Below are 42,148 nucleotides of genomic sequence, written 5' to 3'. Positions count from 1 at the left end.
GCACCTTCTAACCTAACTATGTGGTCTGGTTCTAAGTCGGTATCGGCTGAAGATGCGTCGGGTAACTACATCCACTACGGTGTACGTGAATTCGGTATGACGGCTATCATGAACGGTATTGCTCTGCACGGTGGTTTCGTACCATACGGCGCAACTTTCCTAATGTTCATGGAGTACGCGCGTAACGCAATGCGTATGGCGGCTCTGATGAAAGTGCAAAACATCCAAGTTTACACGCACGACTCTATCGGCCTTGGCGAAGACGGCCCAACTCACCAACCGGTTGAGCAAATGGCTTCTCTACGTCTAACGCCGAACATGAGCACATGGCGCCCATGTGACCAAGTTGAATCAGCAGTGGCTTGGAAACTGGCTATCGAACGTAAAGATGCACCGACTTCACTTATCTTCTCTCGTCAGAACCTTGCACAGCAAGAGCGTGACGCTGAGCAAGTCGCGAACATTGCTAAGGGTGGCTACATCCTGAAAGATTGCGCAGGCAAGCCAGAGCTTATCCTTATCGCAACAGGCTCTGAAGTTGAGCTAGCAGTAAACGCTGCGGCTGAACTGACTGCTGAAGGCAAGCAAGTACGTGTTGTTTCAATGCCATCAACGGATGCATTCGATAAGCAAGATGCAGCTTACCGTGAAGCGGTTCTGCCATCTGACGTGACGGCACGTATCGCGGTAGAAGCAGGTATTGCTGACTTCTGGTACAAGTACGTTGGTTTCGACGGTCGTATCATCGGTATGACCACCTTCGGTGAATCTGCACCAGCAGGTGAGCTATTCAAAATGTTTGGTTTCACAACTGAAAACGTTGTGAACACAGCGAAAGAGCTTTTAGCTTAATCACTGAACCTTGATATGAAAACGCCCCGCTACACTAGCGGGGCGTTTTTTATTGAATCTCTTCTACATTCACTTCAGTACTGAACTTTACTGTGCGAGTAGAAACCGAAGTCTGAAATTTACGAATGTTCTTATCTTGATGCAATACGCGTTCAATAAACTTTTCATACGCTTTGATATCTGGAACGCTTACCACCAGCATAAAATCGTAGCCTCCCGTGATCTGATAACATTGAGTGACTTCTGGGGCTTTTGTTATCGATTGGCGAAACACGCTGTATATATCAGGTCTATCTCGCTCCATTTCGACTGAAACAATCAAGTTCATCTTATTACCGGCCAGCTCGGGATTGATGATAGAGACATCACCCGTTATCACGTTGTCTTCCCGAAGCCGTTTTACCCTCTTCAAACAAGCTGGCGGCGACAACCCCACTTCTTCCGCCAACTCTACATTCGGAATACGATTATTCTTTTGCAGTATCGACAAAATCTTCCTGTCTAAACGGTCAATTTCCATAATTTCTCCAGAGAGCACTTTTAAGAAACTTTAACACAACATTAACTCAATAAAGAAATATAAGGCAAAGGAAGCATATAAATCACACATCCATATTTCCCATGCTTTTATTAATATTCTTGCTATCGAATCATTCAGTGTGGATTTCAACATGGAAAAGTTACAAAGTTTCTTTCATGACCTTTTTAAAGAAATAATCGATGTCACCTGGACTCTGTATAAAGTGATGATTCCTATCATCATCGTCATTAAAGTTGTTGAAGAGCTAGGAGGCGTTGCATTGCTTAGCGATTGGCTGAGTCCTTTGATGAATTTTGTCGGTTTACCCGATGAAATGGGCTTAGTTTGGGCGACAACTCTGCTTACTAATATGTACGCGGGTCTATTGATCTTTATGAGCACCAACAGCGAACTCACCGTTGCTCAGGTATCAATTTTGGGGTCATTAATGCTCATCGCACACTCTATCCCGATTGAAGCAGCTATTGCGAAGCGTGCCGGAGTGAGTATTGCCATGACAACGTTGGTCAGAGTTGGGGGTGGACTCTTGTTTGCGTGGGTTCTCCACCAGATTTATCAGTTCGGCGATTTGCTGAATACGCCTGCCCAGATCGTTTGGAATCCGGAAATACTTCCAGAGCAAACTTATCTTCAATGGGCATGGTCGCAAGTCGAAAACTTGATAGCGATACTTGTCATCATTGCAGTATTACTATTTACGTTAAAGATGCTAAAGCTGCTAGGTGTGGAGAAGTTAATGGCGATGGCACTCAAGCCTGTTCTTTCTGTGCTAGGTATCAGCAGAGAGGCGACTAACCTAACCATAGTCGGTATTACGTTAGGTATTTCTTTCGGTGGCGGCCTGCTGATCAACGAAGCCAAACGAGGCCACATACCAGCACGAGATGTGTTTACCGCCGTCATGCTGCTTAACTTAGCTCACAGCATGATTGAAGACACCATTCTCGTATTGTTGATTGGTGCCGACTTCGTGACGATATTTTGGGGAAGGCTGGTATTTGCTTTTGTCGTCATCGCTGTTATGTCACAGATCCTTAAACGCATAAGCGAGCCCACCTGTCAGAGATATTTGTATAAAAGCGTTCAGCAGCAATGATCAACTCAAAGCCCAAGTGATTGGGCTTTAATATCAGCTAATCACCGGAAGCGTCTTCCATGTTCTCTCATGTAGCATTTCACAGCCGTTTTCAGTAATAACGATGTTCTCTTCGTGCACCATCATTCTATTTTTGGCAAACGCCATACCCGGCTCTAGGGTCAAAATCATACCCGGTTTGAGTACAACATCCCCCTCGGGTACATTGGATGGCCATTCAGTAAGCTGCATCCCTAACCCATGCCCCATCCTTCCTACATCATTGCCAAGAGCACCATTGTTTTCTAACACGGACCACATAGCATGCCAAACTTCACCAGTTGTAATGCCCGGCCCTGCTTTCATCAGACCCGCTTCCGTAGACTGATAAACAGCCTCATAAGCCGCGACGGTATCAGGCTGAGCAAAACCAAAGGCATAGTTTCTGTCGAAGTCACTAAAATAGCCGTCGAAGTTGGCTCCAGTATCAATGATCAATACATCGCCTTGTTCCAAAACACGATCTGTAGGGCCCATAATGATGTTGTCATAACCACCCTTTCCTGACGCTGAAATCAAATACGGACAAGCATCTGCGCCGAGGCGTAACATCTCAAGGTGCATCGCCTTGCACGCTTCTCGTTCGGTCATTCCAATCGATAAGCGGCTGCGTAAAAAGTCAAACCCCTGCGCTGTCACCTGACAGGCGAAGCGAATCTTTTCAATCTCAGCTTTTGATTTGATGCTGCGAAGATCGCGAACGATCAAAGACACATCGACGAATTGGTACTGGCTTAGGGAATGTTGCAATAGTGCATAGTTATTTGCTGGCATACGTAGATGGGTTTCTGGGCCAATCATGCTGCCAATTTTGTGAATGCCTTTACTGACCTCCTTTAATGTCGAAGCCAACAGCGAAACACCATCATCTTCTGGCCTTGGCGACGGCCAACTGCGAACATCTTCAATCCAAGTACTCTCGAACCCAGCGACACCAATTTCGGGCACAACAGCAATCGGCTTACCAACGGCAGGTACTACCAAGAACCAAGGTCGAGTTGGGCTTTCCCAAAACTGCGATTTAAAACCGCTAAAATAACGGAATTCAGGTTCTGTGGTAAAAAATGCAGCTCCAATATTATGAGCTCGCATCCGTTTTTGTAATTCCACCGTACGGTGCTCAAATTCAACGGTCTCAAAACCTCGATTCGGGGCGACTAGTTGAGTCGTATTCATACGTTCTATCCTTAGTTTGTCTGTACCATGCAAATGGATTAGCTGAACAGTAAATCTCTCGGCAGCAATGCAATGCCGGGAAAAAAGATCAGCAGTGCAGACATAAAAATCAAAATAATGAAGAAAGGCAGAGTGCCGCGAATGACTTCCATATAAGGCCGCTCAAAGATAGCAATAGCAGTGAAGATATCGCAGCCAAAAGGTGGTGTTGCTGATCCAATTGCCATTTGCAACGTCACCATCACACCAACAAGAATCGGGTCAATTCCAGCGGCATCAACAATAGGCATAAAGATAGGCGTTAAAATCAGTAGAACGACTAACGAATCAACAAACATGCAGCCAATGAAAAACGTCAGCGCGATAACAAACAAAATGTATTCTGGAGAAGCACTTCCCAGATCAAGCGGAGCCAATAACTCTTGAGGGATTTGCTCAAACGAGATGTACCACGAAAATGCCTGCCCAACACCAACCAGTACAAAAACTACCGCAGTGATCAAACCGGTATTTAACGCAGCGTCACAAATGTCTTTGACGCCGAGCTTACGGTAAAAGACACATTCAACGATGATCGCATATAAAACAGCGAATGAAGCCGCTTCGGTCGGAGTAACAATACCAGAGTAAATACCACCGATGATTAAAGCTGGGAACCCCAAAGGCAGAATTGCCTTCTTAATCGCCTCAATACGTTCTGCGGCATTTGCTTTATCAACCAACGTTAGACTATCACTACGCTTCACACTGTAGGCATAGCTATACAGTGAGAACAAGCCTGCCAGCACAAGCCCCGGGCCGATACCCGCGATAAACAATTCTCCAACACTGGCATTCGCCAACGTACCGTAAAGAATCAAACCGATACTGGGTGGAATCAGAAAAGCAATGTCACTGGCGTTGATGATGAGCGCCATGACAAAGCTATCTTTGTACCCCGCTTGGAGTAACTTCGGTCGCATAATCTGCCCTACCGATACCACCGTTGCCTGAGTCGAACCTGAAACTGAACCAAATAAGGTACAACTGATGCATGTAGTAATGGGCAAGCCGCCACGTAAATGACCAACAAACGCCTGAATAAGGCCCAGTAAGTTATAAGCCGTGTGACCGCGTGTCATGATATCCGCAGCAAGTATGAACATTGGCACCGCAATTAGCGCGTTTGGTGATATTCCGGTCACCATTTGCTGTATGAGTACTCCAGGCTCGACTTGAGAAAAATGAATCAAGCCAATAAGAGCACCAACCGCCAAAGGCACTATCATCGGGAAGCTCAAAAACAGCAGCACCACCATAACGGTCACTAAAGTAAATGTGATCACGTATATATCGAGCTCACCGGCAATCACATCTGATAGAAACTGAGCAATCTCATTCATGACAACTCACCTACTTCATTGTTTTTGTTTTCAGTCACATCGAATGACACGTAAATCTCTTTGTGCAAAAGATTCATAACGAAACTCATACTGTATTGAAGCCCAGCGATGGAAAATCCAATCGGGATGATGGCGTAGACCCAATAAACGGGAAACTGTAGTGCCGGACTCAAGCGGTTAATAGATTTGAGCTCTTCAACATAGAGCAACGAATGGTAGGCAAGATAAAACATGAGTGCCGACGTAAGCAGCGCAATAATGGTCGTCAGGATTTTCTGCGAGCGGAAACTGAGTGAGTCGTAAACGGCCGTCATTCGTATGTTACGTCCCTGTCGAACCGCGTAAGCGAAGCCGACAAAAGTGACGATCACGATGAGGAATTGATTCAGTTCTTCAGAAAAGAATAAACTCTTGTTGAACGCATACCGCCCAATGGCGTTTGCCGTCGAATTCGCCATCATCACGAGGATGGCTGTCATAATTAAAAAGCGTTCCAGCTTTTCAGTCACCACACTTATCTTATGTAAAAGGTCTTTCATAACACGCTGAACTCCATACTTCAGTCAGCAACTTTCCACACAGACCTTGTCTGACTGGAAAGGCGCTATCCGTCACTCCTTGCAACGGATAGCTGGTTTCCATTCGAGATACCGCTTCTACTGCGATGACGCCACTTTGACTTCATCCAAAATGTTCTCAAGGATGACTTTGGCACTTGCACGCGCTTCACTTTGCTGGTCGGCTGGATAGGCATTAGCGACCACGTCAAAATAGGTGTCGTGTAATTGTTCACTGAGTATCTTGAAGCGTTCGCGTTCTTGGTCATTAAGCACAACCACTTGCATGTTTGGTCGCTCTTTAAGAATCTTTTCCATATTCTCTTTGTTGATTTTGATTTGGTAATCATAAGCTGCTTTATCCGCCGCTTTGATTGCCTTATTCACCATCGCTTGTTTCTCTTTAGAGAGCCCGTTGTACCACTTGCTGTTTGTTGAAACGGTACTGACGTAAGGTTGCTGACCCGGGAACATTAAGTAGTCCTGTACTTCATGCCATTTCGCGTTGTAGATGAAGTAGATAGGGTTCACCATGCTGTCGATTGTTTTCAGTTGCAGAGATCCATACACCTCTCCCCAAGACAGAGGTGTCGGTGTCGCACCAAACGCTTTGTAGGTTTCTACTGGGATTGTTGAGGTAAAGGTGCGGATTTTTTGATCAGCGAAATCTTCTGGTGTACGGATTGGCTTGTTACCTCCCCATACCATCTCGCCTTCAGACATCATGGAAAGTAGCTTAAGATTCACACTTTCGAATTTGGGCGCAAGCTCATTGTAAATAGTCGGGCTTTCAGTCAGCACTTTGTGCGTCACTTCCTCGTCGGTACCAAGCACGTAAGGTAAGCTTACCGCCTGAACTTCAGGTACATACGAACCTAGATGGCCTGCCCCCACGGATACAAACTGAATAGTGCCTTTTGCTGCCAGTTCAACAATGTCGTTTTCGGTACCCAGTTGGCCGTAATAATAGATTCGAACACGAATATCACCATCGGACTCTTTTTTGATCACTTCAGCAAATTTTTGTGCATAAATATCCTGAACGTCAGTCTTGTCTTCTTCTGAAGCAAACTTCCATGTTTCGGCATGAGCACTCAAAACCACCCCTAAACTCAGCAAGGCTACGCTTAATCGTTTCATCCTGTCTTTCCTTTTTCCGTTCTAATGTCACGCTAAACGCTTGGTGCCGTTTAACGATCGGCAATGATGACTTCGTTTACAGATACCGCATTGCAAAATCAGCCATACAGTTCCTGTTTATTGGCCAAGGCCTAATCTGTTGTTAACCAGTTGAATCCAATAGCTTGCGCCAAGCTTCAATATCCGGTCGTTAAAATCGTATTCCGGGTTATGTAAAGCGCATCCCCCGACGGAATCTACGCCGTTGCCTAGCAAGACATAACAACCCGGCTTAACGCGAAGCATGCTGGAAAAGTCCTCTGAGATAGTCAGTGGATCGCAAGCATCATTAACGTGTCCACCACCTAGCACTTGTTTTGCCGCTTCTACTGCATATTGAGTCTGCGCTTCGCTATTAATGGTTGGATAGAATGTGTTGATGAACTCGAACTGATAACTTGCTCCTGCTGATTGGCAAATACCGGCTACGATCCTTTTCATGCTTTGTTCAATACGTGTGAGCGTTTCTTCCGTAAAACAGCGGCAGTCCCCTTTGATAGTGACTTGGGTTGGGATTACATTGACGGTGCCGTCAGTAATAAATTCAGTCGCCGATACCACAGCTGTGTCATAGATGGCGCTGAGGTTTCGAGACACGATCGTCTGTAGCCCAAGAACAACCTGCGCACCTATCACAAGAGGATCGACACCCTGATGAGGCAACGCCGCGTGGCCACCGACCCCATTAATCGTGATTTCAAAACTGCTTTCACTGGCCATCAGCGAACCAGATTTAACCATGAGCTCACCTTCAGTGAGTCCTGGAAAGTTATGAATGCCATACACTTCATCTATATTGAATCGTTCAAAAAGACCATCATCGATCATGGCCTGAGCCCCGCATCCATGTTCTTCATCTGGTTGAAAAATAAAATAAACGGTTCCGTCAAATGTTCTGTTCTCTGCCAAATAGCACGCGGCGCCTAACAACATTGCAGAATGTCCATCATGGCCACACGCATGCATCTTTCCATCATGTTGCGAGCAGTGGTCAAAAGTGTTTTGTTCATGAATGTGCAACGCATCCATATCAGCACGCAGGCCGATGCTTTTGCCTTGTTTACCACTATGAAGAACCCCAACTAAGCCAGTTTTTCCGATGTGACGTACCACTTCGATACCAAATTCTTCCAATTTCTCAGCAATAAAGTTGGCGGTAAGATCAACATCAAAACCGCACTCTGGAAAGCGGTGTAGATGCTGGCGCCACTCCGTCATACTTTCTATGAGCGTGTTTGGCAGCTGTTCAGGATTAATCGAGAAAGTTGATGACATACTTTTTACTCCGTAAATCACATGAATTAGGGGTTACGTTAGGCTATATCCGGGTTGGAACTGCTAGTAAGGTGTTGTTTAAGCAGCACCCCATAACCATTAACAGGTCGGGAATAACGCATCAGCTTAAGCGAATGCCAAGCCAAAACCTGATTGCTGGTTAAGACGGGTTTGTTCAGGTCTTCTTCAATACACTCAATGACGCTGCCTGTTCTAAGAGCAGTACAGGAGATGAACAGTAAGTCAGCGTCAGGGTCACACACTTGACTTGCAGCACGGCGAATATCTTCAGGTGAAATAAAACTCATCGCGGTGTCGTCTTCAAAGCCGAATCCAGCGATGTTCATCACTTCAAGACCTTGAGATAAGAAAAAATCAGCCACTTCCTTGTTCACCGAATCGGTATAGGGAGTAAGAATGGAAATACGCTTAGCATTGAGACTCTTAAATGCTGCTAAAGCCGAAATCACAGGGTTAGTGACGGGTGTTCCGGGCCTTGTTTGATGAACTAACTCGGTAATGCGCTCCGATCCGATAGCGATAGTGCCCGATGTGCAAGCATAAATGATCACATCAAGGTCAGTCCCTGGAAGAATGGAATCGGCACATGCGCTAATTCCCGGCTCCATTTTACGCAAATTATCCATAGTTAAAGGGTTATAGTTTCTAACCCTCCCGGTAAACGACTCCACGTCCACCGGATAAAACTGTTTCAGATCCCGCTCAATATTGAAATCCGTTGCCAGAGTAATAACCCCAACACGCCCGGCTGACGCAAGCTGATCTAGTTCAAATTGGGGAGCGATGGTTTCAGATTTCATGACAATCCTTTCTCTCGGGAATCATTATCAAGCTCAATCATTGTTAAAAACTTGTATCTACATTACCTACAAGCCAATCAATAATGACTTTACATTCTGTTCACAAGATCAATAATGCCTCGAGCACTTTAATGAATTTCATCAAAAATCCATATCATTGTGCAGTTATTCCGCATTTTTATTGAGTTATATTAGTTTTTTGTTCTCCATTGGATATGGTTCAATTCGATAGAAAAATACCTTTACGTAGGTCACAGAACACAGAGTTATTTAACAATTCAATTACACATGACAATCAGGAAGATCTGAGATGCCACAACAAGCAGAACTTACAGTCGATAGCTTTGACCGAAAGATTTTAAATATCGTTCAGGAATCAAACCGAGTGACATCAGACAACATTGCAGAGCAAGTCGGCCTCTCCCCTGCAGCGGTTCAACGTAGGCTAAAAAAAATGCGTGAACAGGGTGTCATCCAAGCCGATGTTTCTATCATCAATCCCAAGGCGGTAGGACAAGCAATGACGTTTGTCGTGCAAGTTACTCTGGAGCGTGAGCGTGTCGACTTAATGCATAACTTCAAGAAAGAAATGACGGCAAATCGTTCTGTTCAGCAGTGTTACTACGTGACGGGCAGTTCCGATTTTATCTTGATCGTGACCGCGGCAGATATGGAAGGCTATGACAATTTCACTCGCGAAGCCTTTTTCGATAATGCCAATATCAAAAGCTTCCAGACCAATGTCGTGATGGACAACGTCAAGACTGGCATGACAATTCCCATCGAGATTTCTAACGAATAAAAAACGGCGTGTAACCTCACATTACACGCCGAACACTTCTCTTGAGCTTTTCTTTGTTGTTATTCGTTTATGATTTGGTAGTAAAGATCAGGATCCGTTGCTCCTTCTGTACCAATCACCAATACTCTGCTTTCACTATTTAGCCTAAGTGCTTGCGAAAAGTCCGCATCTTCAGAAGCGATAATGGCCGCAGCTAAACCCGGAACAGCAGACTCCCCAGCTTCAACCGCAGTATCGGATTGATATCCACCAGCAAGCAGTCTCATTGCTTGTGGAACAGCTTCTTCACTGAGCGTCATAAAATCATCAGCACCGTTCTTTAGTATTTCCCAAGCTAACGTAGAAACTTCCCCACACGCTAGTCCCGCCATGAGTGTATCAAGGTCACCTTCAACGACAACGGGCTCTCCCGCTTTCGCACTTTTCTGCAAGCAGTTGGCTTGTTCAGGCTCGACAATGACAAATCGTGGTCGCTTTTCTCCCCAAAGATCCCAGAAGTAACCACACACGGCTGAAGCCAGTCCACCTACTCCTCCTTGCACGAAAACGTGACTTGGAATTGTGCCATCGAGTTGTTCAACAATTTCAGCCAACATGGCGGTGTAACCAAGTGCTACATCTTTAGGAATATCCATATAGCCTTCATAAGAGGTATCAGACACAATCACACGATTGTGAGCTTTGGCTTCACTATCTGCAGTTCTTACCGACTCATCATAGTTACCCGAAATACGAATGACTTCGGCGCCAAAAGCTTCCATCGCAGTTTTGCGCCCTTCGGATACATCTCGGTGGATGTAGATGACGCAACCGCAGCCAAACATCTGTGCGCCCCAAGCTACTGAGCGCCCATGGTTTCCGTCTGTTGCACAGCTAACAACTATTTCGGCTACTTCTGATCTCCATTTTCCATCGAGCAGTTCGGTGATTGTTGGACTCTTGCCGAACCGATTGAAGATCTCTATTTGGAGCTGACGTGCCACGGCGTAAGCACCGCCCAAGGCTTTAAAACTCTTTAATCCAAAACGTTGAGATTCGTCCTTATACCAGAGCTGCGCGATTCCAACCTTCGCCGCTATGCTTGTAAACGCGTGAAGAGGCGTTTCTTTATATCCTGGCCACTGTGAAATATCCGCAATCGCTTGTTTTGAAGCTGCAACGCTCAAAATTTCTCGCTGAGCATTCGAATACTCCAACGTAGGGTCGGACTTCGGATTTGAAAAGTGAGTCAGTGTACCTGTCAATAACGGCATAGAGAGTATCCTTATCAATGCATTGGCTTATCACACATGTCGTTAATGAAACGTATGTGCAGAATGGGTATAGGTAAAGTCTATCGACATAACACGCAGACATTATGCTTTATGAATGACAATGGTGAGGAAATTAACGGCTAAGAGACGGAGATATGCGGGAATAACGCGTTAGTGCGAGTTGAAGAGGAAAACCGCTGTTTGAAGCTGAATTTATAACATCAGGGTGCAAAAGGAAAAGGCCCCGCGTTTGCAGGGCCTAGTGTTATTTTTCTTCAAATCGCTGAGCTAACTGATAAAACTCGTTGACCTGATTGCGTAACTCTTGCGAGTGCTGATTAACGGAATGGGTCGCCGCAAGGTTTTGCTCAGCGGCTGAGGCAATTGACTGAATGTGCAGGTTCACATCACCGGAAAGCTGGCGCTGTTTAGTCGCTGCATCTTCAACCGTAGTCATCAAATCGTTCATCGATTGCATCATGGTTTCGACTTCAGATAAACGTTTCGCGCTTTCTTCTGCCACTTCACCACATGCGTCTGTTTGTTCGCGGTTAGCAATGATGTCGCGTTGCCAGCCTTCAATCGTCTTTAACATGGTTTCAATACTGTCTTTAATTTGTACTGTTGCATTCGACGTTCTGCCCGACAGTGCACGAACCTCATCCGCAACAACAGCAAAACCACGGCCCTGTTCGCCAGCACGAGCAGCCTCAATCGCAGCGTTTAAAGCAAGCAAGTTGGTTTGTTCTGCGATCCCACCAATTTCTTCCATCATCTGACTGACGTTTTGCGCCTGCTCACTCAGTTGGTAAGTAGTGTTAGTCGCTTTCTCAGCCTGAACGCTGAGTTGCTCTAAATTCACATGAGTCTGATCGATGGTATCTTTCGCAAGCAGACAGGTTTTGAGCGTCACATCAATCAGCTCATGCGCTTCATGCGTACTGGTGGACACTTCGTTAGCGGAGGCTTCCACTTCTTCGGTAGCTTCACGAACTTGGCGAATATCCTTGGTTTGCTGCTCAAGTGCTTGAGTTACCTGCAAAGTCGTTGCGCTTAAACCATCAGACAGATCTTGCAGCGGCTTAGCTGAATCCGTCATACGGCCCAAGACTGTGCGAATACGCGCTGAAAGAAGCTTGATATGGAAATCAGCAACAGAAAATTTAGTATTGCCAGAATAGATTAGGCGACTGACACTGTCGTACTTAGATTGCAGCTTCTTAAGTTGCTTTGGTGTATCAATCAATTCTTGTCTGAACAGAAGAGCGACAACAGACAATGGTAACAAACTTGAGATCCAACTTGCCGTTCCTTCCAAATCCATCATGTTAGCCAGCACTGGCGCAGACAAGGAACCCAGTAAAATCGCATAACGAAGTGAATCACTGATCTGTAGTGACCATGTCCGGCCAGACTTTTCAGCTTTAAGCAGTGATTTGTAAGCAGCATCTGCAATGGTGACCCATTCACGCTTTGGTTTCACACGAACAGATTGATAGCCCGTCATTTCTCCTCGTTCGTAAATCGGTGTCACATACGCATCTACCCAATAATATCCGCCCGACTTCGTTCGGTTTTTCACAATCCCACGCCAAGCCTTACCTTGCTTCAGATTGGTCCACATATCTGCAAATGCCGCCTTTGGCATTCCGTTATGGCGAACAATATTGTGGTTCTGTCCCAGAAGTTCTTCCTGAGTGAATTCAGCAATACGGCAAAAGGCATCGTTACTGTAGGTAATGACACCTTTTAAATCTGTGGTTGATACTAACTGTTCGTTGGTATCAAGTAGGGTTTCACGTTCCGACGAAGTTTGGCTAGCAGTCATGTGGGTAAACTTTTGTAGTAATTATGTGGCACGGAAATATAAACAATAATTTAAATTATGACAAAATATTAAAGTGGTCACATGTAACACTTTTGGATTATTTGAGGAATTTTTTTGTTTTAAACACAAGATCTTCCTCCATATGGCAGCGATCTAGCACGTTAATTACTGGCTCAGGTCGAAAATGATCTCTACAATAGCGATGCAATTTTGCTCAGTTACTCATTGTTCAGGTAGTCCGTTATTAGTGTATAAGTTAAAACACTTCAGCCTCAAACAGCTCACCATTCTGGTTTCTATCTCTGTTGTCATCTTATTTCTAACGTTTTACTTTTCGTTTAAGGCACTATGGAGCCATGAACTTGCGGTAGAGGCGTCGAAGAAAAGACAACAGTTTGAAATCGAACGTGTGCAAACTGTCCTGAAAATGGAAGAGCTTGAACTGAGAGCATCTTTAGAAGATTACGCCGCTTGGACTACACTGGCGCAATTTGTTCAGCAGCCCACCGATGCTTTTATCAAAGACAGCATTGGCCCCCATGCGTTCGAGTCCAAGCTGGTTAACGGTATGATCATTTTCGATACGCAGCTAAACGTAAAGTGGAGCGCTTTGTATAAAGAAGGCCAAGTTCGTTCAACGCAGTTTATCGCTCTGAATGATCCAGAAGTCGTGAACAAACTTCTTGAGCAATCGATCAATGCCTCAACTACTAAAGTCTCTTCGCACATCAAATATGCGGTATATCGAAGCGAGCCCTACATGGTCGCATCTGCGCGAATTTGTCTCAGTGACGGCAAATCCTGTGAGTTTGGCTATATCGTGTTTATTCGTAAAATTCGCAATGACTTTATTGCAGAAATCGAAGCTGCAACGGGAGTGGATATTAACGTCCATCCATTAAGTGAACATGATTCAGTACATGGTGTTTTGCCAAACAATGTCTCGGTCATTTATCGCGATGATTTCCTTGATAACGATAACGTTGCGATTGAAATTACCCACAACGAGAAATTGCCTGCTTTCCTAACATTGTCAGAAGCGAGCGTATTGGCTTGTTTTGCACTGGTGATGTTTGTTCTTAACCTGACAGTGGTCTCGAAGTTAATCAAACCTCTGGAGCAGGCACAAAAAACGCTTCGTCAGTTTCAAAAATCCGGTGACATGCTGCCAAACGAGGCCACGTTCGTTTCTAAAGAAATGAAGAGCTTCGCTCGTGATATCAATAATTTAATTACTGAGCTTGACGAAAAGCGTGAAATCCTCAAAAAACAGTCCACTGTTGACCCTCTGACAGGTATCGCCAATCGTAGGCACCTTTACGAAACAGCCCGTCATTTCATTGAAGAACTGGGTTATAACCAGATAGGCGTCATTCTGATCGATGTCGATCACTTTAAACAGTACAACGACAACTATGGGCATGTGGCCGGTGATCGTACCTTACGACATGTCGCAGAGGCATTACGTGATGTCGAATCGCCGTATGAGCACTTAGTATGCCGTTATGGAGGCGAAGAGTTTTGCGTCATCCTAGCCAGCGACATAGAACTCGACCTAGATGTTTATCTGCAGAAACTGGTTGAGGCGATCAGTGAAATGGCACTTGAACACGCATACTCACCAACCCACCCATTCATCACGGTGAGTGCCGGAGCAACATCAAAACAAATTACATCCTATGAGCATCTGACAAGCTTGTTCCAGTTCGCAGATCAAGCTCTTTATATGGTCAAACAAGACGGCAGAAACGGCTATCGAGTGCTAACAGCGAGCTAACTACTTAGTCCGCCCCCATAACACACTAGGCGCATAACAAAACGCGAGTAAGGTTGTTATCCCCTCCAGATGGGCTATACAAGTGATATACCCCGCATGGAGCACTATCGATAATGCGCACCAGACTTTTCTCCTATTACTGGTTAGCCTTACTTATGTTCGCGATTCGGCCAACCCACTCAGAGCCGATGATTATTGCTATTGGTGAGATCTATCAAAGTCCAACTCTGAACGAAGTGGCAGGCTTCACGTTAATTGAAGATCTTAAGTACATCTACCAAAAGTCAGGCATCGACGTCGATTTTGTCTATTTGCCAAATGAAAGAGCCATTCGGGCAGTCAGCGAAGGACGCTACCAAGGTTTGGATTTGCGCATAGCCAAACTTGCTAATGACAAAAATATGGTAAAAGTGGATGTCCCGTTGTACTACATCAGCATATTCATTTACGGTTTTGAAGGCCAATTTTACACTGAGCTTGATGAAATAGCCGATAAGATCTTGGTTTCTCAACTTGGTATGAGGTTTGTCGAGAAAGTCGAGCACTACAAGCATCTTTATCTGGTGGAAAAATCTGAACAAGCCGCTCTGATGGTTAACAAAGGCCGTGCAGACTTATGGCTAGCACCCAAAGTCGTTTATGACATTTTCAAATCCAAATTTCCTGATATAAAGCCCGTCAGTAGAGCCATTCTCCATGAGCCTCTTTATCACTACATTCACGTTTCTAACAAACATTTGCTGCCCGAACTGGAACAAGCGGTAAGAGAATTAGTTAAAAGCCGGCCTCAGCAGCATGTTCCGTTAAGGTAACCGCTCATAATACCCAACCAGTTTCATCGGTTGCACATCTATAAAATCCTCTGCAACAACATAGGCTTAATGGTCTCATAATCGGTAATATATGGTCGCCCATAGCTACTAACACTTCTATAATTAACAAAAGCCCTAATCGTTGTATGGTTTGGGGAAACATGCAGTTAAGTAAGGAATGTAAGATCTGATGTCTGGTTACAAATACGGGTCGTGTTACTACGGAAAAATCGAAGATGTCGATTGGGAGCGATGGCAGAAGTTAGTTGATATGATTGCCTTGCTATTCGACGCCCCTGCTGCGTTCGTCACTCAAGCGACAACCAACGGGATTGAAGTTTTGGTGTCGTCCGAAACGGCTCCCTCTCACTACGATCCCGGAGTATATGCTGATAAGAACACAAATGTTTACTGCCATAGCGTCGTACAAAAAAACCAACCCATGTACGTGTCAGATGCCAACAAAGATGATCGATGGTTAGACAATCCTGAATTCACGGAAGACAATTTTTCAAGCTATTTGGGCTATCCGATTCAGTGGCCTGACGGAAACAGCTTCGGTACTCTATGTGTCATGGATCAGCGACCAACGGATTATTCCGAAAAGCTCATGCTGGTCCTTGAATTTCTACGAGACACCATTAACAGTGATTTGGCCTACTTGTACAAAGCCAATCAACTCAAAGTAGAAAGTCGTTTTGATGAACTTACGAAAGCGCTAAACCGACGCGGTTTTACGGAATCTTTCGAGCGCCATATCAGCCTCTCGAACTCATTCAACCGTTCCAGCATGTTAATGTATCTCGACATTGATGGATTCAAAGCCATTAACGACCAATGGGGCCACGCTGTTGGAGACCAAATACTTAAAGATTTTGCTACAGCCCTGCTCAAGAGTGTCAGAAAGAGCGATTTAGTCGCCCGCTGGGGTGGTGATGAATTTGTCGTCTTACTCGATAGTGAACAAGAAATGGATAAATCCCGTTTTGTTGAAAGGCTGGATGAAAGCCTTAAAGCATCGTGCAAAGAACATATACCTCAGTACTCTATCGGCTGTGTAGAATTGGCGAGTGATGCAGATCCTAGCAAGTTGACAGACTATCTTGGCGAAGCGGATGCCGCGATGTATGACAGCAAGTCACTCAACAAAACGCAGAGTTAATTTTCCTCCTAATACCAGAAGCCCCAGAAACTAAAAGCTTCTGGGGCTTCTCTTAGTAGATAACCAACCTACTACTGCTTAAACTGCGCAACCAATTCGTGTTGTTTTAACGATAGTTGAGTCTGTTCCTGAGCAGCGACAGAAATCTGCCCACCCACTTCCGAGCTCACTTCAGCAAGGTCATTAATCGTGCGGATATTCACTGCAATCTCATTGGTTGTTGCAACCTGCTGTTCCGCCGCTGTCGCAACTTGATTACACATATCGGTAATCGAGACAATCGCACTGTTAATCTCTTCCAATTTGCCTCTTACTGAAAGTGTTTGCTCTTGTGATACTTTCACATAACCAAACGACGACTCGATGGATTGAGAAACAGCATCCGCTTCTGACTGGAACCCGACGACCATGGCTTCAATTTTCTGTGTCGATTCTTGGGTTCTTTGAGCCAACGTTCTCACTTCATCCGCTACCACAGCAAAGCCTCGTCCCTGTTCGCCAGCACGCGCCGCTTCGATAGCTGCGTTCAATGCGAGTAAGTTCGTTTGCTCGGCAATAGATTTAATGACGTCCACAATCTCATTAATTTCTTTACTTGAATCTTTTAGCTTAAGAACCTGAGAATTAGCCGTCGCCATTTGCTCATTCAACACCAACATACTCTCTGCCGTGTTCTCTACCTCGCTGACACCGTCCGAAGAAAGTGCCGCAGCCCGATTCGCGGACTCTGCTGTTGTGGTAGTGCTGGCTGCAATTTCATTAACCGTCGCCGTCATTTGCTCCGTTGCGCTCGCTGCCTGAGCCGTCTCTATGCTCTGCTTTTCAAGGCTCTTGGCATTGTCATTGACCGATGCACTGGTTTGCTCCGCCGCAGTTGCAAGTTGGATGCTGCTCGCCTCAATCTTACGAACCATATCCGAGAATATGTCGAGCATATCATTAAGGCTTTTAGCACTCGTTCCCAATTCATCCTCTGATTGAACAGGAGCACGATAAGAAAGGTCTTTATTACTCGCAACCAAATTTATAGTTTCAGAAAGTTTTAACGCCTGCCCTATTAGCAATCGAGAAACAAAAATAGAAAGGAGCAGCGTTGCCAGTATTAATACAATTGTCAGCGTTAAAGAGTAAACAATGGCTTTATCAGCTTCAGCTTTTAACTGGCTGACCAATAAATTTATATCACTGGCCAAGTTGTCTTCCAATTGCTTCATCAAGTTAATTCTATCAGTCGCAGCTTTAAACCACTCTTCGCCCTTTATACCAAAATTGCCATCTTTGTATCTTTCATTGACAACTTTTTTAATCATTGCGACTCGTTGGCCGCCTTGGCTCGTATTCAGGTCGTTTAAACTGCGAATTTGATCATGCGTTGCGAACTGAGAAAATTCATTTAAATACGCTTTTTGAAACGAATCCAGTTGTACCGCTTTCTGGTATACCCCTGGATTAAACATGTCATTGGATAAAGCAATACTAAGTATCGCTCTTTCCTGGCCTGCTGATTCTTTTGCCTGCATAAAAGTATAATAATTTCGCAGTTGCGTGGTTAGGCTCCCATAAGTAGAAAGGTTGGCAATATCTCCACTCAATGAAAGTAAATCAGCATTGAGATCAGTATAAAAGCCAGCCGCTTTTCCAGCAGAAATATCAAGCTTGTCTACTGTAGTTCGCAGTTCCGCGACCCGATTAAGTTTTTGAAGAACATCAGTAATTGAGGTGTACACTTCAGGGTTTATGCTTTTTAGCTCTGCACTTTTTGACGATAGAAGTGTTGCTTCCTTGCGTAAAACATTATCTGTAGTTTTACGTTGAGCAAGCATAGTATCCTTAAATGCAGTGCCTCCCGAACCAATAAAACCCGACGTCGCACCACGCTCTTTCTGAAGTTCATGTACAACGCGACTACTTTCAATAGAAAGAGCGACTAAAGACTGTATTTCCTCAACAGCGGCTTTATCTTTGTATGCAGCGGTTAAATTAACAGAAGAAAAAAACAGAGCACCTAGTACAGGTGGCGTTACTAGTAGAAGCAATTTCTGCCGGAACGAAAGGTTTTTTATTATTTTCATAACATATTCGATCTTTTTCGAAGGTAGATGATCGGGAATATATTAGTTATAAATATTTTCATTAATACCACCAAAGAGGTATTAATCATTCCTAGTGCACAAATTGAATAATAATGAAACATTTTAGTTATATAAAATCAAATCGAAATAACCATCAGAAATATATGGCTTTTTAAATTTACACAAATATAACACAGAAGTTCTGTGCCACTGGGTTCTGGCTACCTTCGTACTGCCAATCTCTATTTTTACCAATTTAATGGTTCAATCCGGCCTTTCGTCCAGCAAATAATCAAAGATGATCAAAATCGCATATTAAAATACCTTGCCATAAGCTAAACAACCTAAGGCAAGGCACTAGACGTAGACAAAATTTAGTAAGTAACGTAATAGCCAACAACATTCCAGTCGTTACCATCTTTAACAAGGGTAACGGTTTCAATCGCTTCGTTTTCGACGACAAAGTCACTTCGATATTGAATAACGACATACTCACCTTTCGGGACGTTAGGCAAGGATTCAATCGCTTCACTGTGCATCACTTCGCGTGATTCAATAACGCCAAGAGGTTCACGTGTTTCTTTAGCTGCTTTTACCCAGCTTTGCAGAGGAACTTGTTTACGAAAAAACTCTGCCGATTGCTCCCAACTTGTTTGATACTGTTGAGAATCAACAAGCTGCAACCAGTGGTTTGCTTCGTTTTGAGCAATGTCTTCCTGAGCCGAAGCAAGACCTGAAATCAAGGCGAGTACCAACGTTAGTTTTCTGATCATATATCAATCCTGAAAATGTAAGTCACTTATAATCGATGACGCTGACTCCAAAGATTAAAAGAGAGCCATGCCATAGGTTTGAAATCCTGACAAAGCTAATCACAACACATTGGTAATGCAAATGATTCACATTTAATTGTGATACTTATTGAATAATATGTTTAACGAAAGCTAGCTGACGGGGTAAATGCAAAAACAAGCAGCGTAAAGTGCTGCTTGTTATCGATGTGCTACGTTAGGCTATTGGCTGGTTGCCGCTTTAGATAGCGCGCCTAGTACACCAGTAATCTTAGTCAGTACTTTGTCGCAACCTTTAATTTCATGGCGCTCTTTAAGATAATTAGGATCGTTGTAAGACAGCCATACTTTTTTGTCTTCACCTTGCGTTATCAGCACTTTCTGTGGCAGATCAATCGCAACACTCTGTGCGCACTGCATCAGTGGAGTCCCCACTTTAGGGTTGCCAAAAATAATCAGCTCTGTAGGCCGGAGTTCCATATCAACTCCTGCAGCGTTAGCTTGATGATCGACTCGAGCAAAAACATTAAGTCCTTTCTTCTTTGCAATCGCTTCAAATCTATCTGCGGTTTCTTTTACTGAATACTGGCTCTCAACCTTGACGACACCTTGTGCTGCCATTACAGACATTGACGCAGAAAGCAGGATGGCAGCCAAAGAGGTAAACTTAAACATGTTGATTCTCCTAAAGTGAACAAACGGAAAGCCAACACTGATACTAAGCAGTGGCTTAACGCGTGATAAGCCATTCTGCCGTAAGCAAACATCTGGGAACAAACTGAATATTCCAGTTGTTGAATGAACCTCCTAAGTATACTGTTCCATTTACATTTTATTCTCGAGTTCGACGCTTTACTTAGTGAAGTCCAAGTCGATCGAAATCAAAGCCAGTTCCTCGCAAGTTTCATCATTGACGAGTGCACTTGGGCACAATCAACCCATTCACAAAAATAGATATAACAATACAAATAATAAGCCAATCTAAATTTAATAGACAAATACATTCACAGTGAAAATGAGTTATTTTGAGAGATAAAAAACCCTTGGCAATGTCATGAAATAGTTATTAACTTTCCAATTATTGTTAATTTTTTAATAAACATAAAAAGTTTTGAACCAGCGTCGCAAAATATAAAAATCAGATCCAACCTTTTTCTTCTCCATTTAACCAACATAGTGCAAGCCAACCTAAACCCATAACATTCAACAACTTAAAGTTGCTAGCAAAACTTATGTCAAGTTTTCAATAAGTTTGATATTTGAGATCTTAATTCACACAATGAATATAAGATCTTTATTAAGTCAAAACTCAAATTATATTTCCATCGTTTCTAATAGAAATAATTAAAATAGGAACATGTGCTAATCATTAGTGAACAACCGAATAGATGAACACATAGTCATGAATTTAGAATGCGAAGAGAATACGAAAATGACAGCGAAAAAAAACATCTTTAAATTAGCAGTAGGATTTGCAGTATTTTCTGCACTTCCATCAACTGCTTACGCACATGGATGGTCTGAATATCCAAATGCTCGACAAAACATTTGTTACGAACAAGGCGGTATCTGGTCTGGCAGTCCACCCAACGCCGCTTGTTCAAATGCCAAAGACATTTCGGGATCTTACCCGTTCGTACAGCGAAATGAATACGCAAAGAACATTACCGACTTTAACAACCAGAGTGCAGTAAGAGCCGCTATTCCAGATGGCACTTTATGCTACGCAAACGATCCTCAGAAACGTGGCATGGGAGCCCCGCATACGGCCTGGACTCGTACAGAAATGAACACGGGTACATTCGAATATGTGTTTAATGCCACGGCACCGCACAACCCTTCTTTCTGGGAATTTTACTTAACCAAACCAAATGCTGACCTGTCTAAAGGGCTAGCTTGGGGCGATCTAGATTTGATTCAAGAAACGGGCAATGTACCTGTAGAGAACGGAAAATACCGAATCAACGTAACTATCCCATCTGATAGATCTGGAGACGCCATTCTCTTTGTGCGTTGGCAACGAGATGATGCCGCGGGTGAAGGCTTCTACAACTGTTCTGATATTACGATTAAGAATGGTAACACTCCACCTCCTGAGCCAGCACCAGAACCAGATTTGCATCGTGGAGCGTCCTTTATCCCTAGTGGATTGGAAGCACCTGAAATTGGCGATGTAGTAAAATATGACATCATCAACAAGGATGGCGCGGTTGCACGTAGCTTTGATATCAGAGTAGATTCAAACAACGTTGGTGACTGGGATCGTCTCCTTGCTTCTGAGATTAATGGTTGGCACGCAGAATTCAAAGATGGGGCTGTCTTTATCGGTGATTGGCATGAAGAAATGCAGCACTACATGTATTTCCAGAATGATCCGTCACGCAATTTCTTTAACTCTAAGGACAGCCGTGCTTCAGGGCTAATGACCGTTTCCCGAGACGACAATGGCAATGTTGATCCGTTAGCAGGACAACTCTATGAGCTATCCCAAAGTGATAATGTCGTAAACGCGGGTGATAAAGTCGTCATCGTAACAGAAGAAAATGCAACGTTGACTCAAACTCAGGGCACACCTGTACAGATTCAGAATAACGGTTCTTCTTCGATCATTATCGACACCCAGTCTATTACTCAGAATGAAACGTTAATTTTCTCAGCGAGCGCGACCAACAGCGATCGAACTGAGACCTTTACGTTTGAGGTGGTTGTTGATGGTGGCGGTGTCACTCCTCCACCAACTCCAGAACCGGACCCAGATACAGGGAATGCTTGGAGCTCATCAACGACTTACGTCGGCGGTGAAGTTGTGTCATATGCTGGTAAGGAGTGGAAAGCACAATGGTGGACACAAGGCGGTGATGATCCTGAAACGACATACAGTAAGGACAAATGGGGCGTTTGGCGACCAGCCAACTAATTCTCGCAGTGTTCATCCCATCATCTAACTGAGTTGATGGATTTCTATGAAATAGCCATCGCGTCTTTACAACGCGTTGGCTATTTTTTTGCTTAGCTTCAAATGCTCACCCCTTTGAGCTTTTGAAGCCGATACACGTAGTGATAACGTCAGCCAAACCAATGGAGCTCACGCAAAGATTGAAGTTCGACTCTTACCGGACATCACTAACTGGCTACAACGTAAACGATTGATGTGATTAGTCGCTTTTCTCCTGCCCTTCGTTATGAGATTACTAAAGTCGGTGTTAATATTGCGCCCAAGTCAATCTGCCCTGCCTTATTGGGCTTCAAAAACTTGTGATAAGCGAACGCTTTGTTATGTTTAAAGTTGCACGGCAGATTAAACCATTAAATTAGAGGGCAATATTTTCAAATGGTTAACAATACAATTCAATGGTTTCCGGGCCACATGCACAAAGCCCGTAAAGAGATTGAAGAAGCGATCCCTCAAGTAGATGTCATTATTGAAGTATTGGATGCTCGCATTCCATTCAGTAGTGAAAACCCAATGATCTCTGAAATCCGTGGTGAAAAGCCAGTCGTTAAGGTACTGAATAAACGTGACCTTGCCGATCCAGAGTTAACTCAACTATGGATTGAACACTTCGAGAAAGAACACAATGTAAAAGCGATGGCGATTACGACTTCCAACACTCAGGAAGTTAACAAGATCCTAGAGCTGTGCCGTAAACTTGCGCCGCATCGTGAAGAGATTGGTAAGAACATTCGTACCATGATCATGGGTATTCCCAATGTGGGCAAATCAACCATTATCAATACCCTTGCAGGCCGTACTATCGCAGTTACTGGTAACCAGCCAGCCGTTACGCGTCGTCAACAACGTATCAACCTACAAAACGGTATTGTCTTATCGGATACTCCCGGCATTTTGTGGCCTAAAGTAGAAAACCCGCACAGCGGATTCCGCCTCGCTGCAACCGGTGCCGTTAAAGACACGGCTATGGAATACGAAGAAGTGGCTTTCTATACAGTTGAGTACCTTGCAAAAGCGTACCCTGAGCGTTTGAAAGAGCGCTATCAGATCGAAGAAATGCCAGAAAGCGACATAGAACTAATGGAAGAAATCGGTCGTCGAAGAGGCGCGCTACGTTCTGGCGGACGAGTCGATCTGCATAAATGTTCGGAAATCTTACTTCACGAACTACGTAATGGTACCTTAGGTCAAATAACACTTGAGTTGCCAGAAATGATCACCAAAGAGTTGGTCGAAGTAGAGATCGAGGCAACACGCAAAGCAGAAGAGAAGGCCAAGAAAAAAGAAGAGCGTCGTAAACGCTACTTAAAGAACAAACGCTAATCACAACAACGGCGGTATCTACCGCCGTTTTTTATTCTAACTTCCACGCTAACCTTTGATATAGTCAAAGCATTGTTATCGACGAGTTTTGCATAATGAAAATCCCAACCAATATCATTACTGGTTTTCTGGGTACCGGAAAAACCACGACAATTCTAAATCTTCTGAAAGAAAAACCTGATGACGAAAACTGGGCGGTTCTGGTCAACGAATTTGGTGAAATTGGTATTGATGGCGCAATGCTGACCGAACAAGGCGCGATGATCAAAGAAGTGCCGGGCGGCTGCATGTGTTGTGCTGCTGGAGTCCCAACTTCTGTTGCTCTGACTGCTTTGCTTCGCACGCAACCCGATCGCCTGATTGTCGAGCCTACCGGCTTGGGCCACGCCCACAAGATTCTCGCGACCTTAACCTCTGCTCAGTTTCGAGATTACATCGACCTGAGAGCGACCATTGGCTTAGTCGACCCACGCAACTTATCCAACCCTAAGTATTTGGAGAATCAAAACTTTAACGACCAACTCAACATCGCAGATATTGTGATTGGTAATAAAGTAGACGAATGTCATGTCAGTGACGTCGATGCGTTTAACGACTGGGTATCCGACCAAAATCCACCCAAGATTTACAGTCAACTCGTCAAACAAGGGCGTTTCCCTATCGAACTTCTGGACAACCAGAGAAGGGATCCATCGGTTTCAACGGATATTGCACAGCACCATCATGAACATGCTGAGGCGGAACCTCAATTTGCGCTAGCGCCAGATCAGATAATGGTTCGCAAAGAAAACAAAGGCCAAGGTTACTTTAGTTGTGGCTGGTTATTTGGTGCAGAAGTCACGTTCAATTTTGATGACCTATTTTCTATGTTATCTGACTTAACTGCCGAACGTGTCAAAGGCGTGATGAACACTGATAGAGGCTGCTATGCGTTCAATGTAAGCCACGGTGTCGTCTCTGTTAATGAGATGTCACTAGAGGGCTTCGAAAGCCGCATGGAAGTCATCGATAGCCAACTTCTTCCATGGGATCAATTGGAAAAAGTACTCAAGCAAATTGCCTCACTTAATTAACCTTCTCTAAACGACAAAAGGCGCACCTTGCAGTGCGCCCTATCCCTCGTTACTCAATCGTGAGTCTGCGAATCAAGACCGTCTGTTGATGCGTCCTGATCATAAAACGAGGATCTCGAAATGACTTGTTGAATCCATCCAAATTGTAGGTAAGGCAGAAAATCCTCCATGCGGGTCGGTTCAGATTGCCTTACCATTTAAATATGGTTCAAAACTCCCAAAGTGCAAGGGAATAAACGTGATCTCTTGCCAATTCTCAAGCTATTTTTCGATCTCTCTTATTCTCCATATTTGAAAATCAATATTTCATTCTTGACGCTATAGTTAAGCCTACACAAGCGTATAATTCTTGCTAGAGACATCATTATTTCTAATAGAAAAATAAATAAGACGAGGTTGCCCTTTTTATGACCAAGAGAGAGAAAATTAAGCAGTCCCTTTTAGCCAGTATGCCAAAGGATGCCATTAACCAGTTTCTCTCTAAAGATAAAACGCCCGTCTCTGTTCTCATCCTTTCTCTACTTGTTGGTATTCTTGCTGGTATCGTTGCTACCTTCTTCGAAATTGCGGTTCATTTTGTCTCAGAGACTCGGACTGACTGGCTAAAACAAGCGATTGGGAGCGCATTGCCACTGTGGCTCGCAGCATTTTTGATCAGTGCCGCATTGGCATTTATTGGCTACTACCTCGTTCACCGTTTTGCCCCAGAAGCAGCGGGATCCGGCATTCCAGAAATCGAGGGAGCGATGGATGGCATACGCCCTATTCGTTGGTGGCGTGTTCTACCTGTAAAGTTCTTCGGTGGCATGGGTGCGCTGGGCTCAGGCATGGTACTTGGCCGTGAAGGACCAACGGTTCAAATGGGAGGAGCCATTGGTCGCATGGTGACGGATCTCTTTCAGGTCAGAAATGATGACACCAAACACTCACTGCTTGCATCTGGCGCTGCGGGAGGTTTAGCCGCAGCGTTTAACGCTCCGTTAGCTGGCATCATGTTTGTGGTTGAAGAAATGCGCCCCCAATTTCGGTACTCACTCATTTCTATTCGTGCGGTGATCATTTCTGCCATCTCCGCCAACATTGTTTTTCGCTACATTAATGGTCAAGACGCGGTTATCACCATGCCGCAATATCACCCGCCAGAGCTGGCCGCCTTATGGCTTTTCTTACTGTTAGGTGCGATGTTTGGCGTGTTTGGAGTCGTATTTAATCGCCTAGTTACCCTGTCTCAGGACTTGTTTGTCAAACTGCATAAGAATGACCGTAAACGCTACCTGATCACCGGAAGCTGTATTGGCGGTTTTTTTGGTTTGATGCTGCTTTATCTACCGGAAATAACTGGCGGCGGCATTGGCTTAATTCCTACCATCACTAACGGCGGCTACGGAGCCACGGTGTTGCTGCTTTTGTTTGTTGCAAGAATTCTCACCACGCTGATTTGTTTTGGCTCTGGAGCTCCTGGCGGCATCTTCGCACCGATGTTGGCATTAGGCACACTGTTTGGGTATGCGTTTGGCTTAATTGCCCACGGCTTGATGCCTGAACTGATGATTTCTCCGGGCATGTTCGCCATTGCAGGAATGGGGGCATTGTTCGCGGCTACTGTTCGCGCTCCAATTACGGGCATCTTATTGGTGATCGAAATGACCAACAATTACTACCTAATATTACCGCTGATCATTACCTGTCTCGGCGCGGTTATTTTCGCTCAATTACTCGGAGGACAGCCAATCTATAGCCAACTGTTACATCGAACATTAAAAAATGAGAAGTTGAGACAAGAAGACCTTCCTTGCGAATCAAAATGACAATTGCACAGCAACCGATGAGCTTGATATGATCCCTTGCCCTAAATGATCGGTAGCACGGATCTGCTCACTCATTTAGTCCCCAATCATTTGTTTCAAGCTAGTCAGGATTAAGCCGTTGAACTGGAGACGCTTTACACAATTTCAGAGTGTGCCACCATCACAAGCCGCATTAGCGCTCGGTATGATAGGACTTGGGCACGCATGGGCGTTATACATTCCTGACATTGGTGTCTTTATCCGCCCTTATCTTGCCGCAGGCGGCGCCATTCTGCTGTTACCAGTTCTAATAAAATACTTCAGCAGTTACTCTACTTTCATCAACGATATTCGACATCCATTGAGCGGCAGCTTGATGGCTCCCATGAGCATGGCATTGTTGATCCTTTGTGATTATCTTGCCGTGATATCACCCTTAATCGCCTACCCTTTATGGTTTGCGGCGCTATTGCTCCACATCACTATGATGGTGCTGTTTTTCTTCTTTCAGATCACACGCTTCAAAGTATCGAATATTGTCCCTAGTTGGTTCTTGTATCCGGTAGGATTGATCAGTAGCTCGCTGGCAGGGACGAAGTTCGGCCACACAGTATTCTCAGAAACCTTAGTCAGCATCTGTATTACAATATACTTCTTTATGCTACCGCTAGTGCTCTACAGGCTGATGTTTGAAGGTCGGCTTCCACGCAGAGCAAGGCCGACTCTGGCCATCATGGCAGCACCGATCAACCTTTCATTAGCCACCTATCTGGTTAATTTCCAAAAGCCAGACCCTATACTTACTGGCGCTTTGGCTGGTATTGCTATCACCATGACGTTAACGATCTATCTCTGTTATTTCCGTCTAATGCGGCTTAAATTCCAACCTTCAATTGCTGCTGTCACCTTCCCTTCCGTCATTAGTGCGATCGCGATGCACCGTCTTACGAGCTTTTTCGAGCAGTATCATCCACATTGGCACTGGCTTCACAAATTTGGATTTTTTGAGCTGAGTGTTGCCACCGGACTGGTAGCTTGGGTATTCGTTGGCTATATCAAAATGTACTGGCCAGAAATCTTTATGTCTTGTAAGAAAGAACGCTCTTCCAAATAACACTTCGTACCGAATAAATAACGGGGAAATATAATAGTTAGCCTTGGTTAGGCTCGGGTCAGCGTAGGGAAAGAATTCATATACTATTATAGTTGATATTTTTATTTGTAACAGACAGCAAAATAATAAATATTAGCACTCGAACTTATATCCATTTTGGTTCATATATCATTTTGTCAGCTGGCACATGGTTTTAACAAAAAAGGATATATTTATCATGAATACGCTTAACCATTACCCTCCTTTGCCAGATTTTATTAATAATAAATTAAATTTTTATCTGGATGACTTAATTAACTCCAACAAGAATGGTAAACATTTAGTTCTTGGGAAAAGGCCGCAAAGTGGCGACCTAGTTTTGCAAAGTAATGATTACCTCGATCTATCCAATAACCCCGATATCATTGAGCACCATATTAGTTCTATTATGGCACGTAAAAATAGCCCGTTTATGTCGGGGATTTTTTTACAGGATGAAAATTCTAAGCCTGAAGTAGAACAAAAACTGGCAAAGTATGTCGGATTTCAGTCTTGTTTACTTTCTCAGTCAGGTTGGGCAGCCAATACCGCTTTGCTGCAAACCATCTGTGACAGTGAAACAAATGTCTACATCGATTTTTTTGCTCATATGTCTCTATGGGAAGGGGCACGTATCGCTGGAGCGAACATCCACCCCTTTATGCATAATAACGTCAAGCATTTGAATAAATTGATAAACAGACATGGTCCTGGGATCGTTCTTGTTGATTCGATTTACAGTACTATAGGCACTGTTGCTCCCTTAGTTGAGCTTGTGTTGCTCGCGAAGGAGTATGGTTGCGCGGTATTAGTCGACGAATCCCACTCCCTGGGCACTCACGGTAAACATGGTGCTGGTTTGTTGCAAAGCTTAAAGCTAAGTCATCAAGTCGACTTTATGACGGCCAGTTTGGCCAAAACGTTTGCCTACCGAGCAGGAGCCATTTGGTGTAACAATCGCGCTAATGATTGTGTTCCATTTGTGGCTTACCCTGCGATATTTAGCTCTACGATGCTGCCACATGAGTTAGACCGACTTGATAAAACACTGGACGTAATAAAGGAACGAGATAAAGAAAGGGCTTATTTACAAGAGTTAAGTGAGTATTTGAAAACTAACCTTGCAAATATCGGGCTAACGATTAGAAGTCAATCTCAAATAATAGCGGTCGAAACAGGAGATGAGCGCAACACTGAAAAAGTGCGAGACTTTTTCGAATCACAAGGAATATTCGGCGCTGTATTTTGTCGACCAGCGACAACACCTAATAAAAACATAATCCGATTTTCTCTCAATAGCTCTACAACTATAGAGGAAGCCAATAAAATAATTCACGCTTGTCAGGCGGCTTACGATCTTCCAGATATGTACTTTATTTAAACAAAGCTAAAAAGACCTACGTTTCGTAGGTCTTTTTAAATCCAGTTCGATATTTTATCCAGCAATACTTCTGTGCCTGCTGGCTTAATAATATAATCATTCATTCCTGACTGATGAATTTTATCAATGGCAACAGATGTCGAGTCACCAGTGTGACCTAAAATCGGAATATTGGCGTACTCACGCTCTGATGAACGAATAGCATTCGCTGCATCAAGGCCATTCAATTGTGGCATTTCTATATCCATTAACACTAGGTCGACAAGATTGTTCTGCAGTTTATCTAGCACTTCTTGCCCGTTCTGGGCTTGAATCACCTCAAATCCCTGCTGCTCTAACAATATGGAAGTGTAAGTACGAAGAGAATGATTGTCGTCTGCAATGACGATCGTTTTACCAACACGAACTTCTTTTCTCGGCAGTAAGTTACGGTCAGGTTCAGGGGATTCAAAGAACAACTCCTCCAAAACACGCCCCGGTTCTAGCGACATACGATGCTTCTCAACCGGGTAGATGGTCAAATGCCTTTCTATATCGTTGTGATAGCGGTTATTCTCGTCATAGAGGAAGACAATTCTTGCTTCAGTAAAATGCAGCTTGTTCTCTAACGCCGCAAGCTGATCTGGTGAGGTGATCACCGCATCTAAATCAATGAATATCAAATCGTATTCAAATTCATACTCTTCTCTACTGTTAGCTAACTCGAGATCAACGGTGTTGAGAGTAAAGCCTTTGTAGAAAGATTGCTCATTGAGTAATCGTGCAATGACACTGGTTTCGCCGACATAGAGGGCTGATTTAGATTTCATTAGATCCATTTTTATGTAATCCACTCTCGCTGAGTGGTATTGAGGGAAGGTCAGCGTGAACTCGGTCCATTCATTTAGCTCAGACCGACAGCTGATTCTGCCACCTAAAGCTTGCATCACTTTTCGACAAAATGGTAAACCAAGACCATAACTGCCTGATTTGCCGAAGGTATAAAAATCTTTGAAGATGTTCTCAAGAACTTCAGGTGCGATCCCTACTCCGTTATCGCGAAACACGATAGTGTTGTTTTTGTCGGAGCACTTTATCTCAACGCTGATTTTAAAATCGTTGCCATTTTGATAATAAAAGGCATTTTTGAGAAGGTTGTATAAGGCATATTTAATAAGTGTGTCACTGCCAAAGAATTCGGCATCCTGGTCACATTTGAACTGAACCGCCTGCTTATCTTTAGAGCTCTTGTAGGCAAAACTGGACAGCGAATCTTCCGTTACTCGTTTCAAAGACTGCTTTCTAAATGTCGATGTAGAGACACGGTTTTCATCAATAGAAGTTAACAGGAGATCGATGGTTTCGTTACCGTTTTGAATCACTTCGTCTGCATCACTAAGCACTTCTCTCGCAATGGTTAGTTCCTGATGAGACATTGAGTAAAACTCAGTGGTTTTAGACTTTTCATCGGGTAACAAGGAGCTAAGTACATCAAACGATGCTTTCAGTGCACTTAGCGGGTTACGCATTTCATGAGCAATGCCTGCACCGAAGGATTTAGCAATAGAGACTTTACTTTCGTGCTCAACCTGATTGCGGAAATAAAACAGGTTACCAAACACATAAGTGAAGAGAAAAATCGGCAAATATGGCCACACAATCTTCTCCATGGCCATACTGAAATCAATCCCGTAAACGGTGACAAAAGCGAGCAACAACGAAATCACGGCCTGTAGTAGCATGATTCGGGTTTGATGAACGAGGAGAATATGGAGAAAAACCGAAGCCATAAATGACATCGCCCATATCGTCGACCAGTCGTTCATAAACATCATGTAACTGAAGAAGTACGGCAGGCATATCGCTATAGAGATGAGATAATATTGCGGCATATAACGCTGTATGTGTTTAGGAAGCGCATGCCGAAAAGCGATAATGGCAAATAGAAATGAGCAAAAGAGTCTGAGTGTAAGACTCTCATATGGCTGAGGGAATAAGTAGGACCAGACATAATAATAGGTTGGAAAGCCAAGCAACCCCATCCAACCTACGAGCGTAAGGTTTGGTTCTGCATACTGGTATACTTTGCGAACTGATTCCAGAACTGCTGTCATGAATGATCCTGATGCCAACTAAAAGAGCTGTTTTTAAGGCCGCTCGACTTTTATATCTTTTAACTAATAATTAGCACATTTAGCTACTTCCGACCAGAATATCGGCCCTATTTACCGCCTCATGCAACATTTACTTTCAATTCACTTCCCACTCGGCTGGACGTGACATCAATACGCAATGACATCTGCTCTTTAAGCTCACTCACATGGGAAATTAATCCGATGGTTCTACCACTTTGCTGAAGGTCGATTAGGGTCTGGATGGCGAGATCCAATGACTCTGGATCTAAGCTGCCGAAACCTTCATCGATAAACAGCGTATCCAACCTGATACCACCACTGTACGATTGAACAACATCGGATAAGCCAAGTGCTAAAGACAGCGCTGCCATGAAGGATTCGCCCCCGGATAAGGTGGCAACATCTCTATTTTTGCCTGTGTAGCTATCTTCTACCATCAGATCCAAGCCACGCCCTGCCGCACCCTTGAAGCCTTCGGTTTTGCGCGCAAGAATGTAGCGCCCTTTACTCATCAGGCTGAGTCTCTGAGAGGCTTGAATAAGCACATCGTCCAGTAATACACCAAGAACAAATCGATGCAGACTCACGCGGCTCCCGGTTTTACCGCTAGCGACGTCATACAGAGTTCCGTACACCTTGTACTCAGCCTCTAATTCAGCATTTTTTTCGTGTAGTAAGGCAATATCACGGCGAACCTTGTCAAATCGTTCGAATTTAGAACGAGTTGTATCCAGTGCATTTCTCGCTTCAACGTACTCTTGGCTGCTTAATTCAACAAGTTTGCCTAGTTCAACTAAGTCAGGCGCTTGTTGGTCTTTGAGCGCATGTTTCAAATCTTCTAACGTCTGCTTTAGTTTGGCTTCAGTTTGCGCGTAAGCTTCCACTGATGCTTTCCAAAACTCTAATTGATCGTCTGTCGCTTTCGCGTTGAGATAGGCTTGCTCATCAGAAAACTGCGCTTTTTCAATCGAGACATGCCATTCCGTTTCCGCTTTATCTAAGTTGCGTTTTGCTTCCGCTAAAAGCTGTGTGTTGCTCTGTCTTTGCCCTTCGAGCTCAGCATGACGCTTAGCGAGTCGCTGTTGCTGTTCATTGGCTTGTTCCAGTTGCTTTTGCAAAGCATCGATTGACGCTTTGGTTTGCTTATAATCATTGTCGACAGATTCCACTGACTGATGTTGTTCACCAATGGACTGTACCAGTACCTCGAGCCTCTGTTGCAGCACTTGAACTGTTGCGTCATGAGCAGACATTTCTTCTCTCAGGCGATTGATTTCACTCTCACCTTTTTCACAACGTTGGTTGAGCGTTGCAACCTCCAACTCCATCTGTTCAAGGTTAATTGAAGCCAATCCAGCTAACTTGGCCTGCCACTCAGAATGCTGCTTCTGTACAAGATCCAAAGAAAGGTCTCTATTTTCCCCCAGCTCTTCCTTAAATGCTTCAATTTGAGTTTTTTGACGAGAGATAAGGACATTCTGCTGTTCAACAATGCGAGTTTGCTCGTTGAGAGAGTGCAGTGACTGACGCTCTTGGTTACGACGAAATTCAACTTGTTCTTTGGTCACTTCTTGGCCATTAAACGCAGCTGGGTTTGGATGCTCAGCGCTGCCACACACCGGACAAGGCAGGCCTTGCTGAAGTTTACGGGCAAGAACTGCTGCCTGAGCGCTGTGCCAGCGCATTTCATAGTCATCCGCTTGCTTGCTATGCTCTTGCCAATCAAGCTTCAACTGCTGTACACGAGCTTCAATGGGCTGCAGCCCTTGCTCTAAAGTAACTAACTCTTTGGACAGCAACTGCAGTTTATTGAGATCGGCAGTAAGGCGCTGTAGTCGCGCAAGTTCAGACTCTACCGTCGCTTTATCTGCAATAGCCAGCTTCGCATTCTCGAGTTCTTGTTGAGCTTTAGATGCTTCTTGCGAAAGCTTTTCTTTGTGTGTCTGATATTTGATTAAGGTCGAATTGAACTCTTGTTTCTTAGTAGTAGAGTCTTTCAGGTTTTTATCCAACTCCAACTTTTCGTTTAGCTTAGCTTTGATGCCTTCCAGTTGGTAGAGCTTATCTGTCAATGTCGGAATTGATTGGGCTTGCTGCGTGAACGTATTCAACTGCTGTTTGTGCTCTTCTACCGCAACATTCGAAAGTTGCAACGCTTTCTCAAGAGAACTGGCTTTTTCATTCAGGTCATGGACCTGTTTTGAGAGTGACGTCCAATTGGTGTAAGGAACGTCTAGCTTGGAAGCTTGCTGAGCGATCACCAGTTTTTGTTGAATTTGAGCGTTGCTATCGCTTTTCTCGCTATGCTCTGACAGTGCTTTCTCTGCGCTTTGTAGCTTCTCAAATTCACCTTGTAATTGGTTAGCTTTCTGTTGTGCCTCTTTGTTTTTATTTAACTTTTCAAGGGCAACCTTTTCACTCAAGCTCACTTCTTCAAGCAGCTTAGCGACAACATCAAGTTGCTCCGTTAACTCTTGTTCAGTGCTGGCTTCTGCCACTTGTAGAGCACCGCGAATCTGGTTATCAAACTCATCTTTTGATTTGCTGATAGCACTCGCTTTATCCTTAAGCACAAGCTCGATTTTCTTGTAAATGTCAGTCTGGAACAATTGACCGAAGATCTCTTCTCGCTTTATGGAGCTTACAAGCAAGAGTTCACGAAACTTACCTTGTGGTAACACCATCACCTGACGAAACTGAGTTTCATTCAGACCAATCAGTTCTGCGACCTCAATTTTAACCTGTGCTGTCTTGCTGGTTATCAGTCGCTCTTCATTTGTAATCTCGTACAAAGAGGCTGTGTGGTTTCGAGTCGTTGTACCTTCACCTCGTGCTTTAGGTGCCAATTGATCGGGTGATCTAGTGACTCTGTAGCACTTATCCTTAAGTGCGAATTCGAACACCACTTCGGTCGGTAACGAAAGCGCTGCCATATCACAGCGCATCTGCTTCCCTTCTCTTTCATTACTTGTTGTTTGGCCATACAAAGCAAAACAAATAGCGTCTAAAATAGAAGTTTTACCTGAACCTGTTGGGCCGTTAATCAAAAACAGCGGATTGGAACCAAGCAATGTAAAGTCGATAGATTCAGTGTTAGCAAAAGGACCAAATGCCTGCATTGTCAGTGATAATGGTTTCATCGCTTGCCCTTACTGCTTTGCCAATTGTTTGATGATGTCGGTTATTGCATGGTCTTGCTCTTCCGTTAGCTCACTATTTTGCGCTTCAAGGAAAAAATCTTTGAACATATCCACTTCACTACGAGCAAGCTTTGCCTGAGCCATTTCCTGTTCAACGCCCACTAACATACCTGGCTTTTCGATATGCAGAACATTTGGGTAAACCGCGCGAAGCTTTTCCATGGGATTAAGAATGGCGTGTTTATCTAACAAACGGACCAACAAGTAATCATGACTATTCGGATCTGTTTTGCCACCGGCAATAACTTCGTCTAACTCCCCTTCAATTATCCGCATTTGGTGAGGAGCAGTGAGATCAATGTGGGTTGCTGAGACAAAACCTTGTTCATTTATCTCAACCAGTGTCATTCCTTTCTTCTGATGCTGCTCAGAAAAGCTGTATTTCATCAGTGAGCCCGAGTAACGGATGTAATCTTCACCCTTTTTTTGCGGCTGGTGCAGATGGCCCAGAGCTACATAGTCAAAATCGACAAAATGTTCATGGCTGACTCTGTCTGAGCCGCCAATTGATAAAGGACGTTCGGACTCGGACTCAATCGCACCATCAACAAAGCAGTGGCTGATCAAGACATTCTTTTGACCCGGTTTAAACTGAGACTTAATCTCTTCACTCAGCAGTCGATGAGCGTCATCGTGCGTTGATACAGACTGGCCAAAATGGTGACGAACTAATTCAGGGTCGTTGTAGGGCATGCCATAAAAAGCCACCTCTCCAACATCCGTATTCATGACAACAGGTTCCAGCATCTCTTCAAAATTCGAGATAATGTGCAAACCCGCCCCTTTCATTTGCGAGGATCCAAAGCCTAATCGCTGGGCGCCATCATGGTTACCGGGTATCAAAATGATGGGTAGTTTAAGTTCGTTGCACACCTGACGGACAAATTCGTTCATCAATTCAATCGCAGCCGTTGGCGGAACCGAGCGGTCATAGATATCTCCGGCAATCACCAGAGCATCAACGGTATTAGATTGTAGATATTCTATCAATTGAGCCAAAACGGCTTTTTGATCGTCCAGAAGAGAAACATTGTGGAATTGGCGTCCGAGGTGCCAGTCAGAGGTGTGAAGAAACTTCATTTAAGCCCTGCATTATTCTTATCGTCTAAGGCAGAATAATACCATTCTGAACCGTCTACTATCCAGAATGGTATTGATTTTAACTAGCTTGGCGCATGCTCTTTACAGAACTTGATCGCTTCATCAAGCAATTCAAGTGCAGATTTATCACATTCGGGTAGCGCTGCGTCACTACTGCCCAAAGGCGTTACGCGGTCACCCCATTTAATATGGCCTGCTCCCCACGTCAGTCCAGCACCAAATGCGGCCAGTAGCAAGTTATCGCCTGGTTTAACGAAGCCTTCTTCCATGGCTTCACATAACGCCAGTGGTACAGTAGCCGCTGATGTATTGCCATATTTGTGGATGTTCACAAACGCTTTTTCCTGACTAATACCAGACAAATCACACAGTGTTTGAATGATGCGAATGTTTGCCTGATGCGGGATCACTACGTCAACATCTTCGGTAGATAGCTGGCTACGCGCAAGCACGTTTTGAGCCGCTGAACCCATGCCTTTAACGGCACGCTTAAAGATTTCTTTTCCTACGAAGTTGAATTCCCAATAGCCGTTATCTGCTGCAAAGCGATCCATCGAAGTACCAAATTTTGGTACCGAGAGAATATCACGCCCTTTTGAATCACAACCTAACTGAACTTGCTGTAATCCAACAGGTTTATCTGTTTTGCTCAGCACGACAGCACCGGCGCCATCACCAAACAGCACCGCGGTATCACGCATTGTCCAGTCGATAAAGAAAGACAGACGCTCAGCACCTATGACTAACGCGTTGTTATAGTTGCCCGCCTGAATCATACGTGTCGCTGTCTCTAGGCTGTAAAGAAACCCTGTACACGCAGCGTTTAAGTCAAACGCCGTGGTCCCAATCATACCAAGGTTCTGAGATACCTTTGATGCGATGTTAGGAATAAGAGAGTCTGGAGAACAAGTAGCGACGATAAGTAAATCAATATCACTCGCTTCAAGGCCAGCACATGCTAGGGCATGTTTGGCGGCCACCGTCGACAAATCAGACGTGTTAACGTGGCTGATGCGGCGGTTCTCAATGCCTGTACGCGTGCGAATCCATTCATCTGAAGTATCAAGAAATGTACTTAAATCATCGTTGGAGAGCGTGGTTGGCGGCACACATTTACCCCAACCTGTTATTTCTGCATAGAATGTTGTCATTCGAAGCCTTTTATTCTTATTTGAGTTAGCGGCCCATTCGATCTGTTCAGTACGACTGATAGAACTCTTGGGTAAATACTATTTTCAGAGTATAACTAGCGACTATCTGTGGTGTCACCTAATTGGTAAAATAGACGTCACACTTGCGTAGAAAAACACAAACAAGAGAAAAGTCATGTCTACATTCAACACTCGTTGCCCTTCTTGCTCTGGCGTAAACCGTGTTCCTAATGAACGAGTATCTGAAAGCCCGAAATGCGGCAAATGCCAATCGGATTTACTGGACGGTGCGCCGATTGAAGGAACAGAGCTCAACTTTGATGCTATTTTGAACAGCAGCCAACCTGTCGTCGTCGACTTTTGGGCACCGTGGTGCAACCCATGTGTTGGTTTCGCCCCCGTATTTTCGGATGTCGCCAAAGAGCGAGCAAACAATGTTCGATTTGTAAAAATAGACACAGAAAGCCAGCAAAACCTTGCTGCTAAATACCAAATTAGAAGCATTCCAACTGTCATGGTGTTTAAAGATGGCAAAAGAGTCGATGTTATCAATGGTGCCTTACCTAAAGGCCAATTTGATCAGTGGCTTAATGAAGCTTTAACGAAGTAATAGAAACAATCCCCCCTTTCAAAAAGGCCGCTAGCAATCATCGCTAGCGGCCTTTTCTTTTATCTATAGCGAGAACTCGTGTCGAAAAATGATTTTTATCGACACGACTAAAATTATTCGTTTTACCCAATATCAAAATCGCTCCATAGTCGCGCCAAAAGACGTTCCATTTTATTAACTAACTCAAGAGGCTACGACGTTGGAAAACATTCTTGCTCCTGCACCAAAAGCTCGCATCTCAGTACCTGTTATCGCGCTGGCTCTTTATGCGGTAGCTTCAGGCTATTTAATGAGCTTGATCCCACTTATGCTACCCGATTACGGGCTGGACAGCTCGTTGGCCAGTTGGTTAGCCAGTGTTTTCTATGCAGGTCTTTTAGTTGGTGCGATTGCAATTGAGCCATTGGTTACCCGATTAGGTCACAAGAACGCATTTGTTCTTTGTTTAACTCTTTTCATCGCGACCATTTTCGCGCTGCCTGTATTTACCAACTCAGTGGCATGGATGTGTGCACGCTTTTTGGCTGGTATCTCTGTTGCTGGCGTATTCGTTATTGTCGAGTCATGGTTGCTGCATGGCGATGAAGCAGCCAGAGCAAAACGTCTAGGTCTGTATATGGCGGCACTGTACGGTGGTAGTGCGATTGGTCAATTAGGAATTGGAATATTGGGGGTCGGTGGTGGCGTGCCTTTTATTGCTATCTTGACTCTACTGCTTCTCGCTATCGTGGTATTACTATTTGGAGAAACCGATCAGCCAGAGTCTGCGCATACGACCAATCTTTCGTTCAAGCAGATCACCAGATTAAGCCATGCTGCCATCATTGGTTGCATTGTTTCTGGCCTGATCCTTGGTGCTATTTACGGCTTAATGCCATTGGAGCTCGCGCAGCAAGGTATTGATCATGACGATTTAGGTGGATTGATGGCTCTTGTCATTCTTGGTGGTATGGCAGTTCAGCCGATTGTGCCATGGATGTCGAAATACTTTGGTCGAACCTTGTTGATGGCGTTCTTCTGCTTACTTGGCGCTGCGGCTATTAGCATGATTATGCTGGACGATAACATCCGAGTTTTAGCGGTAGGAATATTCTTGCTAGGTGTTGCTGCTTTTGCGTTGTACCCCATCGCAATCAACCTAGGCTGCGATAAATTGGACTCACAGTATATCGTTTCAGCAACACAAGTCATGCTGTTCAGCTATAGCTTGGGATCCGTTTTCGGGCCAATCATTGCGGACTGGTACATGTCTGGTGACCATGGATTGATGGGCTACCTGTTCGCGATACTGCTGGCAACTTGCCTATATATGCTTGTTGCTAGCATCAAGACAAAGCACCAAGCTGTCGCTGGTGAGTAAATCACTCACTTCTTTTCCTCTTATGCCGGTTAGACGCCCCCCTAGCCGGCTTTTCGGGCACTACTCTGCGCTCGTGAACCAAATGCCGAATCGCAAGAATGGGATGAGGTAACAACATGCGCGGCCCTGCATAGCGCATCACTTGGCGCATTTGTTCTTTGGGTTCTGGCTTATAACAGTGAATTGGACATTTGTTGCAGGTCGGCTTGTCTTGACCATACGGGCAGCGATCAAGCCTCTCCTCTGCGTACTCTTTCAGTTCTAGGCACGAGTGACACAAACAACCGTCTGGCAATCCATGGTGATCTCGACAATAAATCGCAATCATTGCGCTGACCGTTTTAAACTCCGTCAGTAACTTGCCTTGTAATACATCCGAATGGGTAAATTTCATTAATCTGCGAATGACAATTGATATAAAAGTAAGTCAATTTTATCGCTTATTTGGTTTTGGACTTTGATGTAAGTAAAGCCGAGTCGATTTAGTAAGCTCTTGCTCGCTTCATTGTCCGAAGATGTTATCGCCACTAATTCATCGATATCGCTGCGCTGCCTTGCGTACTCTACAACTGCTTTTCCAGCTTCTAACCCATAGCCCTGGCCCAATGAATCCGGCATAAAACCATAACCAATGTCATAGGCATCCAGCTCGTCCCGCTTAATCAAACCACAAACACCGATCGGTTGACTATCTGACTTACTTTCAACTACGAGCAAGCAAACACTTTTCGCCTCTCTCATCGCAAGCATGTTGTTACGAATATATTCAACAGCATCATCGCTGCTTCTAATATGCTTGTCGCCCACAAAGCGAAGGAAGCCTTCCGTGTTGTAGAGAGACTGAATAAAGGCGGCATCTCCCTCGGTTGGTAAGCGCAATTTCAAACGGTGAGTTTCTAGATTTTCCATATCAGGTACTTACGTATTACTTAGGTAAGTGGTGAGCTTACCACCTACACTTAACGTAGAAAGTGATTGAGGTTTAGAAGCTCAATTCTTGTTCCACGGAGGCCAACTATGCGCTGTTTGATTCTCACTCTATTACTTATTCAGAGTATTGGACTTGCGTGGAGTTACCCCGCCTACTCACCGAAATGGGCGCATAGAAGCGTAATTTACTTTGCGCCAACCAACGACGAACATGTGAAGCAGTTTTTACTAGAGACCCTAATCAATGAATGTGAACTGTCCGACCGCGACATCATCACCTTAGTCGTTACTCAAGATGGGTTTACCATTCCATCTTGGGTTAAGAACGAATTTAACCTATCAAGTATGTTCAGAGTCTACGATGTTGAACCGGGTACGCACACCGCAATATTGATTGGAAAAGACGGCTCAGAAAAGTTGCGTTGGGGCAAAGAAACAGATTGGGAAAACATCAAACAGACCATCGATTTGATGCCGATGCGTCAATATGAAATGGAGCAGAGGCAAAGCCCCTGCTCTGCATAGCTAAAATAAAACCACAGCCCCTTCGTCAACTTCCACCGGCCAGCATTTGAGCTTTACGTCTGGTTGCTCAATACATTGACCTGTTTTTAGGTTGAAATGCTGCTTATAGAGGGGAGAAGCGACACACAACTCCCCTTTCACATCACCGACGATGCCTCGATTCATCACGTAAGCTTTACCTATCGGATCCCAGTTTTGTATCGCAAACACGCCTTTGTCAGGGATACGAAAAAGCGCCACTTGCTCACCGTCAATTAATGCAGCTCTGCCTTCGTAGGGCACTAAATCATCTAACCGGCATATTTTCAGTTTTTGTTCAGTAATCATAACTCCTCCTTAACTGGAATTCGTTGTCCTCTGATTCTCTGGTAAGGAAGTGCTTGGCTCGTCGAGTCGTCATTGATGAACGGACGGAATTTGCTGAGCTTATCCGGATTTTCCAACGTACTCTTCCACTCACATTGGTAGGTTTCGACAATATGCTGCATTTGGCTTTCGAGTGAGTCACACAAGCCTAATGAGTCCTCGATTACCACTTGCTTCAGATAATCGACGCCGCCTTCAAGGTTTTCCATCCACACTGAGGTTCGTTGTAAACGGTCAGCGGTACTGACATAAAACATCAATACCCTATCAATGAGTTGTACTAACTGCTCTTTAGTCAGGTCTGAGGCCAAGATATCAGCATGTCTAGGGCGCATTCCCCCATTGCCGCATACATAAAGGTTCCAACCTTTTTCTGTTGCGATAACACCAATGTCTTTGCTTTGCGCCTCTGCACATTCTCGCGTACACCCTGAAACCGCGAACTTGATCTTATGAGGCGCACGCAAGCCTTTGTAGCGATTCTCCAATTCAATCGCTAACCCTACAGAGTCATCAACGCCATAGCGACACCATGTCGAACCCACGCAAGATTTTACTGTGCGAAGTGATTTCCCATAGGCGTGACCCGTTTCAAAGCCTGCATCGATCAGTGTTTGCCAGATCTCCGGTAGCTGCTCCACTTGTGCACCAAAAAGGTCGACTCGTTGACCGCCGGTGATCTTGGTATACAAATCAAACTTCTGCGCAACTTCACCGAGCACAATGAGTTTCTCCGGTGTAATCTCACCACCGGCAACCCTAGGAACGACCGAATATGAGCCGTCTTTCTGTAGGTTTGCCATGAATGCATCATTCGAGTCTTGGAGCGCACTGTGTTGAGGCTCCATGATGTGTTCGTTCCAAAGAGAAGCAAAGACTGATGCGGCGGTTGGTTTGCACAGGTCACACCCTAACCCTTTGCCATGTTTGCTCAATAAAGTGTCAAAGTCTTTGATTTGCTCGACCTGACAAATATGAAACATCTCTTGTCGAGACATTTCAAAGTGTTCGCAGACATGATTATTGACTTCAACACCCATCGCCATTAGCTCAGCATCGAGTACTGTCTTAACCATATTGCTACAGCCACCACAGCCTGTCCCAGCCTTGGTTTGAGTTTTCAGCGTATCTAAATCATGTGCACCAGCCTGAATCGCCGACACTAAATCGCCTTTGGAAACGTTGTGGCACGAACATATGATCGCTGTATCGTTCATTTCTCCTTGCAGCATACTGGTATCAAACAGGAGGTTGGCAGCGTGATCAGGGAGTTTAGTTTGATTGAGATAGCATTGCAGTAGCGCATCGTAGTCTGAGTTGTCACCCACCAAGATCGCCCCGAGCAAAAATTTACCCGTTTCATCGACAACTAGCTTTTTGTAAACACCGGATACCGTGTCTTGCAGCGTCATCTCCTGTGCGCCTTCCGTCGCTTTATGAGCATCACCGATCGACGCCACATCGACACCAAGCAGTTTGAGCTTAGTGCTCATGTCAGCGCCTGTAAATCCTGTCGTTTCTCGTGCTGTTAGCTTGTCTGCCACGACCCGCGCCATGGCGTATCCGGGGGCTACCAGCCCAAATATCTTTTGTTGCCACAACGCGCATTCTCCAATGGCGTAGATGTTTGCATCGCTTGTCTGGCATTCATCATCAATCACAATGCCACCTCGCTCCCCCAGTGCGAGCCCTGCTTCCCGACCAAGTGCGTCTTGTGGCCGTATACC

Annotated in this window: 35 protein-coding genes (1 of these 35 cut by a window edge); 15 read left to right on the top strand and 20 right to left on the bottom strand. The window is 44.5% G+C overall.

Features of this window, described 5'->3' with window-relative positions; all coding sequences use genetic code 11:
• A partial coding sequence (locus tag F0265_RS12395) for a transketolase family protein (protein WP_301338227.1) occupies positions 1-852 on the top strand: 852 nt, incomplete at its 5' end.
• A 49-nt stretch (positions 853-901) separates the two neighbouring features.
• Here F0265_RS12395 and F0265_RS12390 read toward each other — a convergent pair.
• Positions 902-1,372, bottom strand: coding sequence for an Lrp/AsnC family transcriptional regulator (locus F0265_RS12390; protein ID WP_021455917.1), 471 nt, complete (start codon positions 1,370-1,372; stop codon positions 902-904).
• 151 nt (positions 1,373-1,523) lie between these two features.
• Between F0265_RS12390 and F0265_RS12385 the strand changes: the two genes are divergently transcribed.
• A complete protein-coding gene (locus F0265_RS12385; protein WP_171749123.1) occupies positions 1,524-2,489 on the top strand; it encodes a hypothetical protein in 966 nt (321 codons plus the stop codon).
• A 33-nt stretch (positions 2,490-2,522) separates the two neighbouring features.
• Here F0265_RS12385 and F0265_RS12380 read toward each other — a convergent pair whose 3' ends face one another.
• The 6 genes from F0265_RS12380 to F0265_RS12355 form a co-directional block, all read right to left on the bottom strand.
• Positions 2,523-3,704, bottom strand: coding sequence for a Xaa-Pro peptidase family protein (locus F0265_RS12380; RefSeq protein WP_171749122.1), 1,182 nt, complete (start codon positions 3,702-3,704; stop codon positions 2,523-2,525).
• 38 nt (positions 3,705-3,742) lie between these two features.
• Positions 3,743-5,086, bottom strand: coding sequence for a TRAP transporter large permease (locus tag F0265_RS12375; RefSeq protein WP_171749121.1), 1,344 nt, complete (start codon positions 5,084-5,086; stop codon positions 3,743-3,745).
• Positions 5,083-5,625: a TRAP transporter small permease gene (locus F0265_RS12370; RefSeq protein WP_171749120.1), complete on the bottom strand. Its 543-nt coding sequence runs from the start codon at positions 5,623-5,625 to the stop codon at positions 5,083-5,085. Before F0265_RS12370 ends, F0265_RS12375 begins: the two co-directional genes overlap by 4 nt.
• A 117-nt stretch (positions 5,626-5,742) precedes the next feature.
• Positions 5,743-6,783, bottom strand: coding sequence for a TRAP transporter substrate-binding protein DctP (gene dctP, locus F0265_RS12365; protein WP_171749119.1), 1,041 nt, complete (start codon positions 6,781-6,783; stop codon positions 5,743-5,745).
• Positions 6,784-6,900: 117 nt separating this feature from the next.
• Complete coding sequence (locus tag F0265_RS12360) at positions 6,901-8,097, bottom strand: M20 aminoacylase family protein (RefSeq protein WP_171749118.1); 1,197 nt, start codon at positions 8,095-8,097, stop codon at positions 6,901-6,903.
• Positions 8,098-8,135: 38 nt separating this feature from the next.
• Positions 8,136-8,918 (bottom strand): Asp/Glu racemase, encoded by a 783-nt coding sequence (locus tag F0265_RS12355; protein ID WP_171749117.1) that lies wholly within the window; start codon positions 8,916-8,918, stop codon positions 8,136-8,138.
• A 310-nt stretch (positions 8,919-9,228) separates the two neighbouring features.
• Between F0265_RS12355 and F0265_RS12350 the strand changes: the two genes are divergently transcribed.
• Positions 9,229-9,720 carry an Lrp/AsnC family transcriptional regulator gene (locus F0265_RS12350; RefSeq protein ID WP_171749116.1) on the top strand — a complete coding sequence of 164 codons (492 nt, stop codon included), beginning with the start codon at positions 9,229-9,231 and terminating at the stop codon, positions 9,718-9,720.
• 59 nt (positions 9,721-9,779) lie between these two features.
• Here F0265_RS12350 and F0265_RS12345 read toward each other — a convergent pair whose 3' ends face one another.
• Positions 9,780-10,973: a diaminopropionate ammonia-lyase gene (locus F0265_RS12345; protein ID WP_171749115.1), complete on the bottom strand. Its 1,194-nt coding sequence runs from the start codon at positions 10,971-10,973 to the stop codon at positions 9,780-9,782.
• Positions 10,974-11,238: 265 nt separating this feature from the next.
• A complete protein-coding gene (locus F0265_RS12340; protein WP_171749114.1) occupies positions 11,239-12,801 on the bottom strand; it encodes a PAS domain-containing methyl-accepting chemotaxis protein in 1,563 nt (520 codons plus the stop codon).
• A gap of 247 nt (positions 12,802-13,048) precedes the next feature.
• On the opposite strand from F0265_RS12340, the gene F0265_RS12335 reads away from it, so the two are divergent.
• From F0265_RS12335 to F0265_RS12325, 3 genes are all read left to right on the top strand, one after another.
• Positions 13,049-14,578, top strand: a complete 1,530-nt coding sequence (locus F0265_RS12335; protein WP_171749113.1) for a diguanylate cyclase — start codon at positions 13,049-13,051, stop codon at positions 14,576-14,578.
• Between the two features lie 113 nt (positions 14,579-14,691).
• Positions 14,692-15,390 carry a hypothetical protein gene (locus F0265_RS12330; RefSeq protein ID WP_171749112.1) on the top strand — a complete coding sequence of 233 codons (699 nt, stop codon included), beginning with the start codon at positions 14,692-14,694 and terminating at the stop codon, positions 15,388-15,390.
• Positions 15,391-15,580: 190 nt separating this feature from the next.
• Positions 15,581-16,552: a sensor domain-containing diguanylate cyclase gene (locus tag F0265_RS12325; protein WP_171749111.1), complete on the top strand. Its 972-nt coding sequence runs from the start codon at positions 15,581-15,583 to the stop codon at positions 16,550-16,552.
• A 71-nt stretch (positions 16,553-16,623) separates the two neighbouring features.
• On the opposite strand, the gene F0265_RS12320 is transcribed toward F0265_RS12325, so the two are convergent.
• The 3 genes from F0265_RS12320 to F0265_RS12310 form a co-directional block, all read right to left on the bottom strand.
• Positions 16,624-18,624, bottom strand: coding sequence for a methyl-accepting chemotaxis protein (locus F0265_RS12320; protein WP_171749110.1), 2,001 nt, complete (start codon positions 18,622-18,624; stop codon positions 16,624-16,626).
• A 374-nt stretch (positions 18,625-18,998) separates the two neighbouring features.
• On the bottom strand, positions 18,999-19,397 hold the full coding sequence (locus F0265_RS12315) for a DUF4019 domain-containing protein (protein WP_171749109.1): 399 nt from the start codon (positions 19,395-19,397) through the stop codon (positions 18,999-19,001).
• Positions 19,398-19,637: 240 nt separating this feature from the next.
• Positions 19,638-20,090, bottom strand: a complete 453-nt coding sequence (locus tag F0265_RS12310; protein ID WP_171749108.1) for a DUF302 domain-containing protein — start codon at positions 20,088-20,090, stop codon at positions 19,638-19,640.
• Between the two features lie 757 nt (positions 20,091-20,847).
• Between F0265_RS12310 and F0265_RS12305 the strand changes: the two genes are divergently transcribed.
• The 6 genes from F0265_RS12305 to cqsA all read left to right on the top strand — a co-directional run bounded on the left by F0265_RS12305 (position 20,848) and on the right by cqsA (position 29,064).
• A complete protein-coding gene (locus F0265_RS12305) occupies positions 20,848-22,332 on the top strand; it encodes a lytic polysaccharide monooxygenase (protein ID WP_171749107.1) in 1,485 nt (494 codons plus the stop codon).
• Positions 22,333-22,746: 414 nt separating this feature from the next.
• Positions 22,747-23,691: a ribosome biogenesis GTPase YlqF gene (gene ylqF / locus F0265_RS12300; RefSeq protein WP_006960888.1), complete on the top strand. Its 945-nt coding sequence runs from the start codon at positions 22,747-22,749 to the stop codon at positions 23,689-23,691.
• 95 nt (positions 23,692-23,786) lie between these two features.
• Complete coding sequence (locus F0265_RS12295) at positions 23,787-24,764, top strand: GTP-binding protein (RefSeq protein WP_171749106.1); 978 nt, start codon at positions 23,787-23,789, stop codon at positions 24,762-24,764.
• Positions 24,765-25,171: 407 nt separating this feature from the next.
• Positions 25,172-26,572, top strand: coding sequence for a H(+)/Cl(-) exchange transporter ClcA (gene clcA, locus F0265_RS12290; protein ID WP_171749105.1), 1,401 nt, complete (start codon positions 25,172-25,174; stop codon positions 26,570-26,572).
• A 118-nt stretch (positions 26,573-26,690) separates the two neighbouring features.
• Positions 26,691-27,665, top strand: coding sequence for a TDT family transporter (locus F0265_RS12285; RefSeq protein ID WP_171749104.1), 975 nt, complete (start codon positions 26,691-26,693; stop codon positions 27,663-27,665).
• Positions 27,666-27,882: 217 nt separating this feature from the next.
• Positions 27,883-29,064, top strand: a complete 1,182-nt coding sequence (cqsA, locus tag F0265_RS12280) for an alpha-hydroxyketone-type quorum-sensing autoinducer synthase (RefSeq protein WP_171749103.1) — start codon at positions 27,883-27,885, stop codon at positions 29,062-29,064.
• A gap of 35 nt (positions 29,065-29,099) precedes the next feature.
• Here the strand turns inward: cqsA and F0265_RS12275 are convergent, their stop codons facing one another.
• The 4 genes from F0265_RS12275 to F0265_RS12260 form a co-directional block, all read right to left on the bottom strand.
• Entirely contained in the window at positions 29,100-31,157 is a 2,058-nt protein-coding gene (locus F0265_RS12275; RefSeq protein WP_253809438.1) for a response regulator, read from the bottom strand.
• 119 nt (positions 31,158-31,276) lie between these two features.
• Positions 31,277-34,318: an SMC family ATPase gene (locus F0265_RS12270; protein WP_171749102.1), complete on the bottom strand. Its 3,042-nt coding sequence runs from the start codon at positions 34,316-34,318 to the stop codon at positions 31,277-31,279.
• A gap of 9 nt (positions 34,319-34,327) precedes the next feature.
• On the bottom strand, positions 34,328-35,458 hold the full coding sequence (locus tag F0265_RS12265) for an exonuclease SbcCD subunit D (RefSeq protein ID WP_171749101.1): 1,131 nt from the start codon (positions 35,456-35,458) through the stop codon (positions 34,328-34,330).
• Between the two features lie 83 nt (positions 35,459-35,541).
• A complete protein-coding gene (locus F0265_RS12260) occupies positions 35,542-36,630 on the bottom strand; it encodes a ketoacyl-ACP synthase III (RefSeq protein ID WP_171749100.1) in 1,089 nt (362 codons plus the stop codon).
• A 175-nt stretch (positions 36,631-36,805) separates the two neighbouring features.
• Between F0265_RS12260 and trxC the strand changes: the two genes are divergently transcribed.
• Positions 36,806-37,240: a thioredoxin TrxC gene (gene trxC, locus F0265_RS12255; RefSeq protein WP_045985939.1), complete on the top strand. Its 435-nt coding sequence runs from the start codon at positions 36,806-36,808 to the stop codon at positions 37,238-37,240.
• 199 nt (positions 37,241-37,439) lie between these two features.
• Positions 37,440-38,600: an MFS transporter gene (locus tag F0265_RS12250; RefSeq protein ID WP_171749099.1), complete on the top strand. Its 1,161-nt coding sequence runs from the start codon at positions 37,440-37,442 to the stop codon at positions 38,598-38,600.
• Position 38,601: 1 nt separating this feature from the next.
• On the opposite strand, the gene F0265_RS12245 is transcribed toward F0265_RS12250, so the two are convergent.
• Positions 38,602-38,994 (bottom strand): nitrous oxide-stimulated promoter family protein, encoded by a 393-nt coding sequence (locus F0265_RS12245; protein WP_171749098.1) that lies wholly within the window; start codon positions 38,992-38,994, stop codon positions 38,602-38,604.
• Positions 38,994-39,509 (bottom strand): GNAT family N-acetyltransferase, encoded by a 516-nt coding sequence (locus F0265_RS12240; RefSeq protein WP_171749097.1) that lies wholly within the window; start codon positions 39,507-39,509, stop codon positions 38,994-38,996. Before F0265_RS12240 ends, F0265_RS12245 begins: the two co-directional genes overlap by 1 nt.
• A 108-nt stretch (positions 39,510-39,617) precedes the next feature.
• Between F0265_RS12240 and F0265_RS12235 the strand changes: the two genes are divergently transcribed.
• Positions 39,618-40,055, top strand: coding sequence for a DUF4174 domain-containing protein (locus F0265_RS12235; RefSeq protein WP_171749096.1), 438 nt, complete (start codon positions 39,618-39,620; stop codon positions 40,053-40,055).
• On the opposite strand, the gene nirD is transcribed toward F0265_RS12235, so the two are convergent.
• Positions 40,056-40,382, bottom strand: coding sequence for a nitrite reductase small subunit NirD (gene nirD, locus F0265_RS12230; protein ID WP_171749095.1), 327 nt, complete (start codon positions 40,380-40,382; stop codon positions 40,056-40,058). It lies immediately after the preceding gene.
• On the bottom strand, positions 40,379-42,148 hold the 3' portion of the coding sequence (gene nirB / locus F0265_RS12225) for a nitrite reductase large subunit NirB (protein ID WP_171749094.1). The gene runs 714 nt beyond the window's last position; only the last 1,770 of its 2,484 coding nucleotides appear in the window; its start codon lies off the right edge, out of view; the stop codon is at positions 40,379-40,381. The genes nirD and nirB overlap by 4 nt, the downstream gene beginning before the upstream one ends.

This window comes from Vibrio sp. RE88 (assembly GCF_013113835.1).
Taxonomy (GTDB): domain Bacteria; phylum Pseudomonadota; class Gammaproteobacteria; order Enterobacterales; family Vibrionaceae; genus Vibrio.
This window is presented reverse-complemented; position numbering and strand designations above follow the sequence as displayed.

Bases quoted from the DNA above. Each gene is read 5' to 3' on its own strand.
- F0265_RS12390 (WP_021455917.1), bottom strand. From the start codon at position 1,372: ATGGAAATTGACCGTTTAGACAGGAAGATTTTGTCGATACTGCAAAAG.
- F0265_RS12385 (WP_171749123.1), top strand. From the start codon at position 1,524: ATGGAAAAGTTACAAAGTTTCTTTCATGACCTTTTTAAAGAAATAATC.
- F0265_RS12380 (WP_171749122.1), bottom strand. From the start codon at position 3,704: ATGAATACGACTCAACTAGTCGCCCCGAATCGAGGTTTTGAGACCGTT.
- F0265_RS12375 (WP_171749121.1), bottom strand. From the start codon at position 5,086: ATGAATGAGATTGCTCAGTTTCTATCAGATGTGATTGCCGGTGAGCTC.
- F0265_RS12370 (WP_171749120.1), bottom strand. From the start codon at position 5,625: ATGAAAGACCTTTTACATAAGATAAGTGTGGTGACTGAAAAGCTGGAA.
- dctP (WP_171749119.1), bottom strand. From the start codon at position 6,783: ATGAAACGATTAAGCGTAGCCTTGCTGAGTTTAGGGGTGGTTTTGAGT.
- F0265_RS12360 (WP_171749118.1), bottom strand. From the start codon at position 8,097: ATGTCATCAACTTTCTCGATTAATCCTGAACAGCTGCCAAACACGCTC.
- F0265_RS12355 (WP_171749117.1), bottom strand. From the start codon at position 8,918: ATGAAATCTGAAACCATCGCTCCCCAATTTGAACTAGATCAGCTTGCG.
- F0265_RS12350 (WP_171749116.1), top strand. From the start codon at position 9,229: ATGCCACAACAAGCAGAACTTACAGTCGATAGCTTTGACCGAAAGATT.
- F0265_RS12345 (WP_171749115.1), bottom strand. From the start codon at position 10,973: ATGCCGTTATTGACAGGTACACTGACTCACTTTTCAAATCCGAAGTCC.
- F0265_RS12340 (WP_171749114.1), bottom strand. From the start codon at position 12,801: ATGACTGCTAGCCAAACTTCGTCGGAACGTGAAACCCTACTTGATACC.
- F0265_RS12330 (WP_171749112.1), top strand. From the start codon at position 14,692: ATGCGCACCAGACTTTTCTCCTATTACTGGTTAGCCTTACTTATGTTC.
- F0265_RS12325 (WP_171749111.1), top strand. From the start codon at position 15,581: ATGTCTGGTTACAAATACGGGTCGTGTTACTACGGAAAAATCGAAGAT.
- F0265_RS12320 (WP_171749110.1), bottom strand. From the start codon at position 18,624: ATGAAAATAATAAAAAACCTTTCGTTCCGGCAGAAATTGCTTCTACTA.
- F0265_RS12315 (WP_171749109.1), bottom strand. From the start codon at position 19,397: ATGATCAGAAAACTAACGTTGGTACTCGCCTTGATTTCAGGTCTTGCT.
- F0265_RS12310 (WP_171749108.1), bottom strand. From the start codon at position 20,090: ATGTTTAAGTTTACCTCTTTGGCTGCCATCCTGCTTTCTGCGTCAATG.
- F0265_RS12305 (WP_171749107.1), top strand. From the start codon at position 20,848: ATGACAGCGAAAAAAAACATCTTTAAATTAGCAGTAGGATTTGCAGTA.
- ylqF (WP_006960888.1), top strand. From the start codon at position 22,747: ATGGTTAACAATACAATTCAATGGTTTCCGGGCCACATGCACAAAGCC.
- F0265_RS12295 (WP_171749106.1), top strand. From the start codon at position 23,787: ATGAAAATCCCAACCAATATCATTACTGGTTTTCTGGGTACCGGAAAA.
- clcA (WP_171749105.1), top strand. From the start codon at position 25,172: ATGACCAAGAGAGAGAAAATTAAGCAGTCCCTTTTAGCCAGTATGCCA.
- cqsA (WP_171749103.1), top strand. From the start codon at position 27,883: ATGAATACGCTTAACCATTACCCTCCTTTGCCAGATTTTATTAATAAT.
- F0265_RS12275 (WP_253809438.1), bottom strand. From the start codon at position 31,157: ATGACAGCAGTTCTGGAATCAGTTCGCAAAGTATACCAGTATGCAGAA.
- F0265_RS12270 (WP_171749102.1), bottom strand. From the start codon at position 34,318: ATGAAACCATTATCACTGACAATGCAGGCATTTGGTCCTTTTGCTAAC.
- F0265_RS12265 (WP_171749101.1), bottom strand. From the start codon at position 35,458: ATGAAGTTTCTTCACACCTCTGACTGGCACCTCGGACGCCAATTCCAC.
- F0265_RS12260 (WP_171749100.1), bottom strand. From the start codon at position 36,630: ATGACAACATTCTATGCAGAAATAACAGGTTGGGGTAAATGTGTGCCG.
- trxC (WP_045985939.1), top strand. From the start codon at position 36,806: ATGTCTACATTCAACACTCGTTGCCCTTCTTGCTCTGGCGTAAACCGT.
- F0265_RS12245 (WP_171749098.1), bottom strand. From the start codon at position 38,994: ATGAAATTTACCCATTCGGATGTATTACAAGGCAAGTTACTGACGGAG.
- F0265_RS12240 (WP_171749097.1), bottom strand. From the start codon at position 39,509: ATGGAAAATCTAGAAACTCACCGTTTGAAATTGCGCTTACCAACCGAG.
- F0265_RS12235 (WP_171749096.1), top strand. From the start codon at position 39,618: ATGCGCTGTTTGATTCTCACTCTATTACTTATTCAGAGTATTGGACTT.
- nirD (WP_171749095.1), bottom strand. From the start codon at position 40,382: ATGATTACTGAACAAAAACTGAAAATATGCCGGTTAGATGATTTAGTG.